Origin of the sequence: Burkholderia sp. BCC1998 (genome assembly GCF_905339875.1) — a bacterium.
Taxonomy (GTDB): domain Bacteria; phylum Pseudomonadota; class Gammaproteobacteria; order Burkholderiales; family Burkholderiaceae; genus Burkholderia.
Genome location: NZ_CAJPHE010000020.1, coordinates 112,549 through 155,761, shown reverse-complemented (window position 1 = coordinate 155,761; position 43,213 = coordinate 112,549). Strand labels below are relative to the sequence as shown.

Sequence of the window (43,213 nt, the reverse complement as noted above, 5' to 3'; positions counted from 1 at the left end):
CGGGCTGCACAGCTACGGCAAGCTGTAAGATTTCCGACGCGGGTCCGACAAAAGACCGCCGGCGCACTGCGTGCCCGGCGGTTTTCTTTTGTAACGGGCGGGCGGTCCGGGCGTCGAACGGCGCAGGATGGGTCGGGTCGAACGCTCATGAAGCGTGCGCGCCGCGCATGCAGGAGGAGCAGCACGATGTGGATCAAACACCCTTTGCGTACCGTACTGACCGGCGGTGACATCGCGCAGAGCCAGATTACGCCGCGCGCGGTGTTCGAGAACCGGCGGCGCGTCTTGCAGGCCGCCGGCCTGGCGGCGGCGGGCGGATTGTTCGGCGGCAGCGGCGCGGCGTTCGCCGCCTATGCGTCGCCCGACGCGCGGGCCGCGAAGCTCGTGGCGAAAACCAACCCGAAGTTCGTCGCGGCCGACCAGGTGACGCCGTTCAAGGACATCACGTCCTACAACAACTTCTACGAGTTCGGCACCGACAAGGGCGACCCGGCGCAAAACGCCGGCACGTTGCGGCCGCGCCCGTGGCGCGTGAGCGTCGAAGGCGAGGTGCTGCACCCGAAGGTGTTCGATCTCGACGAACTGCTGAAGCTCGCGCCGCTCGAAGAGCGCGTGTACCGGCTGCGTTGCGTCGAAGGCTGGTCGATGGTGGTCCCGTGGATCGGCGTGCCGCTGTCCGAGCTGATCAAGCGCGTGCAGCCGACCGGCAACGCGAAGTACGTGCAGTTCGTCACGCTGGCCGATCCGTCGCAGATGCCGGGGCTGTCGACGCCGGTGCTCGACTGGCCGTACTCGGAAGGGCTGAGGATGGACGAGGCGATGAATCCGCTGACGCTGCTGACGATGGGCGTGTACGGCCAGGTGCTGCCGAACCAGAACGGCGCGCCGGTGCGGATCGTCGTGCCGTGGAAGTACGGCTTCAAGAGTGCGAAGTCGCTCGTGAAGATCCGCTTCGTCGACAAGCAGCCGAAAACGAGCTGGAACACGTACGCGTCGAACGAATACGGCTTCTATTCGAACGTGAACCCGAACGTCGATCACCCGCGCTGGAGCCAGGCGACCGAGCGCCGGATCGGCGAGGACGGCTTCTTCACGCCGAAGCGCAAGACGCTGATGTTCAACGGCTACGGCGATCTCGTCGCGTCGATGTATCAGGGCATGGACCTGAAGAAGAACTTCTGAGTGCGCCGGTGAGAAACGACATGCCTCCTTCGACGCTGACGCCCGCGCGCGCGTCCGGCACGCGCACGGCTGCCGCCGGCGGTTCCCGGGGCGGCGCAGTGCGTGCTGCCGCGTCGCGCTGGCTTGCCCCCGCCAAGGTGCTGGTTTTCGCGGCCGGACTCTATCCGCTCGCCCGTCTCGTGCTGTTCGGGCTGACCGACCGGCTCGGCGCGAACCCGATCGAATTCATCACGCGCTCGACGGGCCTCTGGACGCTGGTGATGCTCTGCCTCACGCTCGGCGTCACACCCCTTCGGCGCGTGACGGGCGTTCCAGCGTTGCTGCGCTTTCGCCGGATGATCGGCCTGTTCGCGTTCTTTTACGCGACGCTGCATTTCACGACGTATCTGTGGTTCGACAAGTGGTTCGACGTGCTCGCGATCCTGAAGGACGTCGGCAAGCGTCCGTTCATCACGGTCGGCTTCGCCGCGTTCGTGCTGCTGATTCCGCTGGCCGCGACCTCGCCGCGCGCGATGGTGCGCCGGCTCGGCCGTCACTGGGCGACGCTGCATCGCGCGATCTATGCGATCGCGCTGTTCGGCGTGCTGCATTTCTGGTGGATGAGGGCCGGCAAGCACAATCTCGCGCAGCCGAAGCTCTACGCGGTGATCGTTGCGGTGCTGCTCGGCTGGCGCCTGCTCGAATGGGGCTGGCGGCGCATCCGCGCGTGACGAGGCGGGCCCGGAAAAACAAAAGGCGATGACGGGCAGTCATCGCCTTGGTCGCGAAGGAAGCCGCGCGAGCGGCGGCGCGCGCTTACTGCGTGGCGGCCGGGCCGGATGCCGGCGTCGCGGCCTTCGATGCATCGCTCGACAGCTCCGGTGACAGCGTGAGCGGCGTGCCGGAAGAATCGGGAATGCTGTCGGACGACGCGTTTTCATCGGTCGGCGTGACGTCGGACGGCGCCGTGTCCTGCTGCTGGATGGGCTTCGCCGGCAACGGGGGCACGGTGGGCAGATAGAGCGGACCGCGTTGACCGCAGCCGGCAAGAATCGCCAAAGCCGCTACAATCGCGCTCATCCGGAAAACGACTCGCATGATCGTCCCTGAACAATTTAACCGATAGAGTTTAGCATGTCCGATACTGAATACCTGGCCCGTGCCGAGGCCGTGCTGGCGGCCGTCGAGCGTACCGTGGATGCCGCGAACGACGGCGATCACGACATCGATCTGGAGCGCAACGGCAGCGTGCTGACGCTGACGTTCGAGAACGGCTCGAAGATCATCGTCAACCTCCAGCCGCCGATGAAGGAGCTGTGGATCGCCGCGAAGGCGGGCGGGTTCCATTACCGTTTCGTGGACGGCGAATGGCGCGATACGCGCACCGGCACCGAGTTCTTCGCCGCGCTCACCGAGTACGCGACGCAGCAGGCCGGCCTGCCGATCACGTTCGGCGCGTAACGCGTCCGGCGCTTGCCTGGCCGGGCGGCCGATACGCCGGATCGAAGCACAAGGAAAAAGCGCCCCGCGGGGCGCTTTTTTCATGGTCGGGCCGTTCGTGTCAGTGGCCGCGGAACAGGTTCATGATGTCCTGCTTCTCCTGTTCGTCGACGTGCGGCACCGCTTCGTCGGTGCTCTGCACCGCCGGCGCCTGCGGCACGCCGACCGTCGACACGAAGCCGTGCCCCGGCGTGAAGTCGGTGAAGTACAACTCGCTGCCGAGCGCCTGGACGTCGTCCGGCATCGTCGGCTTGAACTCCGGCACGCCCTTCAGCGCCGCGCCCATATAGTCGATCCAGACCGGCAACGACAGGCCGCCGCCGGTTTCGCGATCGCCGAGGCTGCGCGGGTTGTCGTAACCGATCCACGCGATCGCCGCGAGCGTGTGCTGGTAGCCGGCGAACCACGCGTCGTGCGAGTCGTTCGTCGTGCCGGTCTTGCCTGCGAGGTCGGTGCGCTTCAGCACGTTGGTGCGCGCGCCCGTGCCGCGCTGCGCGACGCTCTGCAGCAGGCTGTTCATCACGTACGCGTTGCGCGCGTCGATCGCGCGCGGCGCGTTCTGCTCGGCGATGAGCGGCTGCGCGCGGGCGACGACAGCGCCGTTCGGATCGGTCACTTCGGCGATCAGGTACGGATTCACGCGGAAGCCGCCGTTCGCGAACACCGAGTACGCGCCAGCCATCTGCAGCGGCGTGACCTGGCCCGCGCCGAGCGCCATCGGCAGGTAGGCCGGATGACGGTCGGCGTCGAAGCCGAAGCGCGTGATGTACTGCTGCGCGTACTTCGTGCCGATGTGGTTCAGGATCCGGATCGACACGAGGTTGCGCGAGCGCTGCAGCGCGGTGCGCATCGACATCGGGCCTTCGAAACCGCCGCCGTAGTTCTTCGGTTCCCACGGCTGGCCGCCGGTTTCCGCGGCGCTGAAATACAGCGGGCCGTCGTTGATCACCGTGGCCGGCCCGAGGCCCTTGTCGAGCGACGCCGAATAGATGAACGGCTTGAACGACGAACCCGGTTGCCGCCACGCCTGCGTGACGTGGTTGAACTTGTTCTTGTTGTAGTCGAAGCCGCCGACCAGCGAGCGGATCGCGCCGTCCTGCGGAACGATCGAGATGAACGCGCCTTCGACCTGCGGCAACTGCGTGATCGACCACTTCCCGGCGTCGTTCTTCACGACCCGGACGATCGCGCCCGGGCGGATGCGGCGGTTCGGCTGCGCGCCGGCCGACAGCGCGCCCGACGCGAAGCGCAGATTGTCGCCTTCGATCGTCGCGCTGCTGCCGTCGATGAAGGCGATGGTGATCTGGCGCGGGGTGGCCGCGGTGACGACCGCCGCGATCAGTTCGCCGTTGTCGGGGTGTTCGAGCAGCGCATCGTCGATCGCCTGCTCGCGATCGTCGGCGCCGGCCGGCAATTCGATGAAGCCTTCCGGCCCGCGATAGCCGTGGCGGCGCTCGTAATCCATGATGCCCTTGCGCAGCGAGGTGTATGCGACCTGCTGGTCGGCGGAATCGATCGTCGTGACGACGTTGAAGCCGCGCGTATAGGTTTCCTCGCGGTACTGCGCGTACATCATTTGTCGGACCATTTCCGCGACGTACTCGGCGTGCACGCTGAACTCGCGGCCCGCACCCTTGACGGCGAGCGGCTGCGCGACGGCTTGGTCGTACTGCTCGCGCGTGATGAAGTTCAGCTCAAGCATCCGCTGCAGGATGTATTCCTGGCGCACCTTCGCGCGCTTCGGATTGACGACCGGGTTGTACGCGGACGGCGCTTTCGGCAGCCCCGCGAGCATCGCCGCTTCGGCGAGCGTGATGTCCTTCAGGTCCTTGCCGAAATAGACCCGTGCGGCGCTCGCGAAGCCGTACGCACGCTGGCCGAGATAGATCTGATTCATGTAGACCTCGAGAATCTGATCCTTCGTCAGCGCGCGCTCGATCCGGTAGGCCAGCAGCATTTCGTAGATCTTGCGCGTGTAGGTCTTTTCGCTCGACAGGAAGAAGTTGCGCGCGACCTGCATCGTGATCGTGCTCGCGCCCTGCGACGCATGGCCATTCGTCAGTGCGACGAAGCCGGCGCGGGCGATGCCGGTGAGGTCGACGCCGCCGTGATCGTAGAAGCGTGCGTCCTCGATCGCGAGGATCGCCTTCTTGAGCGAGTCGGGCACGTCCTTGAAATGGACGATGTCGCGGCGTTCCTCGCCGAATTCGCCGATCAGCACGTGATCGGACGTATAGATGCGCAGCGGTACCTTCGGACGATAGTCGGTCAGCGCGTCGAGCGACGGCATGTTCGGCCACGCGACGACGAGCGCGTAGCCGAGCACGAGGCCGCCGGCCACGACGAGGGCCACGCACATCGCGGCGAGGCCGATCAGGACTTTCAGCCACCAGGACCGCTTCTTCGGCTCGGGCGCGGGAGGCGGGGACGTAGGAGACGTGGATTGCATAGGCATACCGGAAAACAGTCCCGCGATTATAGCTGCCCGGTAAGACCGGTCTTGACGCGGGGGGCGGCGGCCGGAAACCGGCGGATCGCGGTGCCGCCGGCATAGTGTCCGCGAGGTCGCCCCGCGCCACAACTGGCCGTCCGGCCGACTGTCGGGCACACGCGCCGCTTTGCAGAATCAGGCCTCGGAAACGCGGCGTGGGCCGCAACGATCGCGGGAGGCTGGGATGACAGGACGATGGGCGGCGCGGTTCGCGCCGGGCAGGCACCGTTCGACGGGCATCGACGTCGGGGCGGACGAGGTGAGGGTGGCCGTGCTGAGCCGGCGCGGGCGGGCCGTGGAGGTGCGGGTCGAAGGACTCGAGCGGGAGCCGGTCGGATTGCAGGACGGGCCGGAGGAGGCGCGCTGGGCCGCGGTCGCACGCGCGTTGGCGGCGGCCGTGTCGCGATTGTCGGCGGCGGGCGTGCGCTGCGATACGCGCGGCGTGATGGCGCTGCGCGACGACGAAATGCGGACCGCGACGCTCGACCTGGCCGGGCGCGACGACGTCGCGGACGCCGCCCGGCAGGCCGCTGAACGGATCTCGGGGCTGCCGCCCCACAGCCTCGCGTTCGACTGGCGGCAGGACGACGGCGCGTGCCCGGGCGAGATCGAGGTCGCCGTGGCGCCGCAGGCATTGCTCGAACGGCGGATCGACGTCGCCGCGCAGGCTGGCGTCGACCTGACGGCCGTCGACGGCGAATCGGCCGCCGCGCTGCGTGCGTTGCGCTATGCCGCGCAGTTCGAACCCGATGCCCACGGCCCGTACGCCGCATTCTGGTTCTGCGACACGGGCGTGCGCGGCTGGCGGGTCGACGGTTCGATCGCCGTACCGGTGCTCGCGGTGTCCGGCGACGTGCAGGCGGCGTTCCCCGACGCATTGCGCCAGTGCGTGTTCGAGCCGGTGCGCTGCGTGCTCGTGGCCGGCGACGCGCGCAGCATCGCCCGCTGCGGTACGTCGGCCGCCGATATCGGCGATGCGCTCGGCGTGGCCGCGGTGCCATTCGACTGCACCGGATGGGACGGGCTGCCGGGCGTGCCCGCCGGAACGCAGGGCGGTCCGGCGTTTGCCCTCGCGATCGGGCTGGCGCTGCGCGGGGTGTGGGAATGATGGCCGATGTGGGGTTCGGGCGAACTGCCGCCGGCCACGCCGTGCTCGGCGGCTTCAATCTGCTGCCGTACCGTGAGCGGCTGGCGCAGGCGTTGCGGCGGCGCCGTGCCGCGCAGTGCGGGGCGGCGATCGTGCTCGGCGTGCTCGGGGCCTGCGTTTGGACGGGGGCGGCGACGGCGTGGCGATGGCGCGTGGATGCGGACCGTACGCGTGTGGAGGCGCGGCTGCGGCAATTGCAGCCACGGATCGATGCCGAACGGCGCGCCGCCGGCGTGGCCGCCGACCTCGCGCGACGCGATGCACGGGCGGCCGCGCTTGCCGCGCCTTGCCGGCGTGTCGCCGGGCTGCTCGCGACGCTGGCGCAGGTGCGCGACGACACCGTCCGGCTCGACGCATTGCGCACGACTGCGTCCGGCGCCGTGCTCGACGCGCGCACGACGAGTTATCGGGCGGCCGCGCGGTGGCTCGCACGGATTGCGGTCGAGCAGCGTGACTGGCGATTCGATGTCGGTGCGCTGACCCCGGCTTCGGCCACTCAAGTCATGGGTTCGGCCGCGCCGTTCCGGTTTTCCGTGCAGGTGCGTTGGGACGACGCGCCGCCGCGGCAGAAGGCCGCGGGAGGCGACGCATGACGGCGATCACGCATCGATCCATGCCAGCCGGTGCCGGGCGGCGCGGCCGCATGGCGCGGATGTCGCCGGCCGCGGCGCATGCCATCGGCTGCGTGGCGGCGTTCGCGTGCGTGACGATGGGCACCATTCATCTGATGGATGCCGTCGACGCGAGCGGCCTCGCACGCAGTCGCGCGTTGCTGGCAACGGCACAAGTGCGTGCCGCCGACGCACAGCGGCTGCTCGCGACCGCGCCACGGCGCAACCCGGACCCGGCTGCCGGGCACGCCTCCAGCGTGCCGCGTGCATCGGGGTGGCCCGCACTGATGCTCGAACTGGCGGACCTGGCCGGCGCGAGCGGACTGCGGATCGTGTCGATCGAGCCGCGGCGCACTGACGAAGCGGCGCCGGATGGCCGACGCACGGTGCGGATCGTCGCGGACGGCGGCTTTCCGGCGTTGCTGCGGCTGATCGGCGGGCTGGCGAGTTTTCCCGCGCTGGTGGTGCCGTCGAGACTGCACATCGAGCGGAAACCGCCCTCGTTGCGGGTGGACATGACGATCGACGTGTTTCCGGCGCTGTCGGGGGCTCGTGTTCCCGATGGCACGGTGCGGCTGCTTGCCGGCGTGCCGAGCGACGATCCATTCGGCGGCGATGGCTTGCCCGCGCAGGCCGACGATGCGACGCCGCGCCTGGCCGGCACGATTCGCGACGTACGCGCCGGGCTCGCGCTGTTCGACGCGGGCGATGGCGCATTCGCGACCGTTGCGCCGGGCGAAGCGTTCGGGATGTCACGCGTGGTGAGCGTCGATGCCGGTGCGGTGACGCTTGTGACAGCCGACGGCGCGCGCCGGTTCGGCATGGATGACGGAGGTCGCCCATGACGAAGTACGGATGGCGGGCGATCGCATTCTGGGTCGGATCGGGCGTGGCCGCGGCACACGCGGCGCTGCCGCCGTTGCCCCTGTTGCCGCCTTTGCCGCCGGCCGGCTGGCCGATCGCGTCGATGCAGGCGCATGCCCAGGACACACCGCTGCCGCAGGGTGCGCCCGACGGTGCGGACGGTGCAGCGCCCGCGCATGACGGCCCGCCGCCGTTCGATCAGGCCGTGCGCGCGGCGCTTCAAGCGGACACCACCGCACCGGTGCCCCGGCTGGAAGGGCCGCCGATTCCATTGCCGCCGCCGACGCGCATGAGCGACGCCGCGGCGCGGCACCCCGGCGATGCGGATGACGCGCGGCGGATCTCGCTGAATCTGCAAGGCGCCGGGCTCGCTGCCGCGTTCGACGCGCTCGCGCGATTCACCGGGCTCAACATCATCGTCGGCGAGCAGGTACGCGGCACCGTGACGTTACGTCTGAACAATGTCCGCTGGCGCGATGCGTTCGACACGTTGCTCGATACGCACGGGCTGGCGATGTCCCGGCGCGGCAACGTGATCTGGGTTACGCCGGCGGCCGAACTCGCCGCGCGCGAGCGCGAGCGCTTCGAAACGCATGCACGCGCGGCCGAGCTGGAGCCGCTCGCGAGCCGGACCTTCGCGCTGCATTACCCGCGCGCGCAGGACGTGCAGCGGCTGCTGGCCGGAGCGACCGGCCAGCGCCTGCTGTCGAAACGCGGCGCCGCGGCGGCCGATCCGCGCACGAACCTGTTGTTCGTCACCGATCTGGCGCCGCGCATCGCGCAGATCGCGGGCTTGATCGATGCGATCGACCGGCCATCGCGGCAGGTCCGGATCGAGGCGCGGATCGTAGAAGGCGAGCAGGGCTTCTCGCGCAACCTCGGCGCACGCGTCGCGCTGCGCGCACAGGGACGGGCGCCCGCGGCCGACGGCGCGGCATTCGCGACGGACACGCGCAACGCGCTCGACCTGGCCGCACGACCGCTCGGCGGCTTCGAGGCGGCGACGGCCGGCTTCACGTTGTTCGCCGCGCCGCTCAGCCGCGTGCTCGACGTTGAATTGAGCGCGCTCGAGGCGCAGGGGCGGGGCCAGATCGTTTCCAGCCCCCGCGTGGTGACGGCCGACCGCGTGAAGGCGATCGTCGAACAGGGCTCGGAGCTGCCGTACCAGGCGAAGGTCGGCAACGGCGTGAGCGGCGTGCAGTTCCGCCGCGCGACGCTGAAGCTCGAGGTCGAGCCGCAGATCACGCCCGACGGGCGCGTCGTGCTGGACCTGGACGTGACGAAGGACAGCATCGGCGAGCCGACGGCGGCCGGCCCGGCGATTCATACGAAGCACGTCCAGACACGCGTCGAGGTCGAGGACGGCGGAACGGTCGCGATCGGCGGGATTTACGAGCAGTTGAACCGGGACGATGTGACGCGGGTGCCGCTCTTGGGCAAAATACCGGTACTAGGCGCGCTTTTCCGGCACCGCGCACGGCGCGACCAGCGCAGCGAACTGGTCGTCTTCATCACGCCGACGGTCGTCGGCGCGCGTTGCGAAACGGCCGGCGCGGGCGACGCGGATGCGGGAAAAACGGGGCCGGAAGCCGGCGGCGCAGGCTCGACAAGGCAGCCGCTTTGCCAGTAAGCTGCGCCACACACCAGCAAGATTCAAGCAGAGGAAGCCGTTGCAAGCGCGGGACCCACACGCAAACGTATTTTTCGTCGGCCTTATGGGAGCGGGTAAGACCACCGTGGGCCGTGCGGTCGCGCGCCGGCTCGACAGGACGTTCTTCGACTCCGACCACGAAATCGAGGCCCGCACGGGTGCGCGCATTCCGGTGATCTTCGAGATGGAGGGCGAGGCCGGGTTTCGCGACCGCGAATCGCAGGTGATCGCCGATCTCACGCAGCGCGAGAACATCGTGCTCGCGACGGGCGGCGGCGCGGTGCTGCGGCCCGAGAATCGCGACTGCCTGAAAAGCAGCGGCATCGTCATCTATCTGCGCGCCAATCCGCACGATCTGTGGCTGCGCACCCGCAAGGACAAGAACCGCCCGCTGTTGCAGACCGACGATCCGAAGGCGCGTCTCGAAGCGCTCTACGAAGTGCGCGACCCGCTGTACCGCGAATGCGCGGACTTCATCATCGAGACCGGCCGCCCGTCGGTCAACGGCCTCGTCAACATGGTGCTGATGCAACTCGAACTGGCAGGCGTCATCGCCAAGCCGCTACAAGCATGATTACCGTCAACGTCGATCTGGGCGAGCGCGCCTACCCGATTCACATTGGTGCCGGCCTGATCGGCCGCACCGAGCTGTTCGCCCCTCACATCACCGGTTCGTCGGTCACGATCGTCACGAACACGACGGTCGATCCGCTCTACGGCGACGTGCTGCGCGCGGCGCTCGCGCCGCTCGGCAAGCGCGTGTCGACGGTCGTGCTGCCGGACGGCGAGGCCTACAAGAACTGGGAAACGCTGAACCTGATCTTCGACGGCCTGCTGACCGAGCGCGCCGACCGCAAGACGACGCTCGTCGCACTCGGCGGCGGCGTGATCGGCGACATGACCGGCTTCGCCGCCGCGTGCTACATGCGCGGCGTGCCGTTCATCCAGGTGCCGACGACGCTGCTGTCGCAAGTCGATTCGTCGGTCGGCGGCAAGACGGGCATCAACCACCCGCTCGGCAAGAACATGATCGGCGCGTTCTACCAGCCGCAGGCCGTGGTCGCCGATATCGGCGCGCTGACCACGTTGCCCGATCGCGAGCTGGCGGCCGGCGTGGCCGAGGTCATCAAGACGGGCGCGATCGCCGATGCGGCATTCTTCGACTGGATCGAGGCGAACGTCGAGGCGCTGAACCGCCGCGAGCCGGCCGCGCTCGCGCATGCGGTGAAGCGCTCGTGCGAGATCAAGGCGAGCGTGGTCGCAGCCGACGAACGCGAAGGCGGGCTGCGTGCGATCCTGAATTTCGGCCATACGTTCGGCCATGCGATCGAGGCCGGGCTCGGTTATGGCGAGTGGCTGCACGGCGAAGCGGTCGGCTGCGGGATGGTGATGGCGGGCGACCTGTCGGTGCGGCTCGGCCTGCTCGACGAAGCGTCGCGGCAGCGGCTCGACGCGGTGATCGCCGCCGCACATCTGCCGGTGCGCGGGCCGGCACTCGGCGATGCGCGCTACATGGACCTGATGCGCGTCGACAAGAAGGCTGAAGCCGGAGCGATCAAGTTCATCCTGCTGAAGCGATTCGGCGATACGCTGATCACCCAGGCGCCCGACGAAGCCGTGTTCGCTACGCTGGCGCAGACGACCCGGTAACGGCGCCCCGGATGCCCCGGCGCCCCTGACATGGAGGAGACGTGAGCGAGACATCCAGCAGCAAACCGACCCGAGCCGGCCGCGCATCCGTCGCGGTGCTGGCCGAGCCGCCGACGCTGGCGGCGCTGGAAGCCCATCTCGCTCCGTATGCCGCCCACGCGTCGCAGTCGCGCGGCCGCCGCCATCAGGAAACCCCGCCGGCGGCGCGCACCGAATTCCAGCGCGACCGCGACCGCATCGTTCATTCGACCGCGTTCCGCCGGCTCGAATACAAGACGCAGGTCTTCGTCAATCACGAAGGCGACCTGTTTCGCACCCGCCTCACGCACAGCCTCGAAGTCGCGCAGATCGCGCGTTCGGTCGCGCGCAACCTGCGCCTGAACGAGGATCTCGTCGAAGCGATCTCGCTCGCGCACGATCTCGGTCATACGCCGTTCGGCCATGCCGGGCAGGATGCGCTGAATGCGTGCATGCGCGAGCACGGCGGCTTCGAGCACAACCTGCAGAGCCTGGCGGTGGTCGACGAGCTCGAGGAGCACTACGGCGCGTTCAACGGCCTGAACCTGTGCTTCGAGACGCGCGAAGGCATCCTCAAGCACTGTTCGCGCGAGAACGCCCGCAAGCTCGGCGCGCTCGGCGAGCGTTTCCTGCAAGGCCGCCAGCCGTCGCTGGAAGCGCAGCTCGCGAACATCGCGGACGAAATCGCGTACAACAACCACGACGTCGACGACGGCCTGCGCTCCGGCCTGATCACGATCGAGCAGCTCGCCGAAGTCGAGCTGTGGCAGCGCCACTACGACGCGGCGCTCGCCGAATTCCCGCATCTCGAAGGCCGCCGCCTCGTGCACGAGACGGTGCGCCGCATCATCAACACGCTGATCGTCGACCTGATCGACGAGACCACGCGTAATCTCGCGCGTGTCGCGCCCGCGTCGCTCGACGACGTGCGCGCCGCGCCGCCGCTCGTCGCGCACAGCGAGCCGATCGCCGCGCAGGCGGCGGCCCTCAAGCGTTTCCTGTTCAAGAACCTGTATCGCCACTACAAGGTGATGCGCATGGCGAACAAGGCGCAGCGCGTCGTCACCGGGCTGTTCGACGCGTTCATCGACGATCCGCGCCTGCTGCCGCCGCCGTACCAGTCGGACGACGAAGCGCAGCAGCCGCGCCTCGTCGCGCACTACATCGCCGGCATGACCGACCGCTTCGCGCTGAAGGAATACCAGCGCCTGTTCGTCATCAACGACAACTGACTGTCACAAACGATCACTAGACTTCGCCGGTTCAATGGCGACGGGAATGTTGCACACGCTGTTGGTAACGTTTTCACAGGAGAGAGATCGATGAAGAAGAAGCCCGCGGGGACAATGGTTCGCTCGATCGCGCTGGGCGGCGCGCTCATGTTCGGTGTGCAGCATGCGGCGTTCGCCGCGACGGAGATCCAGTTCTGGCATGCGATGGAGTCGGCGCTCGGTGAGCGCGTCAACGAGCTCGCCACGCAGTTCAACGCATCGCAGAGCGACTACAAGATCGTGCCGGTCTTCAAGGGCACGTACGACCAGGCACTCGCGGCGGGCATCGCCGCCTATCGCAGCGGCAACGCGCCGGCGATCCTCCAGGTCTATGAAGTCGGCACCGCGACGATGATGCAGGCGAAGAAGGCCGTCGTGCCGGTCTACGACGTGTTCAAGCAGGCCGGCGTGCCGCTCGACGAAAAGGCGTTCGTACCGACCATCGCGAGCTACTACAGCGACGCGAAGACGGGCCATCTCGTGTCGATGCCGTTCAACAGCTCGACGCCGGTGCTGTACTACAACAAGGACGCGTTCAAGAAGGCCGGGCTCGACCCGAACCAGCCGCCGAAGACGTGGGCCGACGTGCAGGCCGCCGCGGAGAAGCTGCGCAAATCCGGGATGACGTGCGGCTTCACGACCGGCTGGCAGGGCTGGATCCAGCTCGAAAACTACAGCGCGTGGCATGCGCTGCCGTTCGCAAGCCGCAACAACGGCTTCGACGGCGCCGACGCGGCGCTCGAATTCAACAAGCCGCAGCAGGTCGCGCACATCGCGTTCCTGCAACAGATGCAGAAGGACGGCACGTTCACGTACGCGGGCCGCAAGGACGAGGCATCGGCGAAGTTCTACAGCGGCGACTGCGGGATCCTGACGACGTCGTCGGGCGCGCTCGCGAACGTGCAGAAGTTCGCGAAGTTCAGCTACGGCACCGGCATGATGCCGTACGACGCGAACGTGAAGGGCGCGCCGCAGAACGCGATCATCGGCGGCGCGAGCCTGTGGGTGCTGGCCGGCAAGGATCCGGCGACCTACAAGGGCGTCGCGAAGTTCCTCGCATTCCTGGCCTCGCCGCCGATCGCCGCGAAGTGGCACCAGGAAACCGGCTACCTGCCGGTCACGACGGCCGCGTACGAACTCACGCGCCAGCAGGGCTTCTATGCGAAGAACCCGAGCGCGGAAACCGCGATCAAGCAGATGATGAACAAGCCGCCGCTGCCGTATACGAAGGGGCTGCGCCTCGGCAACATGCCGCAGATCCGCACGGTCGTCGACGAAGAGCTGGAGCAGGTCTGGGCGGAGAAGAAGTCGCCGAAGGAGGCGCTCGACTCGGCGGCCTCGCGTGGCGACGAGCTGCTGCGCCGCTTCGAGAAGTCGGGCGGCTGAGCCTGCATCGCGTTCGTGCCGCCGGCCGCCGCATCGCGTATGCGTGCGTGCGGGCCGGCGGCACGGTTCCCTTCCCGTTTCGCCTCCGGACACCCGCGATGCAATCCCGTTCCCGTTTCGGCGCGAGCCTGCTGCCGTACCTGCTGATCGCGCCGCAGCTCGCGATCACCGCCGTGTTCTTCCTGTGGCCGGCCGGCGTCGCGCTGTGGCAGTCGACGCAGATGCAGGACGCGTTCGGCACGTCGAGTGAATTCGTCGGTTTCGCGAACTTCACGCACCTGTTCGCCGACCCGCTGTACCTCGACTCGTTCCGCACGACGCTGGTGTTCAGCTCGCTCGTCACGGTCAGCGGGCTCGTCGTGTCGCTGCTGCTCGCCGCCTGCGCCGACCGCGTGATCCGCGGCGCGCGCGTATACCGCACGCTGCTGATCTGGCCGTATGCGGTCGCGCCGACGATCGCGGCCGTGCTGTGGGCGTTCCTGTTCAACCCGAGCATCGGCCTCGTCACCTATGCGCTCGCGAAGGGCGGCATCGTGTGGAATCACGCGCTGAACGGCGGCCAGGCGATGTTCCTCGTCGTGCTCGCGTCGGTATGGAAGCAGGTGAGCTACAACTTCCTGTTCTTCTACGCAGGGCTGCAGGCGATTCCGCGCTCGCTGATCGAGGCGGCGGCGATCGACGGTGCCGGGCCGGTGCGGCGCTTCTTCCACATCGTGCTGCCGCTGCTGTCGCCGACGAGCTTCTTCCTGCTGGTCGTGAACCTCGTCTACGCGTTCTTCGACACCTTCCCGGTGATCGACGCGGCCACCGCCGGCGGCCCCGCGCAGAGCACGAAGACGCTGATCTACAAGATCTTCACGGAAGGCTTCCAGGGGCTCGACATCGGCAGCTCGGGTGCGCAGTCGGTCGTGCTGATGATCATCGTCGTCGGCCTGACGGTGATCCAGTTCCGCTTCGTCGAACGCAGGGTGCAATACGCATGATCGAAAATCGCAAGGGCTTCGACCTGTTCTGCCACGCGGTGCTGATCGCGGGCGTCGTGCTGATCGTGTTCCCCGTGTACGTCGCGTTCTGCGCGGCGACCATGAACGCGCAGGAAGTGTTCACGATCCCGCTGTCGCTGGTGCCGAGCACGCACCTGCTGGAGAACGTCGCCTATATCTGGGGGCACGGCAGCGGCGGCACGACGGCGCCGTTCGGCCGGCTGCTCGTCAACAGCTTCGTGATGGCGCTCGCGATCGCGGTCGGCAAGATCGCGGTGTCGATCCTGTCCGCGTACGCGATCGTCTACTTCCGCTTCCCGTTCCGCAACACGGCGTTCTGGCTGATCTTCATCACGCTGATGCTGCCGGTCGAGGTGCGGATCTTCCCGACCGTGCAGGTCGTGTCGACGCTCCACATGACGAACACCTACGCGGGGCTCTCGCTGCCGCTGATCGCATCGGCGACCGCGACGTTCCTGTTCCGCCAGTTCTTCATGACGTTGCCCGACGAGCTGATGGACGCCGCGCGCATCGACGGCGCGGGGCCGCTGCGCTTCTTCCGGGACGTCGTGCTGCCGCTGTCGAAGACGAGCATCGCGGCGCTGTTCGTGATCACGTTCATCTACGGCTGGAACCAGTATCTGTGGCCGATCCTGATCACGACGGAGGCGTCGCTGTCGACGGCGGTGGTGGGCATCAAGACGATGATCGCGAGCGGCGACGCCGCGACCGAATGGCAATACGTAATGGCGGCGACGCTGCTGGCGATGATTCCGCCGCTCGTCGTCGTGCTGGCGATGCAGCGCTGGTTCGTGCGCGGCCTCGTCGATTCCGAGAAATAACTGACGTAACCGGGAGAAGGACAAGGTATGGCTGCGCTGAGCTTGAAGGGCGTCAGGAAATCCTACGACGGCAAGCAGCACGTGCTGCATGGCATCGACGTGGAGATCGCCGACGGCGAATTCATCGTGCTGGTCGGCCCGTCGGGCTGCGGCAAGTCGACGCTGCTGCGGATGATCGCGGGGCTCGAGACGGTGACGGACGGCGAGATCGCGATCGGCGAGCGCGTGGTCAACGCGCTGGAGCCGAAGGATCGCGACATCGCGATGGTGTTCCAGAACTACGCGCTGTATCCGCACATGACGGTCGCGCAGAACATGGGCTACGGGCTGAAGATCCGCGGCATCGAGCGCGCGACGATCGACGCGCGGGTGGCTGCCGCCGCGAAGATCCTCGAGCTCGAGCCGCTGCTCGCGCGGCGGCCGCGCGAACTGTCGGGCGGCCAGCGGCAGCGCGTCGCGATGGGGCGCGCGATCGTGCGCGAGCCGTCGGTATTCCTGTTCGACGAGCCGCTGTCGAACCTCGACGCGAAGCTGCGCGTGCAGATGCGGCTCGAGATCCAGCGGCTGCATGCGCGGCTCGCGACCACGAGCGTGTACGTGACGCACGACCAGATCGAGGCGATGACGCTCGCGCAGCGCGTGATCGTGATGAACCGCGGTTATGCGGAGCAGATCGGCGCGCCGGTCGACGTGTACGAGAAGCCGGCGACGGTGTTCGTCGCGGGCTTCATCGGCTCGCCGGCGATGAACCTGATGCACGGCCGGCTGTCGGAGGATGGCGCGACGTTTACGGTCGCGGGCGGCGGCCCGGCGCTGCCGGTCGCCGGCGCGCCCGGCATCGGCACCGCGATCGCCACCGGGCGCGACTGGGTGCTCGGCGTGCGGCCGGAGCACATGACGCCGCAGCCGGGCGTCGCGCAGGCGACGCTGCCGGTCGACTCGTGCGAGCTGCTCGGCGCGGACAACCTCGCGCACGGCCGCTGGGGCAACCACGACGTCGCGGTGCGGCTGCCGCACGCGGATCGTCCCGCGCGCGGCACGGCGCTGGGTGCCGCGCTGCCCGCGCACCGGCTGCATTTCTTCGATCCCGAGACCGGCAAGCGGGCCGGCTGAACCTGACGAACCCGTTGCGAGGCGCATGATGACTTCCCGAACCGACTGGCCCTATCCGCGCGTCGTCGCCCATCGCGGCGGCGGCACGCTCGCGCCGGAGAACACGCTCGCCGCGTTCGACGAGGGCGCGCGGCGCGGTCACCGGATGGTCGAGTTCGACGCGAAGCTGTCGGCCGACGACGTGACGTTCCTCCTGCACGACGACACGGTCGACCGCACGTCGAACGGCCGCGGCCCGGCGGCGGGCATGCGTTATGCGGCGCTGGCCGCGCTCGACGCCGGTGCCTGGTTCGACGCGCGTTTCGCGGGCGAGCGGATGCCGACGCTCGAGGCGGCGGCGGCGCGCTGCGTCGCGCACGGGCTGGCGGCGAACGTCGAGATCAAGCCGTGCCCTGGCCGCGAGCGCGACACGGGGCAGCGGGTCGCAGCGGATGCGGCCGCGTACTGGCATGGCGCGGCGGTGCCGCCGCTCTTGTCGTCGTTCTCGTTCGAGGCGCTGCAACAGGCGCGCGCGAGCGCACCGGCGCTGCCGCGCGGGATGCTGTACGAGGCGGTACCGGACGACTGGCACGCGCAGGTCGTCGATGCGCTCGGCTGCGTATCGTTGCACGCAAGCCACAAGGAGCTCGACGAACCGCTCGTGCGCGCGATCAAGACGGCGGGCCTGCGGATCCTGGTGTACACGGTCAACGACCTCGCCCGGGCGCGCGAACTCGCGCGCTGGGGCGTCGATGCGGTCTGCACGGACCGGATCGACCTGATCGCCGCCGATGCGCTGGACGACATCGCGTAGCGACCGGTCCCGCGCGATGCTGGTCGCGGGAAAACCCTGAGGCAAAAAAACGACGCCCCGGCGGGTTTCCGCCGGGGCGTTTTCCATCGTGGAGACGTTACGTCACGAAAAATCGGCTACAAATTGCAGCAGGATTAACCATTCCCCAAATATTCGACTACGCTTAGAAGCGGTAGCCGATGTTCAGGTACGTGACGATCGGATTGAGCGAGATCTTCGCTTTCGACGTTTCGGTCAGGGTGCCGACCGGCGTCCGGCGGGCCGTCGTGAAGGTCGCGGTGACGCTGATCGGGATGTACGAGATCGACAGGCCGCCGAACCAGTGTTTCGTGAAGTTGTACGTGAAGCCGGCGTTGAACACGGGCGCCCACTGGTTGCTGGTCGTCGCGCTGGTCGGGCCGCCGAGCACGCCGTTCTCGAAGCTGCTGTTCGTGATCTTTGCGCCGGTGAACCACGTATATGTCGCGCCGACGCCGACATACGGACGGAACTTCGCGTTGGCGTCGTTGAAGTGGTAGCGCAGCAATACGGCGGGGCTCCACTGGTACGCACGGCCGAGTACGCCGAAGTTTTCGAACCGACCCTTGCCGGTAATGTCGAACTTCGGCGGTATCCCCATCACGAGCTCGGTGGAGATATGGTCGGTGACGAAGTAGCCCGCTGCGAGACCGAGCGTATCGGCATCGTTGATGCCGGCGCCGGTGTTGGGAATCGATTGGTTGATGGGCGTGCCGCCGACGCCGTAGACGAACAGCGGGTCGCTGCTGTCCTGCGGCGAAAAGTGCAGCCAGCCGGTGCTGACGTAGAAATCACCTGCGGATTGTGCGTGTGCCGTACCGCCCGCGAATGCGAGCGCCACGGCCCCCGTAATGGCCAGTTTTCGTTTCATTGTGTCTCCTCCGATCAAAGGCGTGCTCATTATGACGACTGCGTTTAAAACCAAACAAGCTCGCAAGTTAGAGCTTTCTCCCTAGGATTCGCACGACCGTACGCTTCCGCGCCCCGCCAGGACAGGCATTCTACGCAGGTGCGCATTTTCGGACCTTCGGGTATTTCCTAACGCGTTCAAACGGACATTCAGCATGGCACGGTTAGCACGACTCTACGTTCCCGACCAGCCGCAGCACGTGATACTGCGCGGCCTGGATCAGCAACCCGCGTTTGTCGACGACCAGGACTACGAACTCTTCATCGATTGTCTGAAGGCCGCGGCACGCGATCACCATCTTTCGGTGCATGCCTACGTGCTGCTGCCGCGTCAGGTGCAGCTCCTCGTGACGCCGAGCGACGAGGCGAGCCTGCCGAAGGCGATGCAGGCGGTCGGCCGCCGCTACGTCGCGCATTTCAACCGGCGCTATTCGCGGCGCGGCACCCTGTGGGAAGGCCGCTATCGCGCGACCGTGATCGAAGGCGAGCGCTATTTCCTGCTCGCGAGCCGCGTGGTCGAGATGAGCCCGGTGCGCGCGCAGCTGGTCGCGACGCCCGACGCCTATCGCTGGTCGAGCTACCGGCACCACGTCGGGCTCACCGTCGACAGCCTGATCACCGACCATCCGCTCTACTGGGCGCTCGGCAACACGCCGTTCGACCGTCAGCGCGCGTACAAGGAGCTGTGCGAGCAGCCGCTCGACGAGCGGCAGGCCGATCAGCTCCAGCAGGCGACGCTGAAGGGCTGGGTGCTCGGCGGCGAGAACTACCGCGAGTGGGCGGCGCGCACGGCGAACCGCCGCGTGTCGCCGCTGCCGCGCGGACGCCCCAGAAAGGTGCGTGAAAACACGCCGCCGATCCAGCAGTAACGCGGGAAAGGCGGATCACGAGGCGGCGCTGCGGGCGCCGCTTCTTTTTGCACCAAAACGATACGGCCCCAATAAAACGGCACCAGATCCGAGCATTGGTTTAAATGGGGTTAGATCAAGCGGTTTTTGTTGCTATTCCTTTGATTCGTCGCGTATATTCCGAATTCCGGTGGCCCGGGTGAAGCTCGCCCAACCACTGTCGGCCGTGCCGTCTCCCGTCGGGAGCGGGATCGACGGCAACAAAAAAATGGTTCAACGGCCCTCGAGGCCCCTTTACGACGGTGTCCCCATGAACGACCACCAGCAGCCGCTCGCCGCGGTGCCCGCCGCACAAGGTCTGTACGACCCGCAAAACGAACACGACGCCTGCGGCGTCGGCTTCGTCGCTCACATCAAGGGCAAGAAGAGCCACGAGATCATTCAGCAGGGTCTGAAGATCCTCGAGAACCTCGATCACCGCGGCGCGGTCGGTGCCGATCCGCTGATGGGCGACGGCGCCGGCATCCTGATCCAGATTCCGGACGCGTTCTATCGCGAGGAAATGTCGAAGCAGGGCGTGACGCTGCCGCCGGCCGGCGAATATGGGGTCGGCATGATCTTCCTGCCGAAGGAAAATGCATCGCGTCTCGCGTGCGAGCAGGAGCTCGAGCGGACGGTGCGGGCAGAAGGGCAGGTCGTGCTCGGCTGGCGCGACGTGCCGGTCGACCATACGATGCCGATCTCGCCGACGGTCAAGGCGAGCGAGCCGCTGATCCGCCAGATCTTCATCGGCCGCGGCAAGGACATCATGGTGACGGACGCGCTCGAGCGGAAGCTGTACGTGATCCGCAAGACCGCGAGCCACCGCATCCAGGCGCTGAAGCTCAAGCACGGCAAGGAATACTTCGTGCCGTCGATGTCGGCGCGCACGATCGTCTACAAGGGGCTGCTGCTGGCGGGCCAGGTCGGCGTGTACTACCGCGACCTGCAGGACGCGCGCGTCGTGTCGGCGCTCGCGCTCGTGCACCAGCGCTTCTCGACCAACACGTTCCCGGCCTGGGAGCTGGCGCACCCGTACCGGATGATCGCGCACAACGGCGAGATCAACACCGTGAAGGGCAACGTGAACTGGCTGAACGCGCGTACCGGCGCGATCGCGTCGCACGTGCTCGGCGACGACCTGCCGAAGCTGTGGCCGCTGATCTACCCGGGCCAGTCGGACACCGCATCGTTCGACAACTGTCTCGAACTGCTGGTGATGGCCGGCTACCCGCTCGTGCACGCGGTGATGATGATGATCCCGGAAGCCTGGGAACAGCACACGCTGATGGACGAGAACCGCCGCGCGTTCTACGAATACCACGCCGCGATGATGGAGCCGTGGGACGGCCCCGCCGCGATCGCGTTTACCGACGGCCGCCAGATCGGCGCGACGCTCGACCGTAACGGCCTGCGCCCGGCGCGCTACATCGTGACCGACGACGACCTCGTCATCATGGCGTCGGAAGCCGGCACGCTGCAGATCCCCGAATCGAAGATCGTCAAGAAGTGGCGCCTGCAGCCGGGCAAGATGTTCCTGATCGACATGGAACACGGCCGCATCATCGACGACAAGGAGCTCAAGGACAACCTCGCGAACGCGAAGCCGTACAAGAGCTGGATCGACGCCGTGCGCATCAAGCTCGACGAGATCGAGCCGAAGGCCGAGGACGTCGCGGCCGGCCGCACGCAGGGCGCCGCGCTGCTCGACCGCCAGCAGGCGTTCGGCTATACGCAGGAAGACCTGAAGTTCCTGATGGCGCCGATGGCGCAGCAGGGCGAAGAGGCCGTCGGCTCGATGGGCAACGACTCGCCGCTCGCGGTGATGTCGAACAAGAACAAGACGCTCTATCACTACTTCAAGCAGCTGTTCGCGCAGGTCACGAACCCGCCGATCGACCCGATCCGCGAGAACATGGTGATGTCGCTCGTGTCGTTCATCGGCCCGAAGCCGAACCTGCTCGACACGAACAACATCAACCCGCCGATGCGTCTCGAAGTGTCGCAGCCGGTGCTCGACTTCAAGGACATCGCGAAGATCCGCGCGATCGACCAGTACACGGGCGGCAAGTTCAGCGCGTACGAACTGAACATCTGCTACCCGGTCGCATGGGGCAAGGAAGGCATCGAGGCGCGCCTCGCGTCGCTGTGCGCGGAAGCCGTCGACGCGGTCAAGTCGGGCTACAACATGCTGATCGTGTCGGACCGCAAGACGGACGCCGAGCACGTCGCGATTCCGGCGCTGCTCGCCACGTCGGCGATCCACTCGCACCTCGTCCAGCAAGGGCTGCGCACGAGCACGGGCCTCGTCGTCGAGACGGGCTCCGCACGCGAGACGCACCACTTCGCGCTGCTCGCGGGCTACGGCGCGGAAGCCGTGCACCCGTACCTCGCGATGGAAACGCTCGCGAAGATGGCCGAAGGCCTGTCGGGCGACCTGTCGCCGGAGAAGGCCGTCTACAACTTCACGAAGGCGGTCGGCAAGGGCCTGCAGAAGGTGATGTCGAAGATGGGCATCTCGACGTACATGTCGTACACGGGCGCGCAGATCTTCGAAGCGCTCGGCCTGTCGAGCGACCTCGTCGAGAAGTACTTCAAGGGCACGGCCTCGAAGGTCGGCGGTATCGGCCTGTTCGAAGTCGCGGAAGAAGCGATCCGCCTGCACCGCGATGCGTTCGGCGACAACCCGGTCTTGCGCGACATGCTCGACGCGGGCGGCGAGTACGCGTATCGCGTGCGCGGCGAAGACCACATGTGGACGCCGGACTCGATCGCGAAGCTCCAGCACGCGACGCGCAGTAACTCGTACCAGACCTACAAGGAATACGCGCACCTGATCAACGACCAGACCAAGCGTCACATGACGTTCCGCGGCCTGTTCGAGTTCAAGGTCGAGCCGACCAAGGCGATCCCGATCGAAAACGTCGAACCGGCGAAGGACATCGTGAAGCGCTTCGCGACGGGCGCGATGTCGCTCGGTTCGATCAGCACGGAAGCGCACGCGACGCTCGCGATCGCGATGAACCGGATCGGCGGCAAGTCGAACACCGGCGAAGGCGGCGAGGACGAGAAGCGCTACCGCAACGAACTGCGCGGCATTCCGATCAAGTCGGGCGAGACGCTGAAGTCGGTGATCGGCGACGAGATCGTCAGCGACATTCCGCTGAAGGACGGCGATTCGCTGCGCTCGAAGATCAAGCAGGTCGCGTCGGGCCGCTTCGGCGTCACCGCCGAGTACCTGGCATCGGCCGACCAGATCCAGATCAAGATGGCGCAGGGCGCGAAGCCGGGCGAAGGCGGCCAGCTGCCGGGCCACAAGGTGTCCGAGTACATCGGCAAGCTGCGTTACTCGGTGCCGGGCGTCGGCCTGATCTCGCCGCCGCCGCACCATGACATCTACTCGATCGAGGATCTGGCGCAGCTGATCCACGACCTGAAGAACGTGAACCCGAGCTCGAGCATCTCGGTGAAGCTGGTGTCGGAAGTCGGCGTCGGCACGGTCGCGGCCGGTGTCGCGAAGGCGAAGGCCGACCACGTCGTGATCGCCGGCCATGACGGCGGCACGGGCGCGTCGCCGCTGTCGTCGGTCAAGCATGCGGGCACGCCGTGGGAACTCGGCCTCGCCGAAACGCAGCAGACGCTGGTGCTGAACCGCCTGCGCGGCCGCATCCGCGTGCAGGCCGACGGCCAGATGAAGACGGGCCGCGACGTCGTGATCGGCGCGCTGCTCGGCGCGGACGAATTCGGCTTCGCGACGGCACCGCTCGTCGTCGAAGGCTGCATCATGATGCGCAAGTGCCACCTGAACACGTGCCCGGTCGGCGTCGCGACGCAGGATCCGGTGCTGCGTGCGAAGTTCCAGGGCCAGCCCGAGCACGTCGTGAACTACTTCTTCTTCGTCGCCGAGGAAGTGCGCGAGATCATGGCGCAGCTCGGCGTCGCGAAGTTCGACGACCTGATCGGCCGTGCCGACCTGCTCGATACGCGCAAGGGCATCGAGCACTGGAAGGCGAAGGGCCTCGACTTCTCGCGCGTGTTTTACCAGCCGGAAGAGTGCGAGGACGTCGCGCCGCGTCACGTCGACGTGCAGGATCACGGCCTCGAGCGCGCGCTCGACCACGTGCTGATCGAGAAGGCGAAGGCCGCGATCGAGAACGGCGAGCATGTGTCGTTCATCCAGCCGGTGCGCAACGTGAACCGGACGGTCGGCGCGATGCTGTCGGGCGTGATCGCGAAGAAGCACGGCCACGAAGGCCTGGCCGACGACGCGGTGCACATCCAGCTGAAGGGCACGGCCGGCCAGAGCTTCGGCGCGTTCCTCGCGAAGGGCGTGACGCTCGATCTCGTCGGCGACGGCAACGACTACGTCGGCAAGGGCCTGTCGGGCGGCCGGATCATCATCCGTCCGACCAACGACTTCCGCGGCAAGTCCGAGGAAAACATCATCTGCGGCAACACGGTGATGTACGGCGCGATCGAAGGCGAATCGTTCTTCCGCGGCGTCGCGGGCGAGCGCTTCTGCGTGCGTAACTCGGGCGCGACGGCGGTCGTCGAAGGCACGGGCGACCACGGTTGCGAATACATGACGGGCGGCACGGTCGTCGTGCTCGGCGAAACCGGGCGCAACTTCGCGGCCGGCATGTCGGGCGGTCTCGCGTACATCTACGATCCGGAAGGCACGTTCGCGGCGAAGTGCAACAAGTCGATGGTCGCGCTCGAGCCGGTGCTGCAGCAGGCCGAGCAGGAGCGCACGGTCGACCGCGCGCTCTGGCATGCGGGCACGACGGACGAAGCGCTGCTCAAGGGGCTCGTCGAGCGTCATTTCCAGTTCACGGGTTCGCCGCGCGCGAAGTCGCTGCTGGAAAACTGGGACGCGGCGCGCCGCCAGTTCGTGAAGGTGTTCCCGCACGAATACAAGCGCGCGCTGGGCGAGATCGGTGCGAAGAAGGCGGCGAAGGAAGTGCTGGCCGCCTGAGCGACGAACGACATAGCGAATGCCGCGCGCGCCTGACGGCCGCGCGCGGCTCCCCCACCCGATACACCGAACAGAAGAGCACCTTATGGGCAAGGCAACCGGTTTTCTGGAGTTCGAACGCCGCCACGAGGCGTACGAAGCACCGCTCACGCGCGTGAAGCACTACAAGGAATTCGTCGCGGCGCTGACCGACGCGGACGCGAAGGTCCAGGGCGCACGCTGCATGGACTGCGGCATCCCGTTCTGCAACAACGGCTGCCCGGTCAACAACATCATTCCGGACTTCAACGATCTCGTTTACCGCCAGGACTGGCAGCAGGCGATCGAAGTCCTGCATTCGACCAACAACTTCCCCGAGTTCACGGGCCGCATCTGCCCGGCGCCGTGCGAGGCAGCCTGCACGCTCGGGATCAACAACGATCCGGTCGGCATCAAGTCGATCGAGCACGCGATCATCGACAAGGCCTGGGCCGAAGGCTGGGTGAAGCCGCTGCCGGCCGAACACAAGACCGGCAAGAAAGTCGCGGTCGTCGGTTCGGGCCCCGCGGGCCTCGCCGCCGCGCAGCAGCTCGCGCGTGCCGGCCACGACGTGACGGTGTTCGAGAAGAACGATCGCGTCGGCGGCCTGCTGCGTTACGGGATCCCCGACTTCAAGCTCGAGAAGTGGCTGATCGATCGCCGCATGCGCCAGATGGAAGCGGAAGGCGTGACGTTCCGCACCAGCGTGTTCATCGGCAAGGATCCGCTGCCCGAGTCGATCGGCAGCCTCGCGAAGGAAACCATTTCGCCGGACACGCTGAAGGAAGAATTCGACGCGGTCGTGATCGCGGGCGGTTCGGAAACGCCGCGCGACCTGCCGGTGCCGGGCCGCGAACTCGCGGGCGTGCATTTCGCGATGGACTTCCTGCCGCAGCAGAACCGCGTGAACGCGGGCGACAAGCTCGCCGACCAGCTGCTCGCGAAGGGCAAGCACGTGATCGTGATCGGCGGCGGCGATACGGGTTCGGACTGCGTCGGCACGTCGAACCGTCACGGCGCGAAGCAGGTCACGCAGTTCGAGCTGCTGCCGCAGCCGCCGGAAGAGGAAAACAAGCCGCTCGTGTGGCCGTACTGGCCGATCAAGCTGCGCACGTCGTCGTCGCACGAGGAAGGCTGCGAGCGTGACTGGGCGGTCGCGACCAAGCGTCTCGAAGGCAAGAACGGCAAGGTCGAGAAGCTGATCGCGGTGCGCGTCGAGTGGAAGGACGGCAAGATGCAGGAAGTGCCGGGCTCCGAGTTCGAGATGAAGGCCGACCTGGTGCTGCTCGCGATGGGCTTCACGCAGCCGGCAGCCACCGTGCTCGAGGCATTCGGCGTCGCGAAGGATGCACGCGGCAACGCGCGCGCGGCGACCGAAGGCGATCGCTCGTACTACACGTCGGTCGACAAGGTGTTCGCGGCAGGCGACATGCGTCGCGGCCAGTCGCTCGTCGTCTGGGCGATCCGCGAAGGCCGCCAGTGCGCGCGCTCGGTCGACGCGTACCTGATGGGGCATTCGGAACTGCCGCGCTGAGCTGAAGCGCGCGAGCGGGTTTCGAGGAAAACCGGGCGTCCGAAAGGGCGCCCGGTTTTTTTATTGGGCCGAGCGCTGCCGGCAATCAATAAAGCAGCAATTAAATCGACAATTTATAAAAACAAAAATATCAAACGATATATTGAGGTAGAGATTGAATCGCGGTCTATCGCCGCCTATAGTGATTTTCGCCTGATTAATTCAGGTGCATGAAAAAGGTCTGGTTTTCATACTTTTTGGAGAAAATCATGGCGTATATATCGATGTCGTTTCAGTTTACGCAAGACCCCACGCGCGTCCTCGGTGTTGCCCAGAACAATACCAACGGCAGCGTGATCGGCCCCAATGCCCCGGTACAACTGCGCTACTTCACCGACCCGAATGTGCAGACCCTGTGGGACTACGATCCCACCCACGGTTGCATCATTCTGGATTTCAGCGATTCGAACGGCGGCGGCAAGCTGGCGGTCGACTTCGCAGACGGGAAGGTCGCGCCCGAGACGCCGCTGGTCCTGCGTCCGTTCACGGGGGCGCCGTCGCAGCGCTGGAGCATTTCGATTCGCCCGGGATATATTACGTCCCTCGCCAACACCGGCCTCGTGATCGACGACCATTACGATAGCCTGCAAGCGAACAACCTCGTCTGGGCATTCCCCTACAACGGGACCCACGCACAGCAATGGACGCCGGTTCATGCCTTCCAGGCAGTGGCCGAAAGAGCGCCGCAATCGCTACGAGCATAAGAACGGTTCGTTGTCGCCACGGGAAGGTGGTGCCCGTGGCGGCAAGGGGGGCGGCCCATTCCGTGCGCGAATGCCGTGACCTGGAAAACCGCTTCGGTTCGCCGCATTAATTTCTGCTTTGGCATGCTCGCGTTTTGAGAAATTTTCCATGGCTAATCGGATGGCATGAAAAGCCGGTTCAATGGCGGGTTCTGTTTTTCGTCGTGATTTCTATTTGGCGCTCCGCTATTGCGAACGTTTTCCGGTGCGAAAAGCCGCGAATCGCCCACCGCGCTATTTTCGGACTGGATCGCTACTTGGCGCCGCGCCAACCACTCCGCGTGACGAAGTGCGTGGCTTCGCGGCACACACGAGTTCCAGGCATGCATGCGCCGCTCGCTCCCCCCGTTGCGCGTCCCGCATCTTCCCGAAGCGTCGCCTAACCTGATCACATCGGGCGTTGATGTTTCGTTTCGCGATTTCGAAGCCTTTCGTTTTGTAATACCCATTGAGAACTGTCTTCGCCGCGTTCGCACGGCCGCCGCGTATGACGACCCCATTTACAACGACTCTGGATGGAGGCATTCGTGCATGGGTTGATCGACGCCGCCAACGGCGTGTTGTGGAATGACGTGCTGATCGCACTGCTGCCCGGCGCCGGCAACATGGCCGGCGTCGCGGTCGCGCTGACGGTCGGCGGGGCGGGCGCGATCTTCCGGATGTGGATGACGGCGCTCGTCGGGATGTCGTCGGCGTTCGTTCCCGAACTCGCTCACGTGCTGCCGGCCGACGTGGGGGGCGAGCACGGCCCGCTGCCGCAGCGAGCGGCGCCTGTCGAAGTGGTGGCCGAAGCACGCGTGGCGGTGCGCAAGTCATGAACGGCGACCGGCTCCGAGTGTTCGTCGCACTGATGCCCGATACGGCGTCGCGCGATGCGTTGCACGCGCTGCCGGTCACCCGCGGCGCGCGGCGCACGCTGCCCGCGCAACTGCACGTGACGCTCGCGTTCATCGGCGCGATCGAACGCGCGCGTTGCGACGCGCTGGCCGCACGCCTGCCGGCGCTCGCGGCCGCGCATGCTTTGCCGTTGCAGCCGGTCGAGCGGATTGCATGGTGGCCGAGCCTGCCGCGCGCGAGGCTGATCGTCGCGGAACTCGCGCCCGATCCCGCCTGTGCGGCGCTGAATGCCGAGTTGTCCTCGCTGCTGCGCGAGCTGGGCGTGCCGGCCGACCGCCGGCCGTTCCGGCCACACGTCACGCTCGCGCGGCTGCCGCGCGACGCGGACGGGCAGCCCGCGCACGGCGGCGCGACCGGGCGGCCGGTTGCGCTGCGTTTCGTCGCGCTGACGCTATTTGAAAGCCGGTTGTCGCACGACGGCGTGTCGCATGTGCCGATCGTGTCGGTGCCGATCGTGCCGGCGTAGCGGGAAGACGGGAAGGACGCGGAAGAGAAGGCCGGCGCGGCATGCGCCGGCCTTCTGTTGTGCGGTTACGCGGCGACCTTGTCGCTGTCGTTCACGCGTTCGACGTTGATCGTGCCGACGTGGAACGCGGCCAGCGACTCGCGGTGCGCGATGCTGACGATCGCGGCCTTCGGCAGCCGTTCGGCGAACAGATGATAGAGCCGCGCTTCGTTGTCGGCGTCGAGCGCGCTCGTCGCTTCGTCGAGGAACAGGAAGTCCGGCTTGTGCAGCAGCACGCGCGCGCCGGCGAGACGCTGCTGTTCGCCCGGCGACAGCACGCGCGTCCAGTGGCCGGTCTCGCCGAGGCGCTCGACGTAGTCTTCGAGGCGGCACGCGCGCAGCGCGTCGCGGCACGCGTCGTCGGTGAACGTGTCGGGCGCGGCCGGATACGTGAGCGCTGCTTTCAGCGTGCCGATCGGCAGGTAACTCGTCTGCGGCACGAACATCATCCGCGCGCCGACCGGCGCGTCGATCGCGCCGTCGCCGAACGGCCAGAGGCCCGCGAGCGCGCGCATGAACGTGCTCTTGCCGGAACCCGACTTGCCGATCACGAGCCAGCGCGAGCCGGGTTCGATCGTCACGTTGCCGATGTTCGCGAGCGCGTTGCCGTTCGGCAGCGCGAGCTTCAGCGACGACGTCGACAGCTTCGCGGCATCGACGTAGTGCAGGTTGATGCCGCCGTGCTCGGTCGCGGGCGACAGGCTTTCCTTCAGGTGCGACGTGCCCATCACGCGCTTGAATTCACGCAGACGGTTGACGGTGGCGCGCCATTCGACGAGGGTCGAGTAACTGTTGATGAACCACGAGAACGAATCGCTGACGGTGCCGAACGCGGACGAGATCTGCATCAGCACGCCGAACGAGAACGCGCCGGCGAAATAGCGCGGCGCCGCGACGACGAGCGGGAAGATGATCGCGATCTGCCCGTAAAAGCTCAGCACGAACGTGAGGCGCTTCGTGTACTTCATCACGCGCCACCAGTTGTCGCGAATGCGCGTGAACAGGCTCTGCGCGTTGGCGGTCTCGGTTTTCTCGCCGTCGTAGAACGCGATCTGCTCGGCGTTCTCGCGCACGCGGATCAGCCCGAAGCGGAAGTCGGCCTCGACGCGCTGCTGCTGGTAGTTGATCGACACGAGCGGGTGACCGACCTTCTGGATGATCAGCGAGCCGACCACCGCGTACAGCGCGGCCGCCCACACCATGTAGCCGGGGATCGTGATCGGCGTTGCGCCGAGCGAGAGCGTCAGCGCGCCGGCGAGCGACCACAGGATCGTGATGAACGACACGAGCGTGACGACCGTCGACAGCAGGTCGAGCGACAGCGCGAGCGTCGTCGTCGCGAACGACTGGAGGTCGTCGGTGATCCGCTGGTCGGGGTTGTCGGCGAGACGGTCGCGTTCGATCCGGTAGAACGCGCGATCGCCGAGCCACTGGCCGAGAAACCGGTCGGTCAGCCACTGGCGCCAGCGGAACCCGAGCATCTGGCGCAGGTAGCGGCCGTACACCGCGAGGATGATGAAGCCGAATGCGAGCGCGGAGAACTGCATCAGCAGGTTCGGGAAGTCGTGGACGTCCTTCGACTGCAGCGCGTTGTAGAACTGCGCGTTCCACTTGTTCAGCTTGACGTTGATCCAGACCACGCAGAGGTTGATCGCGATGATCGTGACCAGCAGCCCCCACGCGACTTTCCATTCGGACGACACCCAGTAGGGCTTGATGAGGCTCCATGCGGATACCGGGCGCTCGTCCTGCGGCGCGTCGGAGGCGGAGCGGACGGGATCGATCGATTGGGTCATGTGCTTCCTGATGAGTAGCCGGCGCGCGGGCCGGGCGGAGCCGGACGCGCGCCGCGATACGGCATGCCGGGACGAGGTGCCGACTGACGGCGGGCGTCCGGATGGTGGCCCGCGCGTCTTAAACGGCACTTAAGGCCGGCGGTGACGCGGCAACCGGCCGCTCGCGCGGCCGGCCTGCGGGCATTGTGCCAGAGCGGCGCGGCCCGACGGCGAATTTGCCGCAAGGGGACAGTTTGCGGCGCTTTCCGCTTTTATGGTCTAATGGCCGACGACGAAACAGGGGTGCTTCGAGCGCGGCCGACGGACAGTTCCGGGCAACGCGGCGAGGCTGAGAAAGACCCTTCGCACCCGATCCGGGTAATACCGGCGAGGGAAGTTTCTGATCCCGCCGGGCCGCGCTGGCTGCCATCCCACATGGTCAGCGCCCGAGTCCCGCCCGGCCGGCCTTTGCTGCCGGTTTCGTCCTTTTGGGTACGCGCGTCGCGCGTTACGGAAGGAATGATGACCGCTCAATCTTCAGTCTTTTGCGCTGTTCCCGATCCGCTGTCGCGTGCGTCTGCACGGGACCGTGTGCGCGCGTCGACGTCCGTCGCATGCGCCCGCCTGGTTCGCGGGGAGGGGGCGCGATGAACCTCCATGCTTCCCGGCCGGATATCGCGGTAATCGGCGGCGGCCTCGTCGGCCGCCTGATCGCGTGGCGGCTCGCGGGCGACGGGCATCGCGTCGCGCTGTACGAACGCGGCGGCCCGGACGGCGAGCAGTCGGCCGCGTGGGTCGCGGCCGCGATGCTCGCGCCGCTCGCCGAGGCGGCGAGTGCCGAGCTGCTGATCACCGAGCTCGGCGCCGCATCGCTCGCGCGCTGGCCGCAATGGCTCGCGGAACTGCCCGAACCGGTGTTCTTCCAGCAGCACGGCACGCTCGTCGTCTGGCATCACGCGGATCGTGCCGAGGCGCCGTTGTTCGAGCGGCGCGTGCGCGCGAACGCGCCGGCCGAGCTGTTCGACGGCGGCTTCGTCGCGCTGGCCGGTGCGCAGGTCGACGCGGCCGAGCCCGCGCTCGCGGGGCGCTTCGCGCGCGGCCTGATGCTGCCGCGCGAAGGGCAGCTCGACAACCGGCAGGCGCTGCGCGCGCTCGCGGCGGGCCTCGCGCAACGCGGCGTCGAGCTGCACTGGCACGCGACGATCGACGACGCGAACCGGCCCGACGCGCATTTCACGATCGATTGCCGCGGGCTCGGCGCGAAATCCGCGCTGCCCGCGCTGCGCGGCATCCGCGGCGAGGTCGCGCGCGTGCATGCGCCCGGCATCGGGCTCACGCGGCCCGTGCGGCTGCTGCATCCGCGCTATCCGCTGTACATTGCGCCGAAACAGGACGACCTGTACGTGATCGGCGCAACCGAGGTGGAGGGCGAGGACATGTCGCCCGTCAGCGTGCGCTCGGCGCTCGAACTGCTGAGCGCGGCGTTCTCCGTGCACCCGGCATTCGGCGAGGCGCGCATCCTCGAACTCAACGCGCAGTGCCGCCCGACGCTGCCCGACCATCGCCCGGCGGTGATCTGGGACGGCGCGACGACGCTCGCCGTCAACGGCCTGTACCGGCACGGCTTCATGATCGCGCCGGAAGTCGCGCATGCGGCGGTCGCGTTCGCGCAAGCCGCCCTCGGCGGCACGTTCGCCGATGCCGACGCGTTCGCCGCGTGGCGCGATGCCTCGCGCTGGCCGACGCTCCTTCATCACCGCGACGACGCGCGCCAGCCGGCCTGACGCGCGCCGCCGACCGAATTCGATCAAGCCTCATGGATATCCAGATCAACCAACAGACGCTGACGCTGCCCGACGGCGCGACGGTGGCCGACGCGCTCGCCGCGTACGGCGCGCGTCCGCCGTACGCGGTCGCGCTGAACGGCAATTTCGTCGCGCGCACGCAGCATGCGGCGCGCGCGCTCGCGACGGGCGACAAGCTCGACGTGGTGCACCCCGTCGCGGGCGGCTGAGCGCCGCCGGTTCGCCCCCGCTCTTCCAGGAAAACGACATGACGTCCCTCACTTCCGCCGACGCGCTGACGCTGTACGGCGAAACCTTCGCAAGCCGCGTGCTGCTCGGCACGTCGCGCTATCCGTCGCTGCAGTCGCTGTCCGACTCGATCGCCGCGTCGCGCCCCGGGATGGTGACGGTCGCGCTGCGCCGCCAGATGACCGGCGGCACGGCCGAGGCCGGTTTCTTCGACCTGCTCAAGCGTCACGCGGTGCCGTTGCTGCCGAACACGGCCGGCTGCCAGACCGTCGCCGAGGCGGTGACGACCGCGCACATGGCGCGCGAGGTGTTCGACACCGACTGGATCAAGCTCGAGCTGATCGGCGACGACTACACGCTGCAGCCCGACCCGGTCGGGCTGATCGAGGCGGCCGCGCAACTGGTCAAGGACGGCTTCAAGGTGCTGCCTTACTGCACCGAGGATCTCGTGATCGGCCGGCGCCTGCTCGACGTCGGTTGCGAGGCGCTGATGCCGTGGGGCGCGCCGATCGGCACCGGCAAGGGCGTCGTGAACCCGTACGGGCTGCGCGTGTTGCGCGAGCGGCTGCCGGACGTGCCGCTGATCGTCGACGCGGGGCTCGGGGTGCCGTCGCACGCGTGCCAGGTGATGGAGTGGGGTTTCGACGGCGTGCTGCTGAACACGGCCGTGTCGCAGGCCACGCACCCGGAGATCATGGCGCGCGCGTTCGCGCAGGGCGTCGAGGCCGGCCGTGCGGCCTACCTCGCCGGGCCGATGGATGCGCGCGAGACCGCGCATGCGAGCACGCCGGTCGTCGGGATGCCGTTCTGGCACCAGGACGGGGGCGGCGCATGAGCGCGCGCTTCGCCGATGCCTTCTGGCCGCCGGCCGACGAGCTGGCCGAAGCGGCCGAGCGGATTCGCGCGCGCCTGGGCGACTGGCCGGCCGGCACGACGCCGTGGCGGCTCTGCGTCGTGGCGCCCGACGTGCCGGCCGACGGCGATGTGCTGATCGTGTCGGCCGGCGACCGTGCCGCACAGGCGCGCGCGTCGGCCGCATCGCGCCCCGCATCGCCGGATGCGGTCGCGGTCGAATTCGACGAGCGCGGCGCCGTGCTGCATGCCGCGGGCGTGCGCCACGCGCTGGAAGCCGCGCATCCGCTCGCCGACGACTGGATCGCGGCGCTCGCCGCGTTCCTCGACTGCGGTTTCGCGCCGATCGACGCGCTGGTGCTCGCGCTGGCGTGGCGCGACGGCGACGAAACGCGCGATGCCGATGCGTGGCCGGTCGACGCCGCACGGTTTCCGCGTGTCGCCGGCCTGGCCGCCGCACCGGAGCCGGCATTCCCGCCGTGCCCCGCGCAACTGGGCCTGTATCCGGTCGTCCCGGATGCCGAATGGGTCGAGCGCGTGCTGGATTGCGGCGCGCGGACCGTGCAGCTGCGCGTGAAAGGCGCGGAGCCGGACGCATTGCGCCGGGAGATCGCGCGCGCGGTCGCGGCAGGGCGCCGCTATCCCGATGCGCGCGTGTTCATCAACGATCACTGGCAGATCGCAGTAGAAGAGGGTGCGTACGGCGTACATCTGGGCCAGGAGGATCTGGAAACGGCCGATCTGGCCGCGATCGCGCGCGCCGGCCTGCGGCTCGGGCTGTCGAGCCACGGTTATTACGAGATGTTGCGGGCCTTGCACGAGCGCCCGAGCTATCTGGCGCTCGGTCCCGTCTACGCGACCGCGACCAAGGCAGTCGCGGCGCCGCCGCAGGGCCTGGCGAGAATTGTCCGCTATGCTCGCTTCGCGGGGGCGCGGGCGCCGCTCGTCGCGATCGGCGGCGTGGGGCTCGACGCGTTGCCGGACGTGCTGGCGACGGGCGTCGGCAGCGTCGCGGTCGTCAGTGCGGTAACGGGCGCGATCGATTATCGGGCGGCGATTGTTGCATTGCAGCAATGCTTTGCCCGACAATTTGACAATCATTGACCGCAGGGCCCGGAACGGCGTCACGACATCATTCCAATGCAGGCCCTATAATTCGGCGTTCTGCGTAAAAGGACTGTCAGCTCCGTGAGCCCCACTCCTACCGAGACCCTGCTGGAACTTCGCGACGTCGACTTTGGCTACGGCGACCGCCTCGTCCTGTCGAACCTGAACATGCGCTTCGGGCGCGGCCAGGTCGTCGCCGTCATGGGCGGGTCGGGTTGCGGCAAGACGACCGTGCTGCGCCTGATCGGCGGGCTGGTGCGCGCACGCCGCGGCCAGGTGCTGTTCGACGGCGCCGACGTCGGCGCGCAGACGCGCGACGGCCTGTACGCGCTGCGCCGCAAGATGGGCATGCTGTTCCAGTTCGGCGCGCTGTTTACCGACATGTCCGTGTTCGAGAACGTCGCGTTCGCGCTGCGCGAACACACCGACCTGCCCGACGACCTGATCCGCGATCTGGTGCTGATGAAGCTCAATGCGGTCGGCCTGCGCGGCGCGCGAGACCTGATGCCGTCCGAGGTGTCGGGCGGGATGGCGCGCCGCATCGCGCTCGCGCGCGCGATCGCGCTCGACCCGCAGCTCATCATGTACGACGAACCGTTCGCCGGCCTCGATCCGATCTCGCTCGGCATCACCGCGAACCTGATCCGCACGCTGAACGAGGCGCTCGGCGCGACGTCGATCCTCGTCACGCACGACGTGCCGGAATCGTTCGCGATCGCCGACTACGTGTATTTTCTGGCCAACGGCGGCGTGCTCGCGCAGGGTACGCCCGACGAGCTGCGCGCATCGACCGACCCGAGCGTGCGCCAGTTCATCGACGGCGCGCCGGACGGCCCGTTCAAATTTCATTACACGAGCCCGCCGCTGGCAGCGGATTTCGGGCTCGGCGGAGGGCGCGCATGATCAGCGCGATCGGACGTTACGTCATCGGCGGCCTCGAGTGCGCGGGCTACGGCACGCGGCTGTTCGTGCGCCTCGTGCTGGAATTCTTCCCGCTGTTGCGCCGGCCGCGACTGGTCACGAAGCAGATCCACTTCCTCGGCAACTATTCGTTCGTGATCATCGCCGTGTCGGGCCTGTTCGTCGGCTTCGTGCTCGGCCTGCAGGGCTACTACACGCTGAATCGCTACGGGTCCGAGCAGGCGCTCGGCCTGCTGGTCGCGCTGTCGCTCGTGCGCGAACTCGGCCCGGTCGTGACCGCGCTGCTGTTCGCGGGCCGCGCGGGCACGTCGCTGACGGCCGAGATCGGCCTGATGAAGGCCGGCGAGCAGCTCACCGCGCTCGAGATGATGGCCGTCGACCCGGTCAAGACGGTGATCGCGCCGCGCCTGTGGGCGGGCATCATCGCGATGCCGCTGCTCGCCGCGATCTTCAACGCGGTCGGCGTGCTCGGCGGCTATTTCGTCGGGGTCGTGCTGATCGGCGTCGATCCGGGCGCGTTCTGGTCGCAGATGCAGGGCGGGGTCCAGGTATGGGCCGACGTCGGCAACGGGGTGATCAAGAGCATCGTGTTCGGGTTCGCCGTGACCTTCATTGCGCTGTTTCAAGGGTATGAAGCGAAGCCCACGCCCGAGGGCGTGTCGCGCGCGACGACCAAGACGGTCGTGTTCGCGTCGCTCGCCGTACTCGGCCTCGATTTCCTGCTGACCGCGCTGATGTTCAGCTAAGCCTCAGCCAAGCCAAATTTTGGGATGACGATGAAAAAGACTGCTCTCGACTTCTGGGTCGGCCTGTTCGTGGTGGTGGGCTTCCTTGCGGTGCTGTTCCTGGCGCTCAAGGTCGGCAACATGAGCTCGCTGTCGTTTCAGCCGACCTACTCGGTGCGGATGAAATTCGACAACATCGGCGGGCTGAAGCCGCGCGCGGCCGTGAAGAGCGCGGGTGTCGTGGTCGGCCGCGTGAAGGCGATCGGCTTCGATCCCAACACCTACCAGGCGCTGGTGACGATCGATATCGACGGCCAGTATCCGTTCCCGAAGGATTCGTCCGCGAAGATCCTGACGTCGGGCCTGCTCGGCGAGCAGTACATCGGCCTCGATCCGGGCGGCGACACCGAAATGCTGAAGGCGGGCGATACGATCACGATGACGCAGTCGGCGATCGTGCTCGAGAATCTGATCGGCCAGTTCCTGTACAGCAAGGCAGCCGACGCGGGTGGCGCGAAGCCGGCATCCGGCGCCTCGGCTGCACCGGCGGCGCCCGCACCGGTCGCGGTGCCGGCCTCCGCGGTGTCCGGTTCGGCCGCCCAATAACCACACGAGAGAAAGACCAGAGGGTAATGACCATGCAGACGATCCGCATCAGGCACGCCGCGCTCGCGGTGGCGGCAGTCGCCGCGTTGAGCGGTTGCGCGACCGTGCAGACGCCGACCAAGGGCGATCCGCTCGAAGGCTTCAACCGGTCGATGTACAAGTTCAACGACACGGTCGACACGTACGCGCTGAAACCGGTCGCGAAGGGCTACCAGTACGTGGTGCCGCAGCCGGTGCGCGACAGCGTGACGAACTTCTTCTCGAACATCGGCGACGTCTACATCGCGGCGAACAACATCGTGCAGCTGCGGATCGCGGACGGCGTCGGCGACATCATGCGCGTCGTGATCAACACGGTGTTCGGCGTCGGCGGCCTGTTCGACGTCGCGACGATCGCGAAACTGCCGAAGCACACGGCCGACTTCGGGATCACGATGGGTCGCTACGGCATGCCGTCGGGTCCGTATCTCGTGCTGCCGCTGCTCGGCCCGAGCACGCTGCGCGACACGGCCGGCCTCGGCGTCGACTACGTCGGCAACCCGCTCACCTACGTGAAGCCGGACGGCCTGAGCTGGGGCCTGTTCGGCGTGAACCTCGTCAACACGCGTGCGAACCTGCTCGGCGCGGGCGACGTGCTGGATGCCGCGGCGCTCGACAAGTATTCGTTCGTGCGCAACGCGTACCTGCAACGCCGCCAGATGCTGATCGACAACGCGCGCGGCGAGGCCTCGACGACCTCGAGCAACGATGCGCTGCCGAAGTACGACCTGCCGGACGACGGCGCGGCACCGGCGGCAGCCGGTGCGGCCGGGACGGCGGGCGCCGCGGCAGTCGGTGGCGCGACGGCGCCGGCCGGCGCATCGGGCGCGGCCGTTGCCGCACCGGCGTCGGGTGCCGCCCAGGCGCCGAACCCGGCCAGCGCGACGACCGTGCCGCCGATGCAGGTGGCGCCGCCGTCGCCGGGCGGATTCCGCTTCCCGAGCATCCGGCTGCACTGACGCGCTTACATTCGTTACAGCCGGAAACGATTCAGTCGGTAGCGCACGCGAACCTTCGCGTAATCTACCGGCTCCAACCTTCGCATCGACTCTTCATGCAGGTCTCCATGATGAAAAAACTGTTCCTGATTCCCGTTTTCGCGGCGCTGTTCTCGTTCGGCAGCGCAGCTCACGCGCAAGTCGACCAGTCGAACCCGCAGGCGCTGATCAAGACGGCGACGCAGCAGGTGCTCGACGAGGTCAAGCAGCAGACGATCAAGCAGGGCGACACCAACCGCATCATTACGATCGTCAACAAGGACATCCTGCCGTACACCGATTTCCGCCGCACCACGCAGCTCGCGATGGGCCGCAACTGGCGCACGGCGTCGGCCGAGCAGCAGCAACAGGTTCAGGAGCAGTTCAAGCTGCTGCTGATCCGCACGTATTCGGGCGCGCTTGCGCAGCTGAAGCCGGACCAGCAGATCCAGTACCCGCCGTTCCGTGCCGATCCGGCCGACACCGACGTCGTCGTGAAGACGGTCGCGATGAACAACGGCCAGCCGGTCCAGATCGATTACCGCCTGTACAAGACGGCCAACGGCTGGAAGGTGTATGACCTGAACGTGCTGGGCGCATGGCTGATCCAGACGTACCAGCAGCAGTTCAACGAGAAGATCCAGCAAAGCGGCGTGGACGGCCTGATCAAGTTCCTGACGCAGCGCAACCAGGAACTTGCCGCCGGCAAGCAGGCGTCGTGAGCGGCTTCGCGGCCGGCTCCTCGCTGACCGTCGCGAGCGCGAAGTCCGCGCTCGCGGACGGTCTCGCGCGCATCGACGCGGGCGAAACCGCCGTCGACTGCGCGGCGCTGACGCAGTTCGACTCGTCCGCGCTCGCCGTGCTGCTCGCATGGCAACGTGCCGCCAAAGCGCGCGGCGCGACCCTCGACATCCTCAATCTCCCCTCGAAGCTCGCCAGCCTCGCGCGCGCCTACGGCGTCGACGCGCTCATCGACGGCACCGGGCGACATTGACCCTGTCCGACCGAAGCCTGCCGCGCCAGCCGGCGCGCGCACGCTTCGGGCCGCGCGCCTTAGGCGCCGGCTCCACCAGCCGGTTTGCCCTATAATCAAGCGTTTTGCGGGGCAGCCAATCGGCGTCCGGCCCCCATTTTCTTTCGCAGCAAGCACAGAATAGGCGTCGCGGCCCCTGCGCCGCGCACAGTCATGTCAGCCATAGAAATCCGTCACGTCAAGAAGCGCTACAAATCGCTTCAGGCGCTCAAGGGCGTCAGCCTGTCGGTCGAGGAGGGCGAGTTTTTCGGTCTGCTCGGCCCGAACGGCGCAGGCAAGACCACGCTCATCAGTATCGTCGCCGGGCTCGCCCGGGCCGATGAAGGCAGTATCTCGGTGCGCGGCCACGACGTCGTCAAGGACTTCCGCGGTGCGCGCCGCGCGCTCGGCGTCGTGCCGCAGGAACTCGTGTTCGACCCGTTCTTCACCGTCCGCGAGACGCTGCGGATCCAGTCCGGCTATTTCGGGCTGCGCCGCAACGACGACTGGATCGACGAAGTGATGGCCAATCTCGACCTCACCGAGAAGGCCGACGCGAACATGCGCGCGCTGTCGGGCGGCATGAAGCGCCGCGTGCTGGTCGCACAGGCGCTCGTGCACCGGCCGCCCGTGATCGTGCTCGACGAGCCGACGGCCGGCGTCGACGTCGAGCTGCGCCAGACGCTGTGGAAATTCATCTCGCGGCTGAACCGCGAAGGCCACACGATCGTCCTGACCACGCATTACCTCGAGGAAGCCGAGTCGCTGTGCGACCGCATCGCGATGCTGCGTCGCGGGGAAGTCGTCGCGCTCGACCGCACCGACGCGCTGCTGCGCCGCTTCGCGGGCTTGCAGCTGTACCTGCGGCTGGCAACGGGCGCGCTGCCCGCCGAGCTGCGCGGGCTGGAGACCGATCCGGCCGCACGCGCGCCGGGCGAGCATTTGCTGCGTCTGACGAGCTACGACGATGTCGAGCGGATTCTCGCGCAGTGTCGCGCGGCGGGCTGCACGTTCGACGAGATCGAGGTCCGCAAGGCCGACCTCGAGGATGTGTTCGTCCAGGTGATGAACGGGGCAGAAGTCGTCGAGGGATTGGCATGAGCGGTTTTCAAACGCTGTTCTACAAGGAACTCCTGCGTTTCTGGAAGGTGTCGTTCCAGACGGTGTGCGCACCGATCGTGACGGCGCTGCTGTACCTGACGATCTTCGGCCACGCGCTGTCGGGCCGCGTCGAGGTGTATCCGGGCGTCGAGTACGTGAGCTTCCTGGTCCCCGGCCTCGTGATGATGAGCGTGCTGCAGAACGCATTCGCGAACAGCTCGTCGTCGCTGATCCAGTCGAAGATCACCGGCAACCTCGTGTTCGTGCTGCTGCCGCCGCTGTCCTACCGGGACATGTTCGGCGCGTACGTGCTCGCGTCCGTCGTGCGCGGGCTCGCGGTCGGCGCGGGCGTGTTCGTCGTGACGATCTGGTTTATCCCGATGCATTTCGCGGCGCCGCTGTTCATCATCGCGTTCGCGCTGCTCGGCTCGGCGATCCTCGGCACGCTCGGGCTGATCGCCGGGATCTGGGCCGAGAAGTTCGACCAGCTCGCCGCGTTCCAGAACTTCCTGATCATGCCGCTGACGTTCCTGTCCGGCGTGTTCTATTCGACGCACTCGCTGCCGCCCGTGTGGCGCGAGATCTCGCGTCTCAACCCGTTTTTCTACATGATCGACGGCTTCCGTTTCGGGTTCTTCGGCGCGTCCGACATCAACCCGCTCGCAAGCCTCGCGATCGTCACCGGTTTCTTCGTGCTGCTCGCGATGTTCGCGATGCGGCTGCTCGCGACCGGCTACAAACTGCGTCATTGATATCGACGGCGGCGGCCGCCACGGGCGGCGCGCGCCGACAGGAGCCCCTCATGTTGCCGACTCCCGAACAGGTCAAGCAATACATCGCCGGCGGTCTCGCCTGCACTCATCTGGAAGTCGAAGGCGACGGCCAGCATTTCTTCGCGACGATCGTGTCGGCGGCCTTCGAAGGCAAGCGGCCGATCCAGCGGCACCAGCTCGTCTATGCGGCGCTCGGCGATCGCATGAAGCAGGAAATCCACGCGCTCAGCATGAAGACGCTGACGCCCGCCGAATGGCAGAACGCATAAACCGGAACCACTGAGTGCAAGTCACCGTCAACGAGCGCGACGCCGTCCAGAGCGTCGCCACGGCACACCCGGCCGCCAACGGGGAATCGCAGGGACATGGGATGGACAAGCTGGTGATCGAAGGCGGTCGCCGGTTGTCGGGCGAGATCGTCGTGTCGGGCGCGAAGAACGCCGCGCTGCCGATCCTGTGCGCGGGGCTGCTCAGCGCCGAGCCGGTCGAACTCGACAACGTGCCGAACCTGAAGGACGTGCGCACCACGCTGAAGGTGCTGAACCAGATGGGCGTGAAGAGCGCAACGGACGGCTGCCGCGTGCAGCTCGACGCATCGCGCGTCGACAACCTCGTCGCGCCGTACGAGCTCGTCAAGACGATGCGCGCGTCGATCCTCGTGCTCGGGCCGCTGCTCGCGCGCTTCGGCGAGGCCAAGGTGTCGCTGCCGGGCGGCTGCGCGATCGGTGCGCGGCCGGTCGACCAGCACATCAAGGGCCTGCAGGCGATGGGCGCCGAGATCAGCATCGAGCACGGCTTCATCGAGGCACGCGCGAAGCGCCTGAAGGGCGCGCGCATCGTGACCGACATGATCACGGTGACGGGGACGGAAAACCTGCTGATGGCCGCGACGCTGGCCGACGGCGAGACGGTGATCGAGAACGCGGCGCGCGAGCCGGAAGTGAGCGATCTCGCACACTTGCTGGTCGCGATGGGCGCGAAAATCGACGGCATCGGCACCGACCGCCTCGTGATCCAGGGCGTCGAGCGGCTGCACGGCGCACGCCATTCGGTGATTCCCGACCGCATCGAGGCCGGCACGTTCCTGTGCGCGGTCGCGGCGGCGGGCGGCGACGTGATGCTGACGGGCGTGCGCCCGCACATCCTCGACGCGGTGATCGACAAGCTGCGCGAGGCCGGCGTGTCGATCGAGGAAGGCGACAGCTGGCTGCGCGTGAAGATGGACCGCCGCCCGCAGGCGGTGACGATCCGCACGTCGGAATACCCGGCGTTCCCGACCGACATGCAGGCGCAGTTCATGGCCCTCAATTCGGTCGCGACGGGCACCGCGCAGGTCGTCGAGACCATCTTCGAGAACCGCTTCATGCACGTGCAGGAGCTGAACCGGCTCGGCGCGAACATCACGATCGACGGCAACACGGCGCTCGTGACGGGCGTCGACAAGCTGTCCGGCGCGAACGTGATGGCGACCGACCTGCGCGCGTCGGCGAGCCTCGTGATCGCCGGGCTGCGCGCCGAAGGCGAAACGCTCGTCGACCGCATCTATCACCTGGACCGCGGCTACGACCGCATGGAAACCAAACTGACCGCCGTCGGCGCGAACGTGCGCCGCCTCTCCGGGAGCCAAGCATGACCGCGCCGCTGACCCTCGCCCTGTCGAAGGGCCGGATTTTCGAGGAAACCCTGCCGCTGCTGGCGGCCGCCGGCGTGCAGGTGGCCGAGGATCCGGAAACGTCGCGCAAGCTGATCCTGCCGACGACCGATCCGAACCTGCGCGTGATCATCGTGCGCGCGAGCGACGTGCCGACCTATGTCGAATACGGCGCGGCCGACTTCGGCGTGGCCGGCAAGGACGTGCTGGTCGAGCACGGCGGCTCGGGCCTCTACCAGCCGATCGATCTGAACATTGCACGCTGCCGGATGTCGGTGGCCGTGCCGGCCGGTTTCGACTACGCGAACGCGGTGCGCCAGGGCGCGCGCCTGCGGGTCGCGACCAAGTACGTCGAAACGGCACGCGAACACTTCGCCGCGAAGGGCGTGCACGTCGACCTGATCAAGCTGTACGGCTCGATGGAACTGGCGCCGCTCGTCGGGCTGGCCGACGCGATCGTCGACCTCGTCAGCTCGGGCGGCACGCTGAAGGCGAACAATCTGGTCGAGGTCGAGGAGATCATGGCGATCTCGTCGCGCCTCGTCGTGAACCAGGCTGCGCTGAAGTTGAAGCGCGCGGCGCTCAAGCCGATTCTCGACGCGTTCGAACGCGCGTCGCAGAATGGCAATTGAGCGCATCACCGTAACGGAACTTCCATGGCCATCACCATCCGCAAACTCGATTCGACCAGCGACGGCTTCGACGCCGCGCTGCGTGCGGTGCTCGCGTTCGAGGCGAGCGAGGACGAAGCGATCGAGCAGTCGGTCGCGCAGATTCTCGCCGACGTGAAGTCGCGCGGCGACGCCGCGGTGCTCGAGTACACGAACCGCTTCGACCGGCTGGACGCCAGCAGCGTCGCCGCGCTCGAACTGCCGCAGGACGCGCTGCAGACGGCGCTCGACGGCCTCGCGCCGAAGGCGCGCGCGGCGCTGGAAGCCGCCGCCGCACGCGTGCGGGCGTACCACGAGAAACAGAAGATCGAGTGCGGCACCCATAGCTGGCAGTACACGGAAAGCGACGGCACGGTGCTCGGCCAGAAGGTCACGCCGCTCGACCGCGTCGGCCTGTACGTGCCGGGCGGCAAGGCCGCCTATCCGTCGTCGGTGCTGATGAACGCGATTCCCGCGCGGGTCGCGGGCGTCGGCGAGATCGTGATGGTCGTGCCGACCCCGGACGGCGTGAAGAACGACCTCGTGCTCGCCGCGGCGCTGCTCGGCGGCGTCGATCGCGTGTTCACGATCGGCGGCGCGCAGGCGGTCGGCGCGCTCGCGTACGGCACGGCCACGGTGCCGGCGGTCGACAAGATCTGCGGGCCGGGCAACGCGTACGTCGCGTCGGCCAAGCGCCGCGTGTTCGGCACGGTCGGCATCGACATGATCGCCGGACCGTCGGAAATCCTCGTGCTGTGCGACGGCACGACCGATCCGAGCTGGGTCGCGATGGACCTGTTCTCGCAGGCCGAACACGACGAACTCGCGCAGTCGATCCTGCTGTGCCCGGACGCCGCGTTCCTCGAGCGCGTCGAGAAGGCGATCGACGAGCTGCTGCCGACGATGCCGCGCCAGGACGTGATCCGCGCGTCGCTCGAAGGCCGCGGCGCGCTGATCAAGGTGCGCGACATGGCCGAAGCGTGCC

At 67.5% G+C, this 43,213-nt stretch carries 40 protein-coding genes, 1 pseudogene and 1 riboswitch (1 of these 42 cut by a window edge); of the genes and pseudogenes, 37 read left to right on the top strand and 4 right to left on the bottom strand.

The features are described 5' to 3' along the window. The first annotated feature begins 186 nt into the window (after window positions 1-186). Window positions 187-1,182, top strand: coding sequence for a protein-methionine-sulfoxide reductase catalytic subunit MsrP (gene msrP / locus U5A56_RS28660; protein ID WP_321925786.1), 996 nt, complete (start codon window positions 187-189; stop codon window positions 1,180-1,182). A gap of 20 nt (window positions 1,183-1,202) precedes the next feature. Then, window positions 1,203-1,892, top strand: coding sequence for a protein-methionine-sulfoxide reductase heme-binding subunit MsrQ (gene msrQ, locus U5A56_RS28655; RefSeq protein WP_321925784.1), 690 nt, complete (start codon window positions 1,203-1,205; stop codon window positions 1,890-1,892). Between the two features lie 85 nt (window positions 1,893-1,977). On the opposite strand, the gene lptM is transcribed toward msrQ, so the two are convergent. Then, window positions 1,978-2,259, bottom strand: a complete 282-nt coding sequence (gene lptM, locus U5A56_RS28650; RefSeq protein WP_124571926.1) for an LPS translocon maturation chaperone LptM — start codon at window positions 2,257-2,259, stop codon at window positions 1,978-1,980. Between the two features lie 36 nt (window positions 2,260-2,295). Here lptM and cyaY point away from each other — a divergent pair, with 36 nt between their 5' ends. Continuing rightward, complete coding sequence (gene cyaY, locus U5A56_RS28645; RefSeq protein ID WP_124487840.1) at window positions 2,296-2,622, top strand: iron donor protein CyaY; 327 nt, start codon at window positions 2,296-2,298, stop codon at window positions 2,620-2,622. A gap of 100 nt (window positions 2,623-2,722) precedes the next feature. Here cyaY and U5A56_RS28640 read toward each other — a convergent pair whose 3' ends face one another. Next, a complete protein-coding gene (locus U5A56_RS28640) occupies window positions 2,723-5,110 on the bottom strand; it encodes a penicillin-binding protein 1A (protein WP_082088581.1) in 2,388 nt (795 codons plus the stop codon). A 226-nt stretch (window positions 5,111-5,336) separates the two neighbouring features. Between U5A56_RS28640 and U5A56_RS28635 the strand changes: the two genes are divergently transcribed. The 12 genes from U5A56_RS28635 to ugpQ all read left to right on the top strand — a co-directional run bounded on the left by U5A56_RS28635 (window position 5,337) and on the right by ugpQ (window position 17,481). After that, entirely contained in the window at window positions 5,337-6,260 is a 924-nt protein-coding gene (locus U5A56_RS28635) for a competence protein ComA (RefSeq protein WP_321810710.1), read from the top strand. Beyond that, the gene (locus tag U5A56_RS28630; protein ID WP_321925781.1) at window positions 6,257-6,892 is read left to right on the top strand and encodes a fimbrial protein; all 636 of its coding nucleotides are present in this window, start codon (window positions 6,257-6,259) and stop codon (window positions 6,890-6,892) included. Before U5A56_RS28635 ends, U5A56_RS28630 begins: the two co-directional genes overlap by 4 nt. Next, complete coding sequence (locus U5A56_RS28625) at window positions 6,889-7,755, top strand: pilus assembly protein (RefSeq protein WP_321925779.1); 867 nt, start codon at window positions 6,889-6,891, stop codon at window positions 7,753-7,755. Before U5A56_RS28630 ends, U5A56_RS28625 begins: the two co-directional genes overlap by 4 nt. Continuing rightward, a complete protein-coding gene (locus U5A56_RS28620; protein WP_321925777.1) occupies window positions 7,752-9,404 on the top strand; it encodes a type IV pilus secretin PilQ in 1,653 nt (550 codons plus the stop codon). Before U5A56_RS28625 ends, U5A56_RS28620 begins: the two co-directional genes overlap by 4 nt. Window positions 9,405-9,444: 40 nt before the next feature. After that, window positions 9,445-9,999 (top strand): shikimate kinase, encoded by a 555-nt coding sequence (locus U5A56_RS28615; protein ID WP_082088580.1) that lies wholly within the window; start codon window positions 9,445-9,447, stop codon window positions 9,997-9,999. Next, on the top strand, window positions 9,996-11,075 hold the full coding sequence (aroB, locus tag U5A56_RS28610) for a 3-dehydroquinate synthase (protein WP_321925776.1): 1,080 nt from the start codon (window positions 9,996-9,998) through the stop codon (window positions 11,073-11,075). The genes U5A56_RS28615 and aroB overlap by 4 nt, the downstream gene beginning before the upstream one ends. Window positions 11,076-11,116: 41 nt before the next feature. Continuing rightward, window positions 11,117-12,325, top strand: coding sequence for a deoxyguanosinetriphosphate triphosphohydrolase (locus tag U5A56_RS28605; RefSeq protein ID WP_321925774.1), 1,209 nt, complete (start codon window positions 11,117-11,119; stop codon window positions 12,323-12,325). Between the two features lie 90 nt (window positions 12,326-12,415). Continuing rightward, window positions 12,416-13,750 carry a sn-glycerol-3-phosphate ABC transporter substrate-binding protein UgpB gene (ugpB, locus tag U5A56_RS28600; RefSeq protein ID WP_044845979.1) on the top strand — a complete coding sequence of 445 codons (1,335 nt, stop codon included), beginning with the start codon at window positions 12,416-12,418 and terminating at the stop codon, window positions 13,748-13,750. A gap of 98 nt (window positions 13,751-13,848) precedes the next feature. After that, on the top strand, window positions 13,849-14,733 hold the full coding sequence (gene ugpA / locus U5A56_RS28595) for a sn-glycerol-3-phosphate ABC transporter permease UgpA (protein WP_044845978.1): 885 nt from the start codon (window positions 13,849-13,851) through the stop codon (window positions 14,731-14,733). Beyond that, on the top strand, window positions 14,730-15,575 hold the full coding sequence (ugpE, locus tag U5A56_RS28590; RefSeq protein WP_044845977.1) for a sn-glycerol-3-phosphate ABC transporter permease UgpE: 846 nt from the start codon (window positions 14,730-14,732) through the stop codon (window positions 15,573-15,575). Before ugpA ends, ugpE begins: the two co-directional genes overlap by 4 nt. A 27-nt stretch (window positions 15,576-15,602) precedes the next feature. Beyond that, window positions 15,603-16,688 (top strand): sn-glycerol-3-phosphate import ATP-binding protein UgpC, encoded by a 1,086-nt coding sequence (locus U5A56_RS28585; protein ID WP_124487847.1) that lies wholly within the window; start codon window positions 15,603-15,605, stop codon window positions 16,686-16,688. A gap of 28 nt (window positions 16,689-16,716) precedes the next feature. Next, complete coding sequence (ugpQ, locus tag U5A56_RS28580; protein ID WP_044846002.1) at window positions 16,717-17,481, top strand: glycerophosphodiester phosphodiesterase; 765 nt, start codon at window positions 16,717-16,719, stop codon at window positions 17,479-17,481. A 163-nt stretch (window positions 17,482-17,644) separates the two neighbouring features. On the opposite strand, the gene U5A56_RS28575 is transcribed toward ugpQ, so the two are convergent. Continuing rightward, window positions 17,645-18,370 carry an OmpW/AlkL family protein gene (locus U5A56_RS28575; RefSeq protein ID WP_044845975.1) on the bottom strand — a complete coding sequence of 242 codons (726 nt, stop codon included), beginning with the start codon at window positions 18,368-18,370 and terminating at the stop codon, window positions 17,645-17,647. A gap of 193 nt (window positions 18,371-18,563) precedes the next feature. On the opposite strand from U5A56_RS28575, the gene U5A56_RS28570 reads away from it, so the two are divergent. The 6 genes and pseudogenes from U5A56_RS28570 to thpR all read left to right on the top strand — a co-directional run bounded on the left by U5A56_RS28570 (window position 18,564) and on the right by thpR (window position 27,967). Next, the gene (locus U5A56_RS28570; RefSeq protein ID WP_006752972.1) at window positions 18,564-19,277 is read left to right on the top strand and encodes a transposase; all 714 of its coding nucleotides are present in this window, start codon (window positions 18,564-18,566) and stop codon (window positions 19,275-19,277) included. Between the two features lie 289 nt (window positions 19,278-19,566). Next, entirely contained in the window at window positions 19,567-24,270 is a 4,704-nt protein-coding gene (locus U5A56_RS28565) for a glutamate synthase-related protein (protein WP_321925771.1), read from the top strand. A gap of 85 nt (window positions 24,271-24,355) precedes the next feature. After that, window positions 24,356-25,822, top strand: coding sequence for a glutamate synthase subunit beta (locus tag U5A56_RS28560; RefSeq protein ID WP_044845973.1), 1,467 nt, complete (start codon window positions 24,356-24,358; stop codon window positions 25,820-25,822). Between the two features lie 209 nt (window positions 25,823-26,031). After that, complete coding sequence (locus U5A56_RS28555) at window positions 26,032-26,565, top strand: RICIN domain-containing protein (protein WP_052664703.1); 534 nt, start codon at window positions 26,032-26,034, stop codon at window positions 26,563-26,565. 554 nt (window positions 26,566-27,119) lie between these two features. Further along, window positions 27,120-27,305 (top strand): annotated as a pseudogene (locus U5A56_RS28550) (alanine:cation symporter family protein); the annotation flags it as partial. A gap of 113 nt (window positions 27,306-27,418) precedes the next feature. Then, a complete protein-coding gene (gene thpR / locus U5A56_RS28545) occupies window positions 27,419-27,967 on the top strand; it encodes an RNA 2',3'-cyclic phosphodiesterase (RefSeq protein ID WP_044845971.1) in 549 nt (182 codons plus the stop codon). Between the two features lie 65 nt (window positions 27,968-28,032). Here thpR and U5A56_RS28540 read toward each other — a convergent pair whose 3' ends face one another. After that, window positions 28,033-29,802 (bottom strand): ABC transporter ATP-binding protein/permease, encoded by a 1,770-nt coding sequence (locus U5A56_RS28540; RefSeq protein ID WP_044845970.1) that lies wholly within the window; start codon window positions 29,800-29,802, stop codon window positions 28,033-28,035. Window positions 29,803-30,070: 268 nt separating this feature from the next. After that, window positions 30,071-30,194, top strand: a riboswitch (TPP riboswitch). A 234-nt stretch (window positions 30,195-30,428) separates the two neighbouring features. Between U5A56_RS28540 and U5A56_RS28535 the strand changes: the two genes are divergently transcribed. From U5A56_RS28535 to hisD, 16 genes are all read left to right on the top strand, one after another. Then, entirely contained in the window at window positions 30,429-31,565 is a 1,137-nt protein-coding gene (locus tag U5A56_RS28535) for an FAD-dependent oxidoreductase (protein ID WP_321925768.1), read from the top strand. A gap of 32 nt (window positions 31,566-31,597) precedes the next feature. Then, window positions 31,598-31,795 carry a sulfur carrier protein ThiS gene (gene thiS / locus U5A56_RS28530; RefSeq protein WP_014898319.1) on the top strand — a complete coding sequence of 66 codons (198 nt, stop codon included), beginning with the start codon at window positions 31,598-31,600 and terminating at the stop codon, window positions 31,793-31,795. A 38-nt stretch (window positions 31,796-31,833) separates the two neighbouring features. Then, a complete protein-coding gene (locus U5A56_RS28525) occupies window positions 31,834-32,649 on the top strand; it encodes a thiazole synthase (RefSeq protein ID WP_039322226.1) in 816 nt (271 codons plus the stop codon). After that, window positions 32,646-33,770 carry a thiamine phosphate synthase gene (gene thiE, locus U5A56_RS28520; RefSeq protein WP_321925766.1) on the top strand — a complete coding sequence of 375 codons (1,125 nt, stop codon included), beginning with the start codon at window positions 32,646-32,648 and terminating at the stop codon, window positions 33,768-33,770. The genes U5A56_RS28525 and thiE overlap by 4 nt, the downstream gene beginning before the upstream one ends. 84 nt (window positions 33,771-33,854) lie before the next feature. Beyond that, window positions 33,855-34,676, top strand: a complete 822-nt coding sequence (locus U5A56_RS28515) for an ABC transporter ATP-binding protein (RefSeq protein ID WP_044845966.1) — start codon at window positions 33,855-33,857, stop codon at window positions 34,674-34,676. Further along, complete coding sequence (mlaE, locus tag U5A56_RS28510; RefSeq protein ID WP_321925764.1) at window positions 34,673-35,440, top strand: lipid asymmetry maintenance ABC transporter permease subunit MlaE; 768 nt, start codon at window positions 34,673-34,675, stop codon at window positions 35,438-35,440. Before U5A56_RS28515 ends, mlaE begins: the two co-directional genes overlap by 4 nt. Before the next feature lie 24 nt (window positions 35,441-35,464). After that, complete coding sequence (mlaD, locus tag U5A56_RS28505) at window positions 35,465-36,025, top strand: outer membrane lipid asymmetry maintenance protein MlaD (RefSeq protein WP_044845964.1); 561 nt, start codon at window positions 35,465-35,467, stop codon at window positions 36,023-36,025. A 32-nt stretch (window positions 36,026-36,057) separates the two neighbouring features. Further along, complete coding sequence (locus U5A56_RS28500; protein WP_044845963.1) at window positions 36,058-37,023, top strand: VacJ family lipoprotein; 966 nt, start codon at window positions 36,058-36,060, stop codon at window positions 37,021-37,023. A gap of 110 nt (window positions 37,024-37,133) precedes the next feature. Continuing rightward, on the top strand, window positions 37,134-37,763 hold the full coding sequence (locus U5A56_RS28495) for a phospholipid-binding protein MlaC (protein ID WP_044846000.1): 630 nt from the start codon (window positions 37,134-37,136) through the stop codon (window positions 37,761-37,763). After that, window positions 37,760-38,035, top strand: a complete 276-nt coding sequence (locus U5A56_RS28490) for a lipid asymmetry maintenance protein MlaB (protein ID WP_044845962.1) — start codon at window positions 37,760-37,762, stop codon at window positions 38,033-38,035. Before U5A56_RS28495 ends, U5A56_RS28490 begins: the two co-directional genes overlap by 4 nt. Before the next feature lie 192 nt (window positions 38,036-38,227). Beyond that, window positions 38,228-39,154 carry an ABC transporter ATP-binding protein gene (locus tag U5A56_RS28485; protein ID WP_321925761.1) on the top strand — a complete coding sequence of 309 codons (927 nt, stop codon included), beginning with the start codon at window positions 38,228-38,230 and terminating at the stop codon, window positions 39,152-39,154. Next, window positions 39,151-39,906 (top strand): ABC transporter permease, encoded by a 756-nt coding sequence (locus U5A56_RS28480; RefSeq protein WP_321925759.1) that lies wholly within the window; start codon window positions 39,151-39,153, stop codon window positions 39,904-39,906. The genes U5A56_RS28485 and U5A56_RS28480 overlap by 4 nt, the downstream gene beginning before the upstream one ends. 50 nt (window positions 39,907-39,956) lie before the next feature. Further along, a complete protein-coding gene (locus U5A56_RS28475; RefSeq protein WP_006477131.1) occupies window positions 39,957-40,196 on the top strand; it encodes a BolA family protein in 240 nt (79 codons plus the stop codon). Between the two features lie 14 nt (window positions 40,197-40,210). Next, window positions 40,211-41,560, top strand: a complete 1,350-nt coding sequence (gene murA / locus U5A56_RS28470; RefSeq protein ID WP_044845959.1) for a UDP-N-acetylglucosamine 1-carboxyvinyltransferase — start codon at window positions 40,211-40,213, stop codon at window positions 41,558-41,560. Continuing rightward, window positions 41,557-42,210, top strand: coding sequence for an ATP phosphoribosyltransferase (gene hisG / locus U5A56_RS28465; RefSeq protein ID WP_006751807.1), 654 nt, complete (start codon window positions 41,557-41,559; stop codon window positions 42,208-42,210). The genes murA and hisG overlap by 4 nt, the downstream gene beginning before the upstream one ends. A 24-nt stretch (window positions 42,211-42,234) precedes the next feature. Then, a protein-coding gene (gene hisD, locus U5A56_RS28460; protein ID WP_044845958.1) for a histidinol dehydrogenase crosses the window boundary here: on the top strand, window positions 42,235-43,213 show its 5' portion. 338 nt of this gene lie beyond the right edge of the window; the window shows 979 of its 1,317 coding nt (coding positions 1-979); it begins with the start codon at window positions 42,235-42,237; its stop codon lies off the right edge, out of view.

Excerpts from the sequence above, each read along its gene's own strand:
- mlaE (WP_321925764.1), top strand. The coding sequence starts at position 34,673 with ATGATCAGCGCGATCGGACGTTACGTCATCGGCGGCCTCGAGTGCGCG.
- U5A56_RS28630 (WP_321925781.1), top strand. The coding sequence starts at position 6,257 with ATGATGGCCGATGTGGGGTTCGGGCGAACTGCCGCCGGCCACGCCGTG.
- U5A56_RS28500 (WP_044845963.1), top strand. The coding sequence starts at position 36,058 with ATGCAGACGATCCGCATCAGGCACGCCGCGCTCGCGGTGGCGGCAGTC.
- thpR (WP_044845971.1), top strand. The coding sequence starts at position 27,419 with ATGAACGGCGACCGGCTCCGAGTGTTCGTCGCACTGATGCCCGATACG.
- thiS (WP_014898319.1), top strand. The coding sequence starts at position 31,598 with ATGGATATCCAGATCAACCAACAGACGCTGACGCTGCCCGACGGCGCG.
- ugpE (WP_044845977.1), top strand. The coding sequence starts at position 14,730 with ATGATCGAAAATCGCAAGGGCTTCGACCTGTTCTGCCACGCGGTGCTG.
- msrP (WP_321925786.1), top strand. The coding sequence starts at position 187 with ATGTGGATCAAACACCCTTTGCGTACCGTACTGACCGGCGGTGACATC.
- U5A56_RS28485 (WP_321925761.1), top strand. The coding sequence starts at position 38,228 with ATGTCAGCCATAGAAATCCGTCACGTCAAGAAGCGCTACAAATCGCTT.
- U5A56_RS28570 (WP_006752972.1), top strand. The coding sequence starts at position 18,564 with ATGGCACGGTTAGCACGACTCTACGTTCCCGACCAGCCGCAGCACGTG.
- mlaD (WP_044845964.1), top strand. The coding sequence starts at position 35,465 with ATGACGATGAAAAAGACTGCTCTCGACTTCTGGGTCGGCCTGTTCGTG.
- U5A56_RS28540 (WP_044845970.1), bottom strand. The coding sequence starts at position 29,802 with ATGACCCAATCGATCGATCCCGTCCGCTCCGCCTCCGACGCGCCGCAG.
- hisG (WP_006751807.1), top strand. The coding sequence starts at position 41,557 with ATGACCGCGCCGCTGACCCTCGCCCTGTCGAAGGGCCGGATTTTCGAG.
- U5A56_RS28495 (WP_044846000.1), top strand. The coding sequence starts at position 37,134 with ATGAAAAAACTGTTCCTGATTCCCGTTTTCGCGGCGCTGTTCTCGTTC.
- U5A56_RS28620 (WP_321925777.1), top strand. The coding sequence starts at position 7,752 with ATGACGAAGTACGGATGGCGGGCGATCGCATTCTGGGTCGGATCGGGC.
- aroB (WP_321925776.1), top strand. The coding sequence starts at position 9,996 with ATGATTACCGTCAACGTCGATCTGGGCGAGCGCGCCTACCCGATTCAC.
- U5A56_RS28565 (WP_321925771.1), top strand. The coding sequence starts at position 19,567 with ATGAACGACCACCAGCAGCCGCTCGCCGCGGTGCCCGCCGCACAAGGT.
- lptM (WP_124571926.1), bottom strand. The coding sequence starts at position 2,259 with ATGCGAGTCGTTTTCCGGATGAGCGCGATTGTAGCGGCTTTGGCGATT.
- U5A56_RS28525 (WP_039322226.1), top strand. The coding sequence starts at position 31,834 with ATGACGTCCCTCACTTCCGCCGACGCGCTGACGCTGTACGGCGAAACC.
- U5A56_RS28535 (WP_321925768.1), top strand. The coding sequence starts at position 30,429 with ATGAACCTCCATGCTTCCCGGCCGGATATCGCGGTAATCGGCGGCGGC.
- thiE (WP_321925766.1), top strand. The coding sequence starts at position 32,646 with ATGAGCGCGCGCTTCGCCGATGCCTTCTGGCCGCCGGCCGACGAGCTG.
- U5A56_RS28625 (WP_321925779.1), top strand. The coding sequence starts at position 6,889 with ATGACGGCGATCACGCATCGATCCATGCCAGCCGGTGCCGGGCGGCGC.
- ugpQ (WP_044846002.1), top strand. The coding sequence starts at position 16,717 with ATGACTTCCCGAACCGACTGGCCCTATCCGCGCGTCGTCGCCCATCGC.
- U5A56_RS28575 (WP_044845975.1), bottom strand. The coding sequence starts at position 18,370 with ATGAAACGAAAACTGGCCATTACGGGGGCCGTGGCGCTCGCATTCGCG.
- U5A56_RS28560 (WP_044845973.1), top strand. The coding sequence starts at position 24,356 with ATGGGCAAGGCAACCGGTTTTCTGGAGTTCGAACGCCGCCACGAGGCG.
- msrQ (WP_321925784.1), top strand. The coding sequence starts at position 1,203 with ATGCCTCCTTCGACGCTGACGCCCGCGCGCGCGTCCGGCACGCGCACG.
- U5A56_RS28635 (WP_321810710.1), top strand. The coding sequence starts at position 5,337 with ATGACAGGACGATGGGCGGCGCGGTTCGCGCCGGGCAGGCACCGTTCG.
- U5A56_RS28480 (WP_321925759.1), top strand. The coding sequence starts at position 39,151 with ATGAGCGGTTTTCAAACGCTGTTCTACAAGGAACTCCTGCGTTTCTGG.
- U5A56_RS28475 (WP_006477131.1), top strand. The coding sequence starts at position 39,957 with ATGTTGCCGACTCCCGAACAGGTCAAGCAATACATCGCCGGCGGTCTC.
- U5A56_RS28555 (WP_052664703.1), top strand. The coding sequence starts at position 26,032 with ATGAAAAAGGTCTGGTTTTCATACTTTTTGGAGAAAATCATGGCGTAT.
- U5A56_RS28640 (WP_082088581.1), bottom strand. The coding sequence starts at position 5,110 with ATGCAATCCACGTCTCCTACGTCCCCGCCTCCCGCGCCCGAGCCGAAG.
- ugpA (WP_044845978.1), top strand. The coding sequence starts at position 13,849 with ATGCAATCCCGTTCCCGTTTCGGCGCGAGCCTGCTGCCGTACCTGCTG.
- U5A56_RS28585 (WP_124487847.1), top strand. The coding sequence starts at position 15,603 with ATGGCTGCGCTGAGCTTGAAGGGCGTCAGGAAATCCTACGACGGCAAG.
- cyaY (WP_124487840.1), top strand. The coding sequence starts at position 2,296 with ATGTCCGATACTGAATACCTGGCCCGTGCCGAGGCCGTGCTGGCGGCC.
- ugpB (WP_044845979.1), top strand. The coding sequence starts at position 12,416 with ATGAAGAAGAAGCCCGCGGGGACAATGGTTCGCTCGATCGCGCTGGGC.